The 57671-nt window shown below is 32.8% G+C and carries 48 protein-coding genes, 1 pseudogene and 1 riboswitch (2 of these 50 cut by a window edge); of the genes and pseudogenes, 33 read left to right on the forward strand and 16 right to left on the reverse strand.

The features are described from left to right. The 8 genes from M9Q43_RS07460 to M9Q43_RS07495 all read left to right on the forward strand — a co-directional run. Positions 1 to 193 carry the 3' end of an O-acetylhomoserine aminocarboxypropyltransferase/cysteine synthase family protein gene (locus tag M9Q43_RS07460; protein WP_262318318.1) on the forward strand. The gene continues 1100 nt to the left of window position 1, outside the view, so only the last 193 of its 1293 coding nucleotides appear in the window; its start codon lies off the left edge, out of view; its stop codon occupies positions 191 to 193. A 64-nt stretch (positions 194 to 257) separates the two neighbouring features. Continuing rightward, entirely contained in the window at positions 258 to 1223 is a 966-nt protein-coding gene (locus M9Q43_RS07465) for an alpha/beta fold hydrolase (RefSeq protein ID WP_262318319.1), read from the forward strand. A gap of 7 nt (positions 1224 to 1230) precedes the next feature. After that, positions 1231 to 3645 carry a bifunctional aspartate kinase/homoserine dehydrogenase I gene (gene thrA / locus M9Q43_RS07470; RefSeq protein ID WP_262318320.1) on the forward strand — a complete coding sequence of 805 codons (2415 nt, stop codon included), beginning with the start codon at positions 1231 to 1233 and terminating at the stop codon, positions 3643 to 3645. 89 nt (positions 3646 to 3734) lie between these two features. After that, a complete protein-coding gene (locus M9Q43_RS07475; protein ID WP_262318321.1) occupies positions 3735 to 4907 on the forward strand; it encodes a trans-sulfuration enzyme family protein in 1173 nt (390 codons plus the stop codon). Positions 4908 to 5059: 152 nt separating this feature from the next. After that, a riboswitch (SAM riboswitch) is annotated at positions 5060 to 5165 on the forward strand. A 97-nt stretch (positions 5166 to 5262) separates the two neighbouring features. Beyond that, a complete protein-coding gene (locus M9Q43_RS07480; protein ID WP_262318322.1) occupies positions 5263 to 6240 on the forward strand; it encodes a homocysteine S-methyltransferase family protein in 978 nt (325 codons plus the stop codon). Between the two features lie 187 nt (positions 6241 to 6427). After that, on the forward strand, positions 6428 to 9103 hold the full coding sequence (gene metH, locus M9Q43_RS07485) for a methionine synthase (protein ID WP_262318323.1): 2676 nt from the start codon (positions 6428 to 6430) through the stop codon (positions 9101 to 9103). 76 nt (positions 9104 to 9179) lie between these two features. After that, positions 9180 to 10136, forward strand: coding sequence for a methylenetetrahydrofolate reductase [NAD(P)H] (metF, locus tag M9Q43_RS07490; RefSeq protein WP_262318324.1), 957 nt, complete (start codon positions 9180 to 9182; stop codon positions 10134 to 10136). Between the two features lie 463 nt (positions 10137 to 10599). Beyond that, the gene (locus M9Q43_RS07495; protein WP_262318325.1) at positions 10600 to 10989 is read left to right on the forward strand and encodes a tetratricopeptide repeat protein; all 390 of its coding nucleotides are present in this window, start codon (positions 10600 to 10602) and stop codon (positions 10987 to 10989) included. Positions 10990 to 11042: 53 nt separating this feature from the next. On the opposite strand, the gene gldA is transcribed toward M9Q43_RS07495, so the two are convergent. Further along, on the reverse strand, positions 11043 to 11948 hold the full coding sequence (gldA, locus tag M9Q43_RS07500) for a gliding motility-associated ABC transporter ATP-binding subunit GldA (protein WP_262318326.1): 906 nt from the start codon (positions 11946 to 11948) through the stop codon (positions 11043 to 11045). A gap of 263 nt (positions 11949 to 12211) precedes the next feature. Between gldA and M9Q43_RS07505 the strand changes: the two genes are divergently transcribed. The 12 genes from M9Q43_RS07505 to aroA all read left to right on the forward strand — a co-directional run bounded on the left by M9Q43_RS07505 (position 12212) and on the right by aroA (position 22684). Next, positions 12212 to 13039, forward strand: coding sequence for a prephenate dehydratase (locus tag M9Q43_RS07505; RefSeq protein WP_262318327.1), 828 nt, complete (start codon positions 12212 to 12214; stop codon positions 13037 to 13039). A 42-nt stretch (positions 13040 to 13081) separates the two neighbouring features. After that, a complete protein-coding gene (locus M9Q43_RS07510) occupies positions 13082 to 14164 on the forward strand; it encodes a bifunctional 3-deoxy-7-phosphoheptulonate synthase/chorismate mutase type II (protein ID WP_262318328.1) in 1083 nt (360 codons plus the stop codon). 76 nt (positions 14165 to 14240) lie between these two features. Then, positions 14241 to 14762 carry a hypothetical protein gene (locus M9Q43_RS07515; protein WP_262318329.1) on the forward strand — a complete coding sequence of 174 codons (522 nt, stop codon included), beginning with the start codon at positions 14241 to 14243 and terminating at the stop codon, positions 14760 to 14762. Positions 14763 to 14904: 142 nt separating this feature from the next. Further along, the gene (rsgA, locus tag M9Q43_RS07520; protein ID WP_262318330.1) at positions 14905 to 15882 is read left to right on the forward strand and encodes a ribosome small subunit-dependent GTPase A; all 978 of its coding nucleotides are present in this window, start codon (positions 14905 to 14907) and stop codon (positions 15880 to 15882) included. 61 nt (positions 15883 to 15943) lie between these two features. Continuing rightward, entirely contained in the window at positions 15944 to 16396 is a 453-nt protein-coding gene (gene dtd, locus M9Q43_RS07525; RefSeq protein WP_262318331.1) for a D-aminoacyl-tRNA deacylase, read from the forward strand. A 135-nt stretch (positions 16397 to 16531) separates the two neighbouring features. After that, positions 16532 to 17128, forward strand: a complete 597-nt coding sequence (locus M9Q43_RS07530; RefSeq protein WP_262318332.1) for a Panacea domain-containing protein — start codon at positions 16532 to 16534, stop codon at positions 17126 to 17128. 3 nt (positions 17129 to 17131) lie between these two features. Further along, positions 17132 to 17575, forward strand: a complete 444-nt coding sequence (locus tag M9Q43_RS07535) for a hypothetical protein (RefSeq protein ID WP_262318333.1) — start codon at positions 17132 to 17134, stop codon at positions 17573 to 17575. Positions 17576 to 17680: 105 nt separating this feature from the next. Continuing rightward, positions 17681 to 20152 (forward strand): hypothetical protein, encoded by a 2472-nt coding sequence (locus M9Q43_RS07540; RefSeq protein WP_262318334.1) that lies wholly within the window; start codon positions 17681 to 17683, stop codon positions 20150 to 20152. A 124-nt stretch (positions 20153 to 20276) separates the two neighbouring features. Continuing rightward, the gene (locus M9Q43_RS07545; RefSeq protein ID WP_262318335.1) at positions 20277 to 20603 is read left to right on the forward strand and encodes a nucleotide pyrophosphohydrolase; all 327 of its coding nucleotides are present in this window, start codon (positions 20277 to 20279) and stop codon (positions 20601 to 20603) included. Between the two features lie 51 nt (positions 20604 to 20654). After that, the gene (locus M9Q43_RS07550) at positions 20655 to 21017 is read left to right on the forward strand and encodes a four helix bundle protein (protein ID WP_262318336.1); all 363 of its coding nucleotides are present in this window, start codon (positions 20655 to 20657) and stop codon (positions 21015 to 21017) included. A gap of 57 nt (positions 21018 to 21074) precedes the next feature. After that, positions 21075 to 21401, forward strand: a complete 327-nt coding sequence (locus M9Q43_RS07555) for a DMT family transporter (RefSeq protein ID WP_111567316.1) — start codon at positions 21075 to 21077, stop codon at positions 21399 to 21401. Beyond that, positions 21401 to 22684, forward strand: coding sequence for a 3-phosphoshikimate 1-carboxyvinyltransferase (gene aroA, locus M9Q43_RS07560; RefSeq protein ID WP_262318337.1), 1284 nt, complete (start codon positions 21401 to 21403; stop codon positions 22682 to 22684). Before M9Q43_RS07555 ends, aroA begins: the two co-directional genes overlap by 1 nt. A gap of 1 nt (position 22685) precedes the next feature. Here the strand turns inward: aroA and M9Q43_RS07565 are convergent, their stop codons facing one another. From M9Q43_RS07565 to M9Q43_RS07575, 3 genes are all read right to left on the reverse strand, one after another. After that, a complete protein-coding gene (locus tag M9Q43_RS07565) occupies positions 22686 to 23432 on the reverse strand; it encodes a LytR/AlgR family response regulator transcription factor (protein WP_262318338.1) in 747 nt (248 codons plus the stop codon). A gap of 1 nt (position 23433) precedes the next feature. Next, positions 23434 to 25791 carry a sensor histidine kinase gene (locus M9Q43_RS07570; RefSeq protein WP_262318339.1) on the reverse strand — a complete coding sequence of 786 codons (2358 nt, stop codon included), beginning with the start codon at positions 25789 to 25791 and terminating at the stop codon, positions 23434 to 23436. A 137-nt stretch (positions 25792 to 25928) separates the two neighbouring features. Then, positions 25929 to 26312 (reverse strand): two-component regulator propeller domain-containing protein, encoded by a 384-nt coding sequence (locus tag M9Q43_RS07575; protein WP_262318340.1) that lies wholly within the window; start codon positions 26310 to 26312, stop codon positions 25929 to 25931. Positions 26313 to 26493: 181 nt separating this feature from the next. Here M9Q43_RS07575 and M9Q43_RS07580 point away from each other — a divergent pair, with 181 nt between their 5' ends. From M9Q43_RS07580 to queA, 3 genes are all read left to right on the forward strand, one after another. Then, positions 26494 to 27855 (forward strand): LamG-like jellyroll fold domain-containing protein, encoded by a 1362-nt coding sequence (locus M9Q43_RS07580; protein WP_262318341.1) that lies wholly within the window; start codon positions 26494 to 26496, stop codon positions 27853 to 27855. 12 nt (positions 27856 to 27867) lie between these two features. After that, positions 27868 to 28197 carry a hypothetical protein gene (locus tag M9Q43_RS07585; protein WP_262318342.1) on the forward strand — a complete coding sequence of 110 codons (330 nt, stop codon included), beginning with the start codon at positions 27868 to 27870 and terminating at the stop codon, positions 28195 to 28197. 168 nt (positions 28198 to 28365) lie between these two features. Then, positions 28366 to 29415 (forward strand): tRNA preQ1(34) S-adenosylmethionine ribosyltransferase-isomerase QueA, encoded by a 1050-nt coding sequence (gene queA / locus M9Q43_RS07590; protein ID WP_262318343.1) that lies wholly within the window; start codon positions 28366 to 28368, stop codon positions 29413 to 29415. 91 nt (positions 29416 to 29506) lie between these two features. Here the strand turns inward: queA and accD are convergent, their stop codons facing one another. From accD to tamL, 3 genes are all read right to left on the reverse strand, one after another. Continuing rightward, positions 29507 to 30361, reverse strand: coding sequence for an acetyl-CoA carboxylase, carboxyltransferase subunit beta (gene accD / locus M9Q43_RS07595; RefSeq protein ID WP_262318344.1), 855 nt, complete (start codon positions 30359 to 30361; stop codon positions 29507 to 29509). Between the two features lie 109 nt (positions 30362 to 30470). Next, the gene (fbaA, locus tag M9Q43_RS07600; protein WP_262318345.1) at positions 30471 to 31538 is read right to left on the reverse strand and encodes a class II fructose-bisphosphate aldolase; all 1068 of its coding nucleotides are present in this window, start codon (positions 31536 to 31538) and stop codon (positions 30471 to 30473) included. Between the two features lie 47 nt (positions 31539 to 31585). After that, the gene (gene tamL / locus M9Q43_RS07605) at positions 31586 to 34144 is read right to left on the reverse strand and encodes a translocation and assembly module lipoprotein TamL (protein ID WP_262318346.1); all 2559 of its coding nucleotides are present in this window, start codon (positions 34142 to 34144) and stop codon (positions 31586 to 31588) included. Between the two features lie 37 nt (positions 34145 to 34181). Here tamL and M9Q43_RS07610 point away from each other — a divergent pair, with 37 nt between their 5' ends. Further along, positions 34182 to 34904 carry a TrmH family RNA methyltransferase gene (locus M9Q43_RS07610; protein WP_262318347.1) on the forward strand — a complete coding sequence of 241 codons (723 nt, stop codon included), beginning with the start codon at positions 34182 to 34184 and terminating at the stop codon, positions 34902 to 34904. 2 nt (positions 34905 to 34906) lie between these two features. Here the strand turns inward: M9Q43_RS07610 and porT are convergent, their stop codons facing one another. The 9 genes from porT to M9Q43_RS07655 form a co-directional block, all read right to left on the reverse strand. After that, positions 34907 to 35599: a type IX secretion/gliding motility protein PorT/SprT gene (gene porT, locus M9Q43_RS07615; protein ID WP_262318348.1), complete on the reverse strand. Its 693-nt coding sequence runs from the start codon at positions 35597 to 35599 to the stop codon at positions 34907 to 34909. A 1-nt stretch (position 35600) separates the two neighbouring features. Next, positions 35601 to 36332, reverse strand: coding sequence for a bifunctional demethylmenaquinone methyltransferase/2-methoxy-6-polyprenyl-1,4-benzoquinol methylase UbiE (gene ubiE / locus M9Q43_RS07620; RefSeq protein WP_262318349.1), 732 nt, complete (start codon positions 36330 to 36332; stop codon positions 35601 to 35603). A 53-nt stretch (positions 36333 to 36385) separates the two neighbouring features. Beyond that, positions 36386 to 36871 (reverse strand): dihydrofolate reductase, encoded by a 486-nt coding sequence (locus M9Q43_RS07625; RefSeq protein WP_262318350.1) that lies wholly within the window; start codon positions 36869 to 36871, stop codon positions 36386 to 36388. Positions 36872 to 37091: 220 nt separating this feature from the next. Continuing rightward, the gene (locus tag M9Q43_RS07630) at positions 37092 to 38672 is read right to left on the reverse strand and encodes a T9SS type A sorting domain-containing protein (RefSeq protein WP_262318351.1); all 1581 of its coding nucleotides are present in this window, start codon (positions 38670 to 38672) and stop codon (positions 37092 to 37094) included. A 102-nt stretch (positions 38673 to 38774) separates the two neighbouring features. Beyond that, complete coding sequence (locus M9Q43_RS07635; protein ID WP_262318352.1) at positions 38775 to 39599, reverse strand: thymidylate synthase; 825 nt, start codon at positions 39597 to 39599, stop codon at positions 38775 to 38777. A gap of 72 nt (positions 39600 to 39671) precedes the next feature. Beyond that, the gene (locus M9Q43_RS07640) at positions 39672 to 40931 is read right to left on the reverse strand and encodes a nucleoside permease (RefSeq protein ID WP_262318353.1); all 1260 of its coding nucleotides are present in this window, start codon (positions 40929 to 40931) and stop codon (positions 39672 to 39674) included. Between the two features lie 18 nt (positions 40932 to 40949). Beyond that, positions 40950 to 41573 (reverse strand): bifunctional nuclease family protein, encoded by a 624-nt coding sequence (locus M9Q43_RS07645; protein WP_111567342.1) that lies wholly within the window; start codon positions 41571 to 41573, stop codon positions 40950 to 40952. A 179-nt stretch (positions 41574 to 41752) separates the two neighbouring features. Continuing rightward, positions 41753 to 42721: an electron transfer flavoprotein subunit alpha/FixB family protein gene (locus M9Q43_RS07650; RefSeq protein ID WP_111567341.1), complete on the reverse strand. Its 969-nt coding sequence runs from the start codon at positions 42719 to 42721 to the stop codon at positions 41753 to 41755. Between the two features lie 25 nt (positions 42722 to 42746). Next, positions 42747 to 43493, reverse strand: a complete 747-nt coding sequence (locus tag M9Q43_RS07655; RefSeq protein WP_262318354.1) for an electron transfer flavoprotein subunit beta/FixA family protein — start codon at positions 43491 to 43493, stop codon at positions 42747 to 42749. A gap of 228 nt (positions 43494 to 43721) precedes the next feature. Between M9Q43_RS07655 and M9Q43_RS07660 the strand changes: the two genes are divergently transcribed. The 9 genes and pseudogenes from M9Q43_RS07660 to M9Q43_RS07700 form a co-directional block, all read left to right on the forward strand. Further along, on the forward strand, positions 43722 to 44744 hold the full coding sequence (locus M9Q43_RS07660; RefSeq protein ID WP_262318383.1) for a pyruvate dehydrogenase complex E1 component subunit beta: 1023 nt from the start codon (positions 43722 to 43724) through the stop codon (positions 44742 to 44744). 62 nt (positions 44745 to 44806) lie between these two features. Beyond that, positions 44807 to 47290, forward strand: coding sequence for a DUF5686 and carboxypeptidase-like regulatory domain-containing protein (locus M9Q43_RS07665; RefSeq protein ID WP_262318355.1), 2484 nt, complete (start codon positions 44807 to 44809; stop codon positions 47288 to 47290). Next, the gene (locus M9Q43_RS07670; protein ID WP_262318356.1) at positions 47290 to 47892 is read left to right on the forward strand and encodes a DNA-3-methyladenine glycosylase family protein; all 603 of its coding nucleotides are present in this window, start codon (positions 47290 to 47292) and stop codon (positions 47890 to 47892) included. Before M9Q43_RS07665 ends, M9Q43_RS07670 begins: the two co-directional genes overlap by 1 nt. A 94-nt stretch (positions 47893 to 47986) precedes the next feature. Further along, on the forward strand, positions 47987 to 48517 hold the full coding sequence (locus M9Q43_RS07675) for an inorganic diphosphatase (protein WP_133610364.1): 531 nt from the start codon (positions 47987 to 47989) through the stop codon (positions 48515 to 48517). Between the two features lie 115 nt (positions 48518 to 48632). Then, positions 48633 to 51212, forward strand: a complete 2580-nt coding sequence (locus M9Q43_RS07680; RefSeq protein WP_262318357.1) for a sodium-translocating pyrophosphatase — start codon at positions 48633 to 48635, stop codon at positions 51210 to 51212. Between the two features lie 82 nt (positions 51213 to 51294). Then, entirely contained in the window at positions 51295 to 53556 is a 2262-nt protein-coding gene (locus tag M9Q43_RS07685) for a glycoside hydrolase family 20 protein (protein ID WP_262318358.1), read from the forward strand. Then, positions 53556 to 54553 (forward strand): annotated as a pseudogene (locus tag M9Q43_RS07690) (isoaspartyl peptidase/L-asparaginase). Before M9Q43_RS07685 ends, M9Q43_RS07690 begins: the two are co-directional and overlap by 1 nt. Beyond that, positions 54553 to 55224, forward strand: a complete 672-nt coding sequence (locus M9Q43_RS07695) for a copper homeostasis protein CutC (RefSeq protein WP_262318359.1) — start codon at positions 54553 to 54555, stop codon at positions 55222 to 55224. Before M9Q43_RS07690 ends, M9Q43_RS07695 begins: the two are co-directional and overlap by 1 nt. Before the next feature lie 19 nt (positions 55225 to 55243). Next, a protein-coding gene (locus M9Q43_RS07700; protein ID WP_262318360.1) for a beta-mannosidase crosses the window boundary here: on the forward strand, positions 55244 to 57671 show its 5' portion. It continues 50 nt past the right edge of the window; 2428 of the gene's 2478 nt are visible here — the first part of the coding sequence; it begins with the start codon at positions 55244 to 55246; its stop codon lies beyond the right edge, outside the window.

A 57671-nucleotide genomic window follows, 5' to 3' on the forward strand; every position in this document is an offset into this window, starting at 1 on the left:
CATTGGTGATACAAAATCATTGATTATTCATCCAGCAAGTACTACGCACCAACAATTGTCAGAAGAACAACAAATTACAACTGGAGTAACGAAAGATTTAATTCGTTTATCCGTTGGATTAGAAGATATTGAAGACTTGAAAGCCGATTTACAAGGTGTTTTAGAAAAATTGCCAGTTCAAAATTTAGTTTAGGTTTTTGTTTGTTTGAAGGCTGCCGATAGACCTACCTAAAGGCAGTCTTTTTTTAAAAAGAAAGATGAGTAAAATTCAAAAAAGAGTGTTCCAAAATGTTCCATTGCAAAATGGAGTTGTGCAAGCAAAAGTGATTTTGTCGTATCAATTGTTTGGGCAACCCGTTGGTTCAGCTCCTTTGGTGGTGGTGAATCATGCTTTAACTGGAAATTCGCAAGTTATTGGTGAAAACGGTTGGTGGCAATCGTTAATTGGCGATGATAAAATTATCGATACCAAAAAATACGCAGTTTTGGCTTTCAATATTCCTGGAAACGGTTATCAAGATGAAGAAAATTTGATTGAAAATTATCAATATTTTACAACCTCTGACATTGCGAATTTATTTTGGAAAGGAATCGATTCGTTTAAAGTGAATCAAGTTTTTGCAGTTATTGGCGGAAGTCTAGGCGGAGCAATTGCTTGGGAAATGGCAACGATTAGACCAAAAGCGATTGCAAATTTAATTCCGGTTGCTACGAATTGGAAAGCTTCTGATTGGTTGATTGGAAATGTATTAATTCAAGATTTGATTTTGAATAATTCCAAAAATCCAATTCACGATGCTAGAATTCACGCCATGTTATTATATCGAACACCTGAATCACTTCAAGAAAAATTCCAGACCAAATTGCAAAATTCGGAAGGATTGTTTCAAGTGGAAAGTTGGTTGTTGCATCACGGAGAAAAATTGCAAAACCGATTTCAACTTTCGGCTTACAAACTCATGAATCATTTATTGAGAACTACGGATATTTTTAAAAACAGAAATCAAGCAGAAGTCATAAAAAACATAACATCAAACATTCATCTAATTAGTGTGGATACCGATTATTTTTTTACGGAAAACGAAATTAAAACCGCTTTTCAGGAAGTCAAAAACTACAAAAACAATGCATTTTATCACGAAATCAAATCCATTCACGGACACGATGCTTTTTTGATAGAATTTGAACAACTAAACAACATACTAAAACCTATATTTAATTAGAAATCAAATGAAAATATTAAAATTTGGAGGAAAATCATTAGCAAACGGAGAAGGATTGCAAAAAGTAGTGCAAACGATTGCTCAAAAATATTTCAATAACGAACCCATCGCAGTCGTAGTTTCGGCAAGAGGAAACGCTACTGATGAATTGGTAATTTTACTAAAAAAAGCACAAGCCAATATCAATTTTCAAGCGGATTTTGAGCAATTTAAAAAATACCAATTGGAAGGCTTGAAAGAAAACATATTTGAAGAAGAATTCTCAGTTTTGCAGAAATTGTTGGAAGGCGTTTCGCTTTTAGGAGATTACAGCGAAAAAATCAAAGATCAAGTCATTGCGTATGGCGAAATTTTATCGGCAAAATATGTCGCTTATGTTTTAAACGAAAACAGTATCAAAGCACAATTCACCGATTCTCGTCAATTAATAAAAACCGATACCAATTTCGGAAATGCACAACCAATTGACGCTGTTTCAAAGCGAAATGTCTTGGATTATTTCGAAAAAAACACGGATAAAGTCAATATTGTAACAGGTTTTATCGGTTCAACGTTACACAATGAAACTACGACTTTAGGTAGAAACGGAAGCAATTACACGGCTTCCTTATTAGCCAATTATCTAAATGCCGAAGAATTTCAAAACTACACTCATGTTGACGGAATTTTTACCGCAAACCCTGATTTAGTTGCTGATGCAAAAAAAATTCAGAGATTATCTTTTAATGAAGCGAATGAGTTAGCGAATTTCGGAGCGCAAATTTTACATGCCAAAACCATAATTCCTTTGGTGGAAAAAAACATTCCGTTGCGAATTTTAAACACGTTCAATCCTGAAAATGACGGAACTTTAATCACTTCCGAACAAACTAATGAAGGGATCAAATCGCTTTCGGTTTTAATCAATGTTTCGCTGATTAATTTAGAAGGAAGAGGTTTGTTAGGAAAAACAGGTGTTGATGCGAGAATTTTCCGTGTGATGGCTGAAAATGATATTAGTGTTAGCATTATTTCGCAAGGTTCTTCAGAAAGAGGAATTGGTTTGGTGGTAAGTTCTGATAAGGCTTCCAAAGCTTTAGTTGGGCTAGAAAAAGAATTTGAAACCGATTTTTACACGAAAGATGTCAATAAAATTTCGGTAAACGATAACATTGCTGTGATTTCTATAATCGGACAAGATTTAACCAATTTCCACAAACCGTATACGGCTTTAATCCGAAATAAAATCACACCAATTTTGTTGAATAATACAGTTACAGGAAGAAATATCAGTTTGGTAATTAGTCAAGACGAATTCAAACGTGCTTTAAATGTAATTCACGGTGAAATTTTTGGAGTAGCGAAAAAAATCAACATTGCCATTTTCGGTCACGGAACGGTTGGCGGCACTTTGATTTCTCAAATTTTAGAATCAACAAAAAACATCGAAAAACGAAAAGGAATTAAGCTGAATGTATTTGCAATCGCAAATTCCAAAAAGGTATTGTTGAATAAATTCGGAATTAGCGAAAATTGGAAAGCTACTTTAGAAGATAAAGGTCAGGAATATAAAGTGGAAGACATAATTGAGTATGCAAAAGAACATCATTTAGAAAATTTAATCGCAATTGACAACACTGCAAGTTCGACTTTCATTGAAAATTACATTTTGTTAGCCGAAAATAGTTTCGATTTAATTTCTTCCAATAAAGTTGCCAATACCGTAAGCATAGACTTTTATAAAAAATTACGAAAATTACTAAAAGATAACCAAAAAGAATATTTGTACGAAACCAATGTGGGTGCAGGATTGCCGTTAATTGATACAATAAAATTACTGCATTTGTCAGGTGAAAATATTACCAAGATTAAAGGCGTTTTTTCAGGAACATTGAGTTATTTGTTCAATAATTTTTCGGTGGAAGAAAAGAAATTCAGCGAAGTATTACAAGAAGCCATCGACAAAGGTTTTACAGAACCTGATCCAAGAGAAGATTTAAACGGAAACGATGTGGGTAGAAAATTATTAATCTTAGCACGCGAATTAGATTTACAAAACGAATTCGAAGAAATCCAAATTCAAAACCTAATTCCAGAAGCTTTACGCGAAGGAAGCGCAACTGATTTTTTAAAACGCTTATCCGAATTAGATGGAGTTTACCAAAACATCAAAGACGCTCAAGGTCCAAATGAAGTGTTGCGTTACATCGGTGAATTATCTGGTGATTTACAACAAGACAAAGGTAAATTGGAAGTGAAATTAATTTCCGTTCCAGCTAATTCAGCTTTAGGTTCCTTAAAAGGTTCCGATTCTATTTTCGAAATTTACACGGAATCGTACGGTGAGCAACCTATAGTAATTCAAGGCGCAGGAGCAGGAGCATCTGTTACTGCAAGAGGTGTTTTTGGAGATATTTTACGCTTATCCGAAAAAAAATTATAACCACCCAAACTCAAACCTGCAAGATGTAAAAGTCTTGTGGGTTTTACACTTTATCAGTTCAACGATTAAACAATTCAACAAACAAAACCATGAGCAACCAAAATTTAGGATTAGAAACCCAAGCCATCAGAATGCAATTGGAACGTACGCAATATTTAGAACATTCTGTTCCGTTATATTTAACTTCCAGTTTTATTTTTGAAGATGCGGAAGATATGCGTGCCTCGTTTGCAGAGGAAAAGGAAAGAAATATTTACAGCCGATTTTCCAATCCCAACACATCTGAATTTGTAGAGAAGATTTGTTTAATGGAAGGAGCAGAAGACGGCTACGCTTTCGCAACAGGAATGGCAGCAGTCTATTCTACTTTTGCTGTTTTATTGAATTCGGGCGATCATATCGTTTCAGCAAGTAGTGTTTTTGGTTCGACGCATACGTTGTTTACCAAATATTTTCCAAAATGGAATATTACGACCAGTTATTTTGATGTGAACAAACCAGAAATGATTGAAAATTTCATTCAACCGAATACAAAAATTCTTTACGCAGAATCGCCAACTAATCCGGCAGTTGATATTTTGGATTTGGAATTATTGGGAAAAATAGCCAAAAAACACAACTTAATTTTAATCATTGATAACTGTTTTGCAACACCTTATATTCAAAATCCAATTCAATTTGGAGCCGATTTAGTGATTCATTCTGCCACCAAATTAATCGATGGTCAAGGTCGTGTTTTAGGCGGAGTAACCGTTGGTCGTTATGATTTAATTCGTGAAATTTATTTGTTTTCTCGTAATACCGGACCCGCTTTATCGCCTTTCAATGCTTGGGTGTTGTCGAAAAGTTTAGAAACTTTGCCAGTTCGTATCGAAAGACATTGCGAAAATGCTTTAAAAGTGGCTGAATTTTTAGAAAACCATCCTAGTGTAGCTTCAGTGAAATATCCGTTTTTGAAATCGCATCCACAATATGAAGTCGCTAAAAAGCAAATGAAATTAGGAGGGAATATTGTTGCGTTTGAAATTAAAGGCGGAATTGAATCAGGAAGAAAATTCTTAGATAAAATCAAATTATGTTCGTTGTCTGCGAATTTAGGTGACACGCGTTCGATTGTAACGCATCCAGCTTCCACAACACACAGTAAATTAACTGAACAAGAACGTTTGACGGTTAGCATTACTGATGGTTTAGTCCGCGTTTCTGTTGGTTTGGAAACGGTTCAAGATGTAATTAACGATTTGAAACAGGCGTTAGAATAAGACTTATTAAATTATTTTATAGATTTATATTCTTAATTAGTGTTTAAAATTAGAATATAAATCTATAAAAAATATATTTTAAATGAAATTTTAGAAAATATTTCATAATTTCAATTTTGTTACTACATTTGCAGAGTTCATAAACATACTGTTTGTTATCACGAAAGCTGGAGGGAATAGACCCTACGAAAGCTTAGCAACCCTACTCTTGTAGAAGGTGCTACATTCTATTCCGATTTTATCGGAAGCAGATAACTCAAGGAAATTTTTTCCAATTTCTTGATAACATATTAATAAATTAAAGCTTTGCGAACCTTGCGAAAACCCTTTGCTAGCCTCGCGGTTAAAAAATAATATGTCAAAAATTCAAGAAGAAATCAAAAAACGAATTCTCGTGCTCGATGGAGCTATGGGGACGATGTTGCAGCGTTATAAATTTGAAGAAGAAGATTTTAGAGGCGAACGTTTCAAAGATTTTCCGCATCCTTTAAAAGGAAATAACGATTTACTTTCCATTACCCAACCCGAAGCTGTAAAATCGGTACATCGTGCTTATTTTGAAGCAGGTGCTGATATTGTAGAAACCAATACTTTTTCAGGAACTACTATCGGAATGGCGGATTATTATTTGGAAGATTTAGTCTACGAATTGAATTTTCAATCAGCAAAAATCGCTCGTGAAGTTGCAGATGAATTTATAGATAAGCCAAGATTTGTAGCAGGTTCCATCGGACCAACAAACAGAACAGCATCTATGTCACCTGATGTAAACGACCCAGGATTTCGTGCGGTAAATTTTGATGATTTAAAAATCGCCTATAAACAACAAGTCGAAGCTTTAATAGATGGCGGTTGCGATTTACTTTTGGTAGAAACAATTTTCGATACGCTCAATGCAAAAGCGGCTTTGTTTGCAATCGAAGAAGTAAAAGAAGAACGCAATATCGATATTCCAGTAATGGTTTCAGGTACAATTACCGATGCTTCTGGAAGAACATTATCGGGACAAACGGTGGAAGCTTTTTTGATTTCGATTTCGCATATTCCGTTGTTGAGTGTTGGATTTAATTGCGCTTTAGGAGCTGATCAATTGAAACCGTATTTGAAACGACTGGGAAATAATACATCGTTAAATGTTTCAGCGCATCCCAATGCAGGTTTGCCAAATGCTTTCGGGCAATACGATCAAACGCCTGAGGAAATGCAACAATTAATTCGGGAATATTTGCAAGAAAATTTAGTGAATATCATCGGTGGATGTTGCGGAACAACACCAGAACACATCAAATTAATTGCCGAAGTAGCAAAAGAATTCAAACCACGCCCCGTGTAGAGACAAAGCATGCTTTGTCTCAATAATTGATTTATCAATTATTAAATATCAAAAAAAATGAAAAACAGTACAATAAAAATAAATTTCGAAACATTTTTAAATTCACAACGATGTTGGGTTTGCCAATATGTTATTGATAGTAAAATCTTTTGGAAAGATGTTGCGAAACATTATAAAAGAATAAGTAATGAGTTATAATTCCGATAAATATTTAAAATTATCAGGTTTAGAACCTTTGATTGTAACTCCAGAAACCAATTTTGTAAACGTTGGAGAACGAACAAATGTTACAGGTTCGCGTAAATTTCTTAGGTTAATAAAAGAAGAAAAGTACAACGAAGCGCTTTCGGTTGCACGTGAACAAGTAGAAGGTGGTGCGCAAATCATCGATGTCAATATGGATGAAGGAATGTTAGATGGCGTTTATGCGATGACTAAATTCCTTAATCTAATCGCAGCTGAACCAGATATTGCGCGAGTTCCTGTAATGATTGATTCTTCCAAATGGGAAATCATTGAAGCTGGTTTAAAAGTAATTCAAGGTAAAGGTGTGGTGAATTCAATTTCGTTAAAAGAAGGAGAAGCTACTTTTATTCATCATGCTAAATTAATTAAACGATACGGAGCAGCTGTAATTGTTATGGCTTTTGACGAAAACGGCCAAGCGGATACTTACGAAAGACGCATTGAAATTTGTAAAAGAAGTTACGATATTTTGGTTAATCAAGTTGGTTTTCCTGCCGAAGATATCATTTTTGACCCTAATATTTTTCCAGTTGCAACCGGAATGGAAGAGCATAAATTAAATGCATTAGATTTCTTCCGAGCGACCAAATGGATTCGCGAAAATCTTCCATATGCTAATATTTCTGGAGGTGTGAGTAACGTGTCTTTTTCTTTCCGTGGAAATGATAAAGTACGTGAAGCGATGCATTCTGCGTTCTTGTATCACGCCATTCAAAACGGAATGACGATGGGAATTGTGAATCCTGAAATGTTAGAGATTTACGATGAAATTGATCCCATTTTATTAGAACACGTTGAAGATGTTTTATTAAATAGAAGAGAAGATGCCACAGAGCGTTTACTAGATTTAGCCGAAAGTTTCAAAGGCGATGTGAAATCGAATGAAAAAGCTATTGCTGAATGGCGAAATGATTCGGTTCAAGAGCGATTGACGCATTCATTAGTAAAAGGAATTGACGAATTTATCGAAATTGATATCGAAGAAGCGCGTCAGTTAGCTAAAAAACCAATCGAAGTTATCGAAATCAATTTGATGGCTGGAATGAATGTGGTGGGTGATTTGTTTGGTTCAGGAAAAATGTTTTTACCTCAAGTAGTAAAATCGGCGCGTGTAATGAAAAAAGCGGTGGCTTATTTGCTTCCTTATATTGAAGCTTCAAAAGATGGTTCTACTTCGTCAAGTGCTGGAAAAGTCTTGATGGCAACGGTAAAGGGTGATGTGCATGATATTGGTAAAAACATTGTTTCAGTAGTTTTAGCCTGTAATAATTTCGAGATTATCGATTTAGGAGTGATGGTTCCGCCAGAAAAAATTATTGAAGTTGCTGTTAAAGAAAATGTAGATATTATCGGTTTGAGCGGTTTGATTACACCTTCGTTGGACGAAATGGTGTATTTGGCCAAAGAAATGGATAAGTTGAACATCAAAATTCCAGTTATGATTGGTGGTGCCACAACTTCTCGTGCGCATACGGCTGTGAAAATTGCTCCAGAATATAAAGAAACTGTGGTTCATGTGAACGATGCTTCTCGTGCGGTAACAGTTGCAACCAATCTATTACAACCCGATACTAAAATTACTTATGCAAAATCACTTCGTGAAGAATATGATACGCTTAGAGAAGGGTATTTGAATAGAAGTCGTGAGAAAAATTTCTTATCAATTGAAGAAGCTCGTAAAAATAAATTCAAAATAGATTGGAATACGTTCGAACCTGTCAAACCAAATTTCATAGGAACAAAAAGAATTGAAGTTGAACTTTCAGAATTAGTAGATTTCATAGATTGGACGCCGTTTTTTCAATCGTGGGAATTGTACGGAAAATTTCCAGCGATTTTAACCGATGAAATTGTAGGCGAACAAGCAACGAATTTGTTTGAAGATGCACAAAAAATGCTTGCTCAAATTGTTTCGGAAAAATGGTTCACCGCAAAAGGAATTTTAGGAATTTTTCCAGCGAATACAATAAATGATGATGATATCGAAGTAAGTCTTCCGGCTTCCAGCTTCCAACTTCTAACTTTAAGACAACAATCTCAAAAAACAGTTGGAGCTCCAAATATCGCATTGGCGGATTTTATTGCTCCAAAAGAAATTGGTAAACAAGATTACATTGGATGTTTCTGCGTATCAACTGGTTTTGGAGTAGATGAAAAAGCTTCGGAATTTGAAAAGCAATTAGACGATTATAATTCGATTTTGGTAAAAGCCCTAGGCGATAGATTAGCCGAAGCTTTCGCAGAATATTTGCACCTAAAAGTTCGTAAAGAAATTTGGGGTTACGCTTCTGATGAGGTTTTGTCAAATGATGAGTTAATCAAAGAACAATACAAAGGAATTCGTCCAGCTCCAGGTTACCCTGCTTGTCCCGACCATTTGGAAAAACCAACCATTTGGAAATTATTAAATGTAGAACAAGAAATAGGAGTAAAGCTTACTGAAAGTATGGCAATGTGGCCAGCGTCATCGGTTTCAGGATATTATTTTGCGAATCCAGAAAGTAAATATTTTGGTTTAGGAAAAATTAAAAAAGACCAATTAGAAGATTACGCCAAAAGAAGAAATATTAGTGTTGAACAAGCCGAAAAATGGCTATCACCAAACTTAGCAGATTAAAGAAGTTTATAGTTTGTTGTTTATGGTTTAAACTTGGAAACCACAAACAATAAACAATCAACCACAAACATAAAACATGAAAGTAACGGAACATATACAAAACGCCAACGGAAAACCTTTGTTCTCCTTCGAAATTTTACCGCCTTTAAAAGGACAAAACATTCAATCTATTTTTGATAGTATTGATCCGTTGATGGAATTCAATCCGCCATTTATTGATGTAACCTATCATCGTGAGGAATATGAATTCAAGGAATTAGCAAACGGCTTACTTCAGAAAAAAGTAGTAAAAAAACGTCCGGGAACAGTTGGAATTTGTGCTGGAATTCAGAATAAATATCAAGTAGATGCCATTCCGCATATTTTATGTGGCGGTTTTACCAAAGAAGATACTGAAAATCTGTTGATTGATTTAGATTTCTTAGGAATTGATAATGTCGTAGCGCTTCGAGGAGATGCTGTTAAAAGCGAAATTTACTTCAAACCTGAAAAGGAAGGACATGCTTATGCATCCGAATTAGTAACACAAATCAGCAATTTGAACAAGGGAATTTATTTAGACGAAGATTTGCAGAATTCAACAAAAACTGATTTTTGCATCGGAGTTGCTGGTTATCCAGAAAAACACATGGAAGCACCAAGTTTAGATAGTGATATTCATTTCGTAAAGCAAAAAATTAAAAACGGCGCTGATTATATCATCACCCAAATGTTTTTTGATAATAAAAAATTCTTTGATTTTGTTGCAAAATGCAGAGCTGCTGGAATTACCGTTCCTATTATTCCAGGATTAAAACCTATCGCAACAAAGAAACAGTTGAATTTAATTCCACATCGCTTTAGTGTTGAATTGCCTGATGATTTAATTATGGCGGTTGTAAAAGCTAACGATAATGATGCTGTGAAACAGATTGGAATTGAATGGTGTACGCAACAAAGTAAAGAATTAGTCGCAGCTGGAATTCCAGTTTTGCATTACTATTCTATGGGAAAGGCTGAGAATGTTAAGGCTATTGCAAAAGAAATTTTTTAATAATATTTTTTTTTCATAGTTGAATCTCCTAAGTATTTTATACTTAGGAGATTTTTTTTAAAACCATATCAATGTTTTATTCGTAAATGAAGTTAACGTTGAACAAAATATTGTTTAATAAATTGTAACCAACAGAATTTCAGTTTAATAAATTGTTATTTCGGTTGTGATAATTTTTATAAATCAAATAAAATAATAATTTTGTCGACGAAAAGCACATAAATTCGATTAAAAACAAAGTTTTTTTTAAAAAGTGCATTTTTTCGAATTTTTCTGTATTTAGTCGATTTTGAAGTTTTAAATTTTATTTATTTTGATTTTTAATGATTTAAATTAAATATAATTTAATAAAAATGTTAAAATTATATATTGTATTCTGTTTAAAACAAGGCTGAGTGATAAATATATATTTTTTTATTCAAAAAAGATTTGTAAATTTATAATAACAAAAAAAACAAAACCCATGAAAAAAATTATCTACACTTTCGTAATTTTATTCATTTCTCAGTTAAACTTTGCAAATGAATTGGATTCTATTCTTTTAAAAGCAAGAGATTTTGGGAAGAAGAAGAACTATACTGAAGCTATAAAAGCATATGAATCGTATATTAAAAATGCAGGAGATGAAAATTTAAAAGAAGTTTTTGTTGAGGTTGCAAATTGTTATTTTTTAGACGGAAAAAAAGATGTTGCTGTTAAATACATAAAAAAGGCAATTACAAAATATGGTTTTACTGAAGATGAGTTTATTTACAGTACAACTTTAAATCAAGATTTATCAGAATATGCGTTATCTAAAGTTTATGATGACTATTTTGCATTAAGAAAGCAATATTTAGCTACTCTTAAGTAATATTAGTTTAAAATAAAAAATCTCCTTACAGGTTTATTTGTAAGGAGATTTTTTTATTTCTTTTTTGCTGTCTTTTCTCTAAAAATCTGTTCCAAGTTTTTACTTTTCAAGACAATTTGTAATGTTCTTAAGTGGTTTACTTGTGCAAAATCAAATATAGCTGGTCGCATATCTGTTGCTGTAGTAAAAGTAAGTTCCCAAACTAAATCATGTGTATTTTTTGCCGATTTCAAATTTGGTAAAGCCACAAAATCAGATTCAGAAACTTTTTTGTCAAATTCAACTTCAATAATTTGTTCTGCTTCTTCGGCAACTAAATTATTTAGTTTTTTATCGGTAACGATTTTCCCTTTATCAATAATGATAATTCTATCGCAAATAGCTTCCACTTCTTGCATGATGTGCGTGGAAAGAAAAACGGTTTTGTCTTTTCCAATATTTTTAATCAAATCACGAATCTCAACCAATTGATTTGGGTCTAAACCTGTAGTCGGTTCATCTAAAATCATTACATCTGGATTGTGTAATAAAGCCGTTGCTAATCCTACACGTTGGCGGTAACCTTTTGATAATTCACCTATTTTTTTATGGCTTTCAGGTGTTAATCCAGTTAAAGCAATTACTTCATCAATTCTCGATTTGGCAACTTTGTGTAAATCGGCATTAAAAGCCAAATATTCTCTCACATACAAATCCAAATATAACGGATTGTGTTCTGGTAAATATCCAACCGATTTTTGCACATCTTTTTGTGCCGAAGTTACATCATGTTCGTTCACAACAGCTGTTCCGCTATCGGCTGTTAAATATGTGGTCAAAATTTTCATTAAAGTTGATTTTCCGGCACCATTTGGACCTAAAAAACCTACGATTTCTCCTTTTTTTACAGAAAAACTAATGTTGTCTAACGCTTTTTGGTCTCCGTAATTTTTTGAAATATTTTGAACTTCTATCGACATATGATGTAAATTTTAGCAAAAGTAACTTTTTTTAAAAGAACTCAAATTTATTTAAAAAAGTATTTCGTTTTCATTTTTTTATTACTTTAGCCAAATATAACAACAAAGTCACAATGCTTACCAATAGCACATTTTTTTATAACAATTCTTTTTATTTCTTCTGGAGACAGAAGGGGGATTGTTGTGCTATTATATAAATCAAAGAAATTTATTTTATAAACATACAATCCCGATGTAAATCGGGATTTTTTTTTGCTTATATTATGGAAATTAAAGTCGCAATTCAGGGAATTCAAGGGTCGTTTCATCACCAAGTAGCACATCGTTGTTTTGGTGAAGCAATTGGATTGGATGAGTGTGTTACATTTAGAGATGTGGTTACCAGTTTAAAAACCAACCAATCGGACAAAGCAATAATGGCGTTAGAAAATTCTATCGCGGGTTCAATCTTGCCAAATTATGCATTAATCGATTCAAATGATTTACACATTATTGGAGAATATTTTTTGGATATTCACATGAATTTGATGGTTTTTCCAGGTCAAAAAATTGAAGATATTAAAGAAGTACATTCGCATCCTATTGCCTTGTTGCAATGTGCTAATTTCTTTAGTCAATATCCGCATATTAAATTGGTCGAAAGTTCCGATACAGCAATTACCGCAAAACGAATTCAGGAAAATCAATTAAGAGGAATTGGAGCTTTGGCAGGGCCGGTTGCTTCTGAAATTTACAATTTAGAAATTATCGCCGACGGAATTCACGCCGTAAAAAGTAATAAAACACGTTTTGTGGTTTTAAAAGCAAGTAATAAGGAAATTCCAAAAGAACTCATCAATAAAGCATCCATAAAATTTGAATTGGATGACACGCCAGGTTCGTTGGCAACTGTTTTAAATGTAATGAATAATTGCAAATTGAATCTAACAAAAATTCAATCGCTTCCTATTATCGAAACACCTTTTACCTATGCTTTTTTTGTGGATGTGGTTTTTGAAAAATATAAACATTTTGAAAAAGCGAAAAAAGTAATGGAAATTATGACGACGCATTTCAAGGTGTTGGGCGAATATGAAAGAAGCAAACAATAATAATTTAAGAATAAGTAGTAATTTTACAGTGAAATAATGGTTATGGAAAATAAAAAAGAATTACGCACTTGGTTAGATGATTTTCAATTGAATCATCCTTTAGTTATTGCAGGACCATGTAGCGCAGAAACCGAAGATCAAGTTTTAAAAATAGCTCACGAATTAAAGAATTCAGATGTTTCGATTTTCCGTGCTGGAATTTGGAAACCTCGAACACGTCCAGGTGGCTTTGAAGGTGTAGGCGAAATCGGATTGAAATGGTTGCAAAAAGCCAAAGCTGAAACAGGTTTGTTAATGGCAACCGAAGTCGCAACGGCAGCTCACGTAAAATTAGCATTGGAGCACGATATTGATGTGTTATGGATTGGTGCTAGAACTACCGTAAATCCATTTGCCGTTCAAGAAATTGCAGATGCTTTGCAAGGAACCGATAAAATCGTTTTATTGAAAAATCCTGTAAATCCAGATTTGTCTTTATGGATTGGTGGTTTAGAGCGATTATATAATGCGAATATCAAGAAATTAGGTGTAATTCACAGAGGATTTTCTACTTACGAAAAAACCAAATACCGCAATAATCCAGAATGGCAAATTGCTATTGATTTACAAAATCGTTTTCCAGATTTACCATTGATTTGTGATCCTTCGCACATTACAGGAAAGCGCGATATGATTCAAGAAGTGTCACAACAAGCTTTAGATTTGAATTACGACGGATTAATTATTGAAACGCATATTGATCCAGACAATGCGTGGAGCGATGCTGCCCAACAAGTAACTCCAGATATATTGAAACAAATGTTCATCAATTTACGCGTTAGAAAAATTTCTGATGATGAAAGTGAGTACAACCAAAAAATGGCAAAACTGCGTATGCAAATTGATGAGTTTGATGGTAAACTGTTAGAAATTTTGGGTAACAGAATGAAAGTTGCTGATAAAATTGGGTTATTAAAGAAAGAGAAAAACGTAGCTATATTGCAAAACCAACGCTGGAACGAGATTTTAGGCAAAATGATTTTAGAAGGTGAAGAAAAAGGATTGAGTAACGAATTTGTAATGCATTTGTTTAAGGCGATACATCAAGAAAGTATTACACATCAAGAAAAAGTCATTAATAAGTAATATTTTTCATAAAAAATCAAAAAAATTAAAATCTTTTTATAAATTCGCACCAATTAATTCGTTAAATTAAAACAAAATGAAAAAATTCTTATTATTAGCTGTTGCTTTTTTAGGTTTTGCAGCAAATGCACAAGTTGATAAAATTTACAAACACAACGGAGAAGTTGTAGAAGGTAAAGTAATTAGATTAGATGAATATACTGTTATATTCAAGTATGATGGTGAAGATGCTGAAAACACATTTGGTAAATATGCAATTGAAAAAATTGTTTATGGAAAAACAGGTCGTGTTGAAGAAGTAACAGAAAAAATCGTTGTGAATGGTGAGGATGATTGGGAAAAAGTAGTTATTTTGGAAGATAAGTCATACATCGCTGGGTTGAAAAAAGTAGGTGAAGTTAGAGGTAAAACAGGTTTGATTAATTTTCAAACTGGAAATACTGGAGACAAAAAAGCTCAGAAAAAATTAAAAATGGATGCAGCTAAACAAGGTTGTCCATTCGTATTATTAACAGCAGACAAAACTACTGTTGGTGCAAATTCTAACGCTCTTGGTGGTTCTCAAGCAATCAAAACAGGTGTTTCTTACAAATACTAATATTTTGTAAATTAATAAAAAAAGACCACTTTTAGTGGTCTTTTTTTATTCCTTAATTTTAACAAGAAACACTATCTTTGCTACAATTAACGAAGTAGATTTAGAAAACTTCTAACTTCTAACTTCTAACTTCTAACTTTGAATGACAGGAATCGTATATAAATCTACCGGAAGTTGGTACACCATTAAAACAGAAAATGGTGCTTTTTTAGAGTGCCGTATAAAAGGTAAATTTAGAATGCAAGGTATCAAAAGCACCAATCCTATTGCGGTTGGCGATATTGTAGATTATGATATCGAAAACACTACCGATGAAACCACAGGAGTAATCACAGCAATTCATGATAGAAAAAATTACATTGTTAGAAAATCGGTAAATTTATCGCATCAAATGCATATTATCGCATCAAATATTGATGTGGTTTTTTTGTTGGTAACCATCAATAATCCGCCAACAACAACAAGTTTTATCGACCGATTTTTAGTTACCGCCGAAGCTTACGGAATTGAAGCCGTTATCGTTTTCAATAAAATAGACACGTTTGATGACTCTACATTAGACGAGCAATTATATTTGCAACACGTTTATACCGAAATTGGCTATAAATGTTTACGCGTTTCTGCTAAAGATGGAAAAGGAATTGACGAACTTAAAGCGTTAATGAAAGACAAGGTTTCTATGTTTTCTGGACATTCTGGTGTTGGAAAATCTACTTTGGTAAACACGTTAGAACCTTCGTTGAATTTAAAAACCAAACAAATTTCCGAATCACACGCGCAAGGAAAACATACGACAACGTTTGCCGAAATGTTTGATTTGTCTTTTGGAGCGCAAATTATTGATACGCCAGGAATTCGTGGTTTTGGAATTGTAGATATGGAAAAACAAGAAATTGGTGATTATTTTCCTGAATTTTTTGCTTTGAAAGACCAGTGTAAATTCAATAATTGTTTGCATAAAGATGAGCCACATTGCGCTATCAAAAAAGCATTGGAAAATGACGAAATTTCGTGGTCGCGCTATAAAAGTTACACACAAATTTTAGAAGGTGACGATGAGCAATATCGAGCAGATATTTACGATGCCGAACGAAGAGCTAGCGATGAAACCAGAAAATAATTGTGAATGGTAAATTATAAATTGTAAATTCACAACTCACCATTCACCATTCACAACTATCATGAAAGCAGTAATCCAAAGAGTTTCTCAATCATCAGTTACAATAAATAACGAAATTGTAGCTCAAATTCAACAGGGCTTATTAGTTTTAGTTGGAATTGAAGATGCCGATAATCAAGAAGATATCAATTGGTTAACATCGAAAATAGCCAATTTAAGAATTTTTGCTGACGAAAATGAAGTAATGAATATGTCACTAAAAGACATTGATGGCGAAATGATTGTTGTAAGTCAGTTCACATTACATGCGCTTACCAAAAAAGGGAATCGTCCAAGTTATATTAAAGCCTCAAAACCCGAAATAGCAATTCCACTTTATGAATCTTTCGTTCAACAAATAGAAATTGAATTAGGTAAAAAAGTACAAACCGGACAATTTGGAGCCGATATGAAAGTGAGCTTAGTAAATGATGGTCCAGTTACCATTATAATCGATACAAAAAATAAGGAGTAAGTTTTTGACTTTAAAACACTTGAATTCAAAAAAAAATTGTAATTTTAATGAAGTTTATTACAAATGGTATTATCTTTGCACTCCTTAATTAGTTTATGTTTTTGAAAATCAACATTTTAACTATTCAACAAAATTATGACAACTAACAATAAATATTCACGAAATCAAATTGATAAATTAGGTAATGGCTTAATTTATTTAATTGAAAAAATGGGCTTTCTTCCAAAGACAAGTTTGTTAAAACTTGTGTATATTTTAGATGAATATTCTGTAAAGAAAAGAGGATTTCCAATGTTCAATTTACAATATGAAATTTGGAAATATGGTCCAGTTTGTCAAGATTTGTACATTGAATTTAATGATGGCGCTTCGCTTTTAAAAGAGTATATAAAATCTGAAGTTATAGAAAATGCAACTCATATTTCTCCTGTGGCAGATTTTAATGACGATGAGTTTTCTGATTCTGATATTGCAATATTTGATGAAATTGCAGCAAAATTTTCAGGTAAAAACACTAAATATTTAGTTGATTTTACACATCAAACAAATTCTCTTTGGTATACAACAGCTATGAAAAATGGTGTTTTAGAAGCTTTGTTAAATGAAGAGATTAATTCAACGGATATCAAAATTGATTTTGCAGATTTAGTTTCTCATGACGAAAATAAATTAGCGTTTTACAATGATCATTTAGAGTTTTTAAATTTTACAGCATCTTTAAATCAAAGATAAAAGATGTTTGAGAAAGGAAATTTACTTTATTTTAAAGATTATATTTTCAAAAACGGAAACGAGCCAAAAAATAAATTCTTTCTCGTATTAAAAACAATTGAAAATGGTTTTATAGCAGCAATCTTGCCTACCAAAGTAGAATCGTTACCTGCTAATATTGAAAAAAATCACGGTTGTATTTCTTTTCCAGAGAAATGTATTTGTTGTTATTATATTCCAAAAGACATTATTGTAACAGATAACAACTTTTCTTTTCAATTAGATACCTATTTGTATGCGCAATACGTGTTTGATGAATCAGAGGCAAATCTTTTGTCAACTTATCAAGTAGAAGATATTGAATTTAAAGGAAAATTATTAGATGAAGAGTTTGAAAAAATTATAACTTGTTTTTCTAATTCAACATTACTTCCCCGAAAATTCAGAAAAGACCAATTCAAATTATAAAAACACTTCAACCCGAAGTGTTTTTTTGTATAAAATCACGCACAAAACGCAATTTATAATTCACAATTATAATTATATTTGTTTCACACAAAGAATACAGCCAAAATGAAATACAATAAAATCCGCGAAGAAGAACTTAAAAACAAAGTAGGTGCCGATTGGTTCAAACAATTTGACACTACCGAAATTTTAGGTAACATCGATTTTACCGTTTTTCCGCAACAAGATAATCTTTTTGGTCGTACACCTTTGCTTTGGGCAGAAGCTAAAACAGGTAATTTTGATGTGCCAACGATGTTTGTACAGCTCATTTTAACTATTGGCAAAGCACGAACTTTTGACAAAACTATTCCGCCTGCGTTTTTAGGCGCGTTTGATTTTAAAAAAATTGCCTTTGTGCCGTATATCAATGTGCAAGATATTTTTTATTTAAACGATTTCAATTGGAATGTAACGCCCAGTAATCATGAAACCAAAGAATTTCAATTAATTAAACAACGTGTTGAAGCTACGTTGAAGCAAAACACTTACGTTTATGATTACGAAAAAGACGAAAAAGAACTGCAAGCGTTCATCAAAAACAATGTGGCAAAAGCTACCACAACCAGCAAATTAAAAATCGATAAAAATAACTTTATTCCTATTTATTTACGTTGGTTAGAAGTGGTAAAACCTACTATTAATGTAGATTGGGACGCGCTTAAAAAAGCCAATATTTTAGACAGCGATTTTTATCTTGCCGATTTATTTGTAGACGACAAAGACACGCAAAATATAGAAGACGATTTGTCTATTAGAGATAATTTGTTTGTGGTTTTTCAACACGAAGGGTATAAAATTGCTAAGGAAAACCTGAAGCAAATGTTTGACGCTACCATTACGTTAAAAAACAAAGACATTTATTTGCATTTTTGGAAACGTTACAAACGACCACCACTCAAAGAATTTCAAGATTACATTATAGAACGCCGCGATTTATTAGTGCCGCAAGACATTCGTGAGCGCAAAGGAGCGTTTTTTACACCACGTATTTGGGTAGAATTATCGCAAAAATATTTAACCGATTATTTAGGCGAAAACTGGCAAGACGAATACTACATTTGGGATTGTGCTGCCGGAACGGGCAACCTTTTGGCTGGATTAACCAACAAATACAACATTTTTGCCAGCACGCTTGACCAAGCCGATGTAAACGTAATGCACGAACGCATCGATCATGGTGCCAACTTGCTTAAAAACAACGTTTTCCAATTTGATTTTTTAAATGACGATTTTTCCAAGCTACCACAAAGTTTACAAGACATTATTAATGATGAAGAAAAGCGTAAAAAGTTAGTTATTTATATAAATCCGCCGTATGCGGAGGCTTCAAGTTATGGTATCAAGAGCAAAGAAGGAGTTAGTTCGAATAACAAAGTTTATGATAAATACAAAGAGTTAAATGGTAGCGCAATAAATGAATTGTTTATTCAGTTTTTTACAAGAATTTATATTGAAATTCCAGATTGTAAGCTTGCTTCTTTTAGTAAATTAAAATATTTGAATTCTCAGAATTTTACCAAATTTCGTTCATTTTTTAGAGCAGAATATAAGGCTGGATTTATTTGTCGAGCTGATAGTTTTGATAATGTTAAAGGACTTTTTCCTATAGGTTTTCTGATTTGGGATTTGTCTTGTAAATTAGAAATTGCTAAAATTTCAACAGACGTAATTTTGAGTGATGATTTATCCTCAGACTGGAATGTAGACAAAAAAACTTTTTATGCTGTTAAAAAAGGTAGTCTTATTATTGATTGGCTTCGAAAATATTTTGACAAGAAAACGGAAAAAATAGGATATTTAAGAATTCAAGGTGTCGATGTTCAACAAAATCGTACTATTTTCATAACAAGTCAACCATCTGAAAGTGATTTTAGGGAATCAAAGGTTACAGAAATTACAAATAAGAATATAATAGAAACTTCTATTTACTTTACTTTACGTAATATTATTGAACCGACATGGCTTAACGATAGAGATCAATATTTATATCCAATTGATAGTTGGCAAACCGATTCAGAATTTAAAACAAATTGTTTGACTTATTCATTATTTAGCAATAATATTCAAAGTCAATACGGCACCAACCATTGGATTCCGTTTACAGAATATGAAGTCAATGCACAAGCCAAGTTTGAAAGCAATTTTATGACTAACTTTATAAAAGGTAAAATAAAGCATGAAGCTACAAATGATACACTTTTTGAGCAAACGAAAACAGAAGAACAAAAACCATTAGTTTTTTCAGAAGAAGCCACCGCTGTTTTTGATGCTGGTCGTGAATTATGGAAATACTACCACGCGCAACAATTCCCCTCTTTTGGAGGGGTGGCCGAAGGTCGGGGTGGTTATAACGTAAACGCCAGTTTATACGACATAAGAGAATATTTTCAAGGCAGAAACGACAAAGGCAGAATGAACAGCAAAAGTGATGATGCTACATACACCAAACTAATTGCCGAGTTAAGAAGTAAACTCGCCATTTTAGCTGATAAAATAAAACCAAAAGTGTATGAATACGGGTTTTTAAAAGAATAAAATCAAAAAAGGAATCCACATAGTGAACTCCTCTTTTTTGGCGGAGTTCCGTAGATCTCCAAAACAAAGATATAAAATAAATTCACTTAGCGCCTTAGTGTCTTAGTGTCAAAATAAAAATAAAATGGATTTAAAAAACTCCCAACAAGAAGTTGATAATTGGATTAAGGAACACGGAGTTCGTTATTTCAATGAATTAACAAACATGGCTCAACTTACCGAAGAAGTAGGCGAAGTTGCCCGAATTATTGCGCGTCGTTATGGCGAACAATCAGAAAAAGAAAGTGATAAAAACAAAGACCTTGGTGAAGAATTAGCCGATGTAGTTTTTGTAGTTTTGTGTCTTGCCAATCAAACAGGTGTAGATTTACAAGTAGCGTTTGATAAAAAAATGGATTTAAAAACCAAACGCGATCACGATAGACATCATAATAACGAGAAACTTAAATAATGGTGAGTTGTGAATGGTGAGTTGTGAATGGTGAGTTGTAAATGATGAATTATGGGAGATAATGTTATTAAAAATAAATCATTTAATTTTGCATTACGAGTAGTTAAATTATATCAATTTCTGAATCAGGAAAAGAAGGAATATGTTTTAAGTAAACAACTTCTAAGAAGCGGAACAGCAATTGGTGCTTTGGCTCGTGAAGCAGAGCAAGCAGAAAGTAAATTAGATTTTATTCACAAGCTCGCCATTGCTCAAAAAGAAGCAAATGAAACAGATTATTGGTTGGAACTTTTGTTTCAGTCAGAATATCTTAACGAAACACAATTTCAATCATTAAAAAACGATATTATTGAAATAAATAAAATTTTAGCTTCAATAATTATTACAACAAAACAAAGAATAGGGAAGAAATAATGGTGAATTGTAAATTATGAATTCACCATTCACCATTCACCATTCACAATTAAAAACATGAACTGGATTTTACTCATAATAGCAGGATTATTCGAAGTAGGTTTTGCCACTTGCCTCGGAAAAGCAAAAGAATCAACGGGAAATACTTCTCTGCTTTGGTACGGAGGTTTTTTGGTGTGTCTTTCAATCAGTATGATATTATTAGTAAAAGCCACCAAAGAATTACCTATTGGAACCGCTTATGCTGTTTGGACAGGAATTGGTGCCGTGGGTAGCGTTTTAGTTGGAATCATTGTTTTTAAAGAACCTGCAACTTTTTGGCGAGTTTTTTTCATCACGACATTAATTTTATCAATTGTTGGACTAAAAATGGTTACGAAATAATGGATTTACATTTAGAAAAGGCAAAAGATAAAAGGCAAAAGGCAAAAGTAAAAATTACGGGAAGTAAATCTGAAACTAACAGATTGTTGCTATTGCAAGCGTTATATCCAAATTTAACATTGGAAAACACCTCCAATTCTGATGATTCTGAAGTGATGCAAAAGGCGCTAAATTCACAATTCACAATTCACAATTCAGAATTAATAGACGTTCACCACGCCGGAACTGCTATGCGTTTTCTAACCTCTTTTTTCGCAATCCAAGAAGGAAAAGAAGTGGTGCTGACTGGTTCTTCTCGAATGAAAGAGCGTCCAATTAAAGTTTTGGTGGATGCATTAAATCAATTGGGAGCTGAAATTAGTTATGAAGAAAATGAGGGTTTTCCGCCTATTCGAATCAAAGGAAAAAAATTAACTCAAAACAAAGTTTCATTACCAGCCAATGTAAGTAGCCAATATATTTCGGCATTGTTGCTAATTGCTCCAAAGCTTGAAAATGGTTTAGAATTAACTTTGGAAGGAGAAATTACATCTGTTCCGTACATTAAAATGACATTGGCTTTATTAAATGAAATAGGAGTAAAGACTTCTTTTGTTGGAAATAAAATTTCTGTAAAACCGCAATTCACACTCGAGCCAGAGGCGAACAGAGCGAAGCTAATTCACAATTCACAATTCATAATTGAGTCCGATTGGAGTTCAGCATCCTACTGGTATTCCATTGTTGCTTTGTCTGAAATTGGTATACAAATTTCACTTTCGAGTTATAAAGAAAATAGTTTGCAAGGTGATAGCGCTTTAGTTGAAATTTATCAAGATTTTGGTGTTGAAACTACTTTTAATAGTGATAATTCAATCACGATTTCAAAAGAAAGAATTCATAATTCACAACTCACAACTCACAACTCGCAACTCAACAACTCTCCCGACATTGCACAAACCATTGCCGTAACTTGTTTTGGATTAGGAATGGGTTGTGATTTAACTGGATTACATACGCTAAAAATCAAAGAAACGGACAGATTAGAGGCTTTAAAAATGGAATTAACAAAATTAGGCGCTGAAATTTCTGTAACTAATGATTCTTTGTATTTGAAATCCTCTTCTGCAATTAAGGAAAAAATTTCAATCTCAACTTATCAAGACCACAGAATGGCTATGGCTTTTGCGCCTTTAGCATTAAAAGTTCCAATTATTATTGAAAATGCTGAGGTGGTTTCTAAATCGTATCCAAGTTTTTGGGAGGATTTAAAATCTGTTGGATTTGATGTTAATGAAATTTAATTTATCTCTTCACAATTTGAATTTGCTCCAATATTTGTTGCGCTCTATCAGGTGAAACCGGAATATGAACTCCTGTGTTTAATTCTAAACTTCCACCATCTGATTTATTGTATGCAACTACTTGTTCAAAATTTACGATATATGATTTGTGAACACGCATAAAACGCTTATCTGAACATAAAATATCTTCAAAATTTTTGAGATTTCGGCTTACTAAATTTTTTGTTCCGGTTGTGCAAAACACTTCAGAATAAGCACCTTCTCCTTTAATATGAGCAATTTTTGTAGTATCTAAAAAGATTAATGTATTTCCTGACGGAACTGCAATTTTACTTAAACTTTCTTGCTGAATGTTTTCTTTTAATATTTTGAAATTTTCGAGCTTTTGTTTTTGTTTTTCTAATCGGGTAATAGCATATGCTAATTGTTCCGGATTAATAGGTTTCAATAAGTAATCAATTGCCGAAAACTTAAATGCTTGCAACGCATATTCGTTATACGCAGTGGTAAAAATAATGGAAAAATTCACATCGTTTTCATCAAAAAAATCTAACAATTCTAATCCGCTATGACCAGGCATTTCAATGTCTAATAAAACTAAATCAGGATTATGTTTTCTAATGGCTTTTACTCCTTGTGAGAGATTTTCACATTCGGCTACAATTTCCACATTTGGACAATATTCCTGAATAAGTAAGGCTAATGAAACTCTTGCTCTTTTTTCGTCGTCTATAATTATTGCTTTCATCTTAATAAGTTATTGGTATTTCAAAAACAACTGAGGTTCCAGTAGGTTGATTGTTCAAGTTTGTTTTATCGATATACTGAATTGAAATATTTTTTTGATTGTATTGATTAAGTAAGTTCACTCTGTTTTGCATAGCTTCAGTGGCAAAAGAATTGTGATTTTTGTTTTTTATAGCATTTAATTCAGTGCTTTTTTGACGACCAATTCCATTATCATCAATACTAATTTTTATATGCTCTGTTTCTTTTTGGAAGTGAATAGTAACTGCTTTTTCACCTTGTTTATGCAACAATCCGTGTTTTACAGCATTTTCTACATAAGGTTGCAAAAGCATCGTTGGTATTTTTATGTTTTCAGCATCAATTTCGTCGTCAACTAGAATATGATAATTAAAATCTTCTTCAAATCTAGCTTTTTCAATATCTAAATATAAACCGAGTGTTTTTACTTCTTCGGCAATAGAAATGGTTTCTTTTTCGGTCATTTCTAAAATAGTGCGAGTTAAGTTAGAAAATTTTGACAAATAACTTACAGCTTGTTTTTTTTCGTTTGACAAAATAAAAGACTGAATAGTATTCAAAGCATTATAGAAAAAATGGGGGTTCATTTGTGATTTTATGGCTTTTAACTTCGATTGATTTAAGTTTTTTTCCAAGTTTACTTTTTCTAAAAGGAGTTGATTTCGTTTTTCTAATTTTAAAATTTGCAGTTTATAAAAAGTATAAATTAATCCTAAGAAAACAAATCCGAACCCAAATAAAAATATAGGTTTTAACCAAAATGGTTTTTTGATTTCGAATTGAATTGTTTGTAAATCAATTTTTAAATTGTCATGATTTATTGCCAATTGAATGGTGTAATTTCCAGAAGCTAATGAATAAAGTTTTAGATTTTTATCGTTTAAATCTAAGGTTTTCCATTCAGAATTATTGATTTTATACGAAACGCTATAACTTTCATTAGGAACAAACGCTAAGGTTGAAAAGTTAATTGCTATGTCATTTTCATCTGGGTTTAGTTCTTTTAATTGATTGACTTCTCTTCGTTTTCCGTTAATTTGGATTTCATTTATGATGAGTTTTGGTTTCGGGAAATTGCCAATTTCGTTTCTGTTTTTAATTACAATTCCTTTAGAAGTAGCAAAGAATAACTGATTGTTTTTTAAAATAACATCGGTTGCTTCAATATCATTGCTTAACGAAATTACTTTTTGTATATTTTGTGTTTCAAAATCATATTCATATACGCTATTTGTAGAAAATAAATAACAATACTGATTTCTTATAAAAAAGCGATTAAACTTTTCTTTTGCAATAAACTCTGGAAGTTTAAAACGGGTAACTACATTTTCAGCATTAATCGAGTAGAGTTTTTCTGCTGTGGATAAACCTATAATGTTGTCTTTATATTTTTGAATTTTAACTAAAAACAATGTTTCGTTTTTATGTTTTAGTTCTTGCGTTTTTCCATCATTAGTAATTGCTATTAATCCATTATTTGTTGCATAATAAATCGTGTTGTTTATTGCGTTGTATTCTGTGGATTTTCCGTTTGTATTATTTAAAAGTAGCGCTTGATTAAATCCTGAAAAGTCTTCTTTTTTATTTTTTTCAAAAATAGTATCCCAGCTACTTTTAAGATTTTTATCCACACAAAAAATACCTAAAATTCCACTTGCAGCAAACGAGAAATATTTTTTATCTACTTTTTTGATGTCTTTTATAGCTATTGAAAATTCATTTGTAATTTGATTATTTTTATTTAAAATATTGAATTTAAACGAATTGAAAAACACTTTTTCATTAATTGTATCAGCAAAAATTTGACTTATTGAATGATTGCTTTTACTCTCGTAAATAATTTCAGTTTGAAGATTTTTACAATTGAGTTTGTAAATTAAATCTTTTTCTGCACCAATAAAAACTTCATTTTTGCCTAATGATAATGAGTTTGGTCTAGGTTGTAAATCAATAAAATTATTTGAAAAATCTTGAATAAATAAAACACCTTTATTTAGTGTCGAAATCCAGTAGTTATTGTGTTTGTCTTTAAGGATATACGATATATTTTGATCAGTAAAATATGTTTTATTTTGGTTGGAAAGCAAGTCGATTTTATGCATACCGTTAGGTGTACAAATCCAAATTGCGTCATCTGTAATTGCTGTGTTTTGGGTAAAATCAATAGAATTGTTTAATTTGAATTTAGAAAATTTGCCTTTTTCAAAACTATAATAAATAGCAGTTGATTTAGAATTAATAATTAGTTTTTGGTTCCAAGTATTAATAATTGGCGTAATGATTTCTGCGTAAAAATCTTCAGGTAATTTATGTTTTTTAATTCCATTTTTATTGCCCAATTCATATAAATAATTGCCTAAAACATAGAATTTTTCTTTAGTAGCATAACAAAAACGAACTTCTTTATCATTAATAATGTGTTTTGCTTTTACTTTTAAAGATTTTAAATCATATACTAGAATTGCTTCAGGTTGAATTAAAAAAAGGTCATTTTGATGATTCCAAATCTATAATAACCAAGCGAAGTTTTTTGCGGTAATGCTTTTAAACTTCCTTTTTCTACATAGTATAAAAATCCGTCAAAATTGGCATACCAAATTCTGCCAAAAGCATCTTCTGCAATGCATGAGCCCGATTTAGAAGTTTGAAAATCGGCAGTAAATAATTTAAAGTCATTTCCATCATATCGGCACAATCCTTTTCCAGTTGCAAACCACATAAAACCTTTGCTGTCCTGAAAAATATCATACACACTATTAGATGGCAACCCCGAAGTTTTGTCAATAGTAATATGATACGGATTTTGGCTTAAACCTAAATTCGATACAAAAAGAAAAAGTGTAAGTAATATAATTCGCAAACGATTATGATTTTAAACAAATGTAAGGAATACGTAATTAATATGATGAACGAGTTTACCAAACCAAGGTATTGATTAACGAAAATTTATTTCGTTAACTGAAAATACACTTTGGTAAACTAGTTCAATTTTCAATGAGTAAATCGAAATACTTTTGAATCAAACTTTAAAATTACCTCTTATGAAAACAAGATTACTATTATTTTTATTATTTGCATTTTCGTTTGGAAATGCGCAAGTTAACGTAACTGAAGGATTTGAATCTGGAGTTGCTCCAGTTGGCTGGACTTCTGGAGGGTCTATTACTACAACTCCAACGTCAGGTTTGGCTTGTAACGGTTCGTATAAATTGATGTCAGCTATTATGCCCTTTTCAAATCCATTTTCTGTTATTTACACTTCAGGATATGTTTCAAATGGAAATAGTATCAATGTTTCCTTCAACTATAGAGCCAATAGCGATGCATCAGGAAATGGTAATGTTTATCTTTATTATGAATTAAACAATAGTGGATCATGGGTACTATTATCCTCAAGCCCAGTAGTTACAACTTCATGTTTGGTACTTTCAGGAAATATAGCGGCTGGAGTAGCTCCTAATGGAACTTCAGTAAGATTTAGAATGCAAATGAATGCTTCTGATAATAGAGCATTTTTTGATGATTTTTCTGCTGTTCAAACAGGTCCTGCACCAACAGGTCCCATCGCAGAATATAGTTTTGATAATACTTATAACAATGTATTAGGTTTGGCTCCATTTGCTTCAAATGCAAATACTTCATTTACAACTGATAGACATAGTAATCCTATAGGTGCAATTAATATAGGTTATATTGGTTCTACAGCTACAATTTCTAATTTACCTTATGGTAATGCTGAACGCTCAGTTTCCGTTTGGGTAAAATTATATAATTATGATACAGGTTCTTTTATTAATCCTGTTTTTTATTATGGTACTTTAAGTAATGATAATATGTTTGGAGGTACTGTCGATTATGGAGAAACTTCTATTTTTGGTTTTAACAATAATTATACTGTTACAACTACAAACAATCTTTTAACATGGTATCATTATGTGTATGTTTATGATGGAACAACTGCAAAAATTTATAAAGATGGTGTTCTGTTAGGTTCTCAAGCTAAATCATGGAATACCATAAATGATAATAATTTATTTAGAATTGGAACTAGTTTTGCTGGCGCGGGTTCTTTTAGTGGCGTAATTGATGACTTAAAAATTTACAATTATGCTTTAGAACAAGCCGATATTACAAGTTTATACACTAACAACGCACTATCATCGTCAAACTTCACACAAAACAATCTAGAAGTTGCCTTATACCCAAACCCAGTTCGTGATATTTTAAACATTGAAACTGTTTTAGATATTCAATCAGTTGAAATCTACAACATTCAAGGACAAAAAGTATTGACTTCCAATCAAAAACAAATCAATGTTTCTGGTTTAGCTACAGGAATGTATGTGGTAAGAATTCAAGATGCAGAAAATAACATCTCAACTAAGAAAATTGTAATTAAATAATATTGTAAGCAAATGAAAAATGTAATATTTACTGCAATCTTGTCTTTTGGATTATTATTGATGAATATAGTTTCTCTAAGACAAACAAATGCAATTATAAAAACAGAAATGATTACTGAAAAATTTGATATTAAAATCAAAAATGATACTGATGAAGATGTAAAGGTGATCAATGCTGGAAGTGGCGGAAGTTATTCACTTACAAAAAATGCTACAACAACAATAAAAATGGAAGAAGGAGACAAACTTCATTATTACAATAAAGGAAAAAAAGGAGCATTAATCTTAACCGCTTCAAAAGACATGCACAATAAAGTGCAGTTGTTGAGTAAGTTAAAATAAGTAGTTTTTTTAGTTTTTATTTTGGCGTTGTCAAGTAAACAGAGGGATTTATAAAATAAACCGCTTTTTACTTGACAACGCCTATTTCATAATCGTATATTTGCAAACTGAATTTAAGGGTATTACGAAAGTAAACGCTTAAACTTTTAAACACTTAAACATTTTTAAATGAAATTATCTCATTTTCAATTCAATCTTCCTGAAGAATTATTAGCTGAGTTTCCTACTGAAAATCGTGACGAATCTCGATTAATGGTAGTTAACAGAAAAACAGGTACAATCGAGCACAAATTATTTAAAGATATTATAGACTATTTTGACGATGGTGATGTAATGGTATTAAATAATACAAAAGTTTTTCCAGCACGTTTATACGGTAATAAAGAAAAAACTGGAGCACGTATCGAAGTTTTCTTGTTAAGAGAATTAAATGCAGAGCAGCGTTTGTGGGATGTTTTAGTAGATCCAGCACGTAAAATTCGTATTGGTAATAAATTGTATTTTGGCGATGATGATTCGTTAGTGGCTGAAGTAATTGATAATACAACTTCTCGTGGTAGAACATTACGTTTCTTATATGATGGTTCGTATGAAGAATTCAGAGAAAAATTAGTTGAGCTTGGTGAAACGCCAATTCCAAAATATATCAATCGAGAAGTAACTCCAGAAGATGCTGAGCGTTACCAAACTATTTATGCTAAAGAAGAAGGAGCTGTTGCTGCTCCAACAGCTGGTTTACATTTTTCTAAACATTTATTAAAGCGTTTAGAAATTAAAGGCATTGATTTTGCTGAAGTAACATTACACGTTGGTTTAGGTACTTTCAATCCAGTTGAGGTAGAAGATTTATCAAAACACAAAATGGATTCTGAAGAAATGATTATTTCTCAACAAGCTTGCGACATTATCAACAACGCAAAAGCAAAAAAAAGAAGAGTTTGTTGTATTGGAACAACTGCAATGAGAGCAATGGAAAGTTCAGTTTCATCACAAAGAACTCTAAATCCATATACAGGTTGGACAAATAAGTTTATTTATCCTCCATACGATTTTAGCTTAGCAGATGCAATGGTAACTAATTTTCATACACCAAAATCTACCTTGTTAATGATGATTTCTGCTTTTTGCGGGCATGATTTAATGATGAAAGCTTACAAAGAAGCAATTCAAGAAAAATACCGTTTCTATTCTTATGGAGATGCAATGTTGATTATTTAATCAATTATATTATATAAAAAAATCTCATCAGAAATGATGAGATTTTTTTATATGTAAGCTATAAAGAAAAAATCTTTAACAGCAAAATTTATTACCTAATTGGTTGATTTTGTATCAAATCTAAGTAAAAATTTATCTTGTTTTTTAATTCTTTTCTATGAGCGATGAAATCTAAAAACCCATGCTCTAATAAAAATTCAGAAGTTTGAAAACCTTCAGGTAAGTCTTTACCTGTGGTGTCTCTTACAATACGAGGTCCTGCGAAGCCAATTAAAGCACCAGGTTCTCCAATATTGATGTCTCCTAACATTGCGTATGAAGCGGTAGTTCCTCCTGTTGTAGGATCAGTACATAATGAAATGTATGGAATTTGTTCTTCAGCTAATTGTGCTAGTTTTGCTGAGGTTTTTGCCAATTGCATTAATGAATAAGCAGCTTCCATCATACGTGCTCCTCCTGATTTTGAAATCAATACAAACGGAATTTTGTGTTTGATAGAATAGTCAATGGCTCTTGAAATTTTTTCTCCAACAACCGCTCCCATAGAACCCCCAATAAAAGCAAAATCCATACAAGAAACTACTAAGTCTTTTCCTTTTGATTTTCCAACGCCGGTTCTAATAGCATCTTTTAATTTTGTTTTGTCCATTACATCTTTTAAACGATCACTATATTTTTTAGTGTCTTCAAATTTTAATGGATCTTTTGATGTCAGTTTTGCATCAAGTTCAGTGAATTCGTTATTGTCGAATAAAATTTCGAAATATTCTTTACTACCAATTCGTACATGATAATCGTCTTCAGGGCTTACCCATAAGTTTCTTGCCAATTCATCTTGGTCAATGATTTTTCCCGTTGGTGATTTATACCATAAACCTTTTGGAACATCTTTTTTGTCCTCAGTTGCGGTTGTGATTCCTTTTTCTTTTCTTTTAAACCAAGCCATAATTAAGTTAGAAGTTAGAAGTTAGAAGTTGGAAGGCTAACCTTATCTTCATCTAATTTCAATTAATAATAAATTTTAAACTTCGTACTTTGTACCTCGTACTTCGTACTTATAAAGTATTCACGTTATTTAAATCGGCAAAAGCTTGTTCTAATCTTGTGTTGAACGTAACTTCTCCTTCACGAACCCATTTTCTTGGATCGTAGTGTTTTTTATTTGGGCTATCTGCTCCATCTGGACTTCCGATTTGTGTTCTTAAATAATCAATTTTAGACGTCATATAATCGCGAATTCCTTCTGTGAAAGCAAATTGTAAATCGGTATCAATATTCATTTTAATTACTCCGTAAGAAATAGCTTCTCTAATTTCTTCTAAAGTAGAACCTGAACCTCCGTGGAAAACAAAATCAACTGGATTGTGACCTGTGTTGAATTTATTTTGAACGTATTCTTGTGAATTTTTAAGGATTTTTGGTGTTAATTTTACATTTCCTGGTTTGTAAACACCATGTACATTTCCAAAAGAAGCTGCGATAGTAAATCGTGGACTTACTTTCATTAATTCTTCGTAAGCGTATGCTACTTCATCAGGTTGTGTGTATAATTTTGAACTATCAACATCAGAATTATCTACACCGTCTTCTTCACCACCTGTAATTCCTAATTCGATTTCTAATGTCATGCCCATTTTGCTCATTCTAGCTAAATAACCTTTACATATTTCTATGTTTTCTTCAATTGGTTCTTCTGATAGGTCAATCATGTGTGAACTATAAAGAGGTTTACCTGTTTCTGCAAAATGTTTTTCAGAAGCATCTAACAAACCATCAATCCAAGGTAGTAATTTTTTAGCACAATGGTCAGTATGAAGAATAACAGTCGCTCCATAAGCTTCTGCAAGTGTATGAATATGTTTTGCTCCAGCAATTGCCCCAAGAATAGCCGATTTTTCACCAGTATTAGAAAGTCCTTTTCCAGCATTAAATTGTGCTCCACCATTAGAGAACTGAATGATTACGGGTGCATTTAATTTTGCAGCAGTTTCTAAAACACCATTGATAGTGCTCGATCCTACTACGTTTACTGCTGGTAATGCAAAGCCTTTTTGTTTTGCATAGTTGAAGATTTCTTGTACTTGATCTCCAGTTGCAACACCAGGTTTAATATTATGACTCATAGTTGTATGTTTTTATAATAAGAAAGCAAAAATAAGAATTTATAAAATTAGAATGGATAATTAATTCCAAAATTTAGCACTGTTTTTCCGAAGTTGATTCCTCTAAACCATCTATCACCTATTTCTCTTCCAGGATCATAAGTTTTGTAACCTAAATCGATTCGAAAAACAAAAAAGTCAAAATCATAGCGTAATCCTAATCCAGAGCCAACTGCTAAATCTTCTAAAGATTTTATTCCAGTGAAAGTATAGCGTTCGTCTTCTACATTATCTAAAAAGTTCCAAATATTACCCACATCAACAAACACGGCACTATAAAAATTGCCACCTACTCTAAAACGATATTCTGTACTGAACGTTAATTTTAAATTGGCTTCATTAAAATCATTCACACCTCCACTTCGTCCTGGCCCTAAACTATAGGCTTGCCATCCTCTGTTGTCGTTTGAACCACCAGCAAAATAACTTCGTGAAAAAGGAATTGACTTAGCGTTTCCATAAGGAATTGCAATTCCAGCAAAGGTGCGCATGGCTAAAGAGTTTTTCTTTCCAAAATCCCATTGCTTTACAAAATCTACTTCGGTTTTAATGTATTGTGCATATTCAATTCCGAAAAGTTTTGTATTTCCCGCAGCGCTTTCTTCTTTGGTTAAATTTAACCCGTTGCCTAAAAGTGATAAAAAGTTTCCAGCCGATTCAATTCTTGCTTTAAAATTGTAATAACTTTTATCGCTAATATTACTTTTTGTACTTCTATTAAAAGCAAAACTTGATGAAACTATTAGGTTGTCTTCTACTAAACGAATATATCTTTCTGAAATACTTAAAATAGTTTTATAATCTTGATCATTTGAGGTTAATGAAGTAGCTCCACTAAAAACATCTAACATGAAACCTAATGTTCCTTCATCTGTTAATTGTCCTCCTTGAATATACTCTGGTGTTACATTGTAAATTAAAGCCAATTCATTAAGTCTATTGTATGAAGTTCTATATACATTAAAATAATTTCCTGCATTTAGATTTCTTACATAGTTGATGTTTAATAAATCAAACTTAAAGTTGTTCCTACCATTAGTTGTTGACCAATTGTAGTTGATACCACCAGATAAACTTTGTTTGTCTAATCCAATGTTTTTTTGATTAGTTAAACCAACACTAATTTGGGTAGAAGGAAACATTTCCTTCTTGATGATTTTCTTAGTATTTAAAGGGAAGAAGATCCTTGGAATGTTCAATTTGGCATCAATACCGTATTCAAAAATATTAAAGAAAACATTATTTGGATTGGCAAAATCTTTAGATGAACCTATATTACCACGTGTGGAAATTTCTAAATTTTCTGCTCTTCTAAACACATTTCGCCAAGTAAATGACATTCGTCCGCTAATTCCAAATTGTTGAATATCAGATGTGGTAACATCAATTGAAGGTCGCCAAGCATATTTCTTCTTGTTTACTAAATAGATGTTTGTGATTAAGGAGGTTTTAGTGGAATCATTAGGATCTTCAATGTATTCAATGTTTGGATAATTAAAAACATTCAGATTATTAAGTGATTTTGAAGTTAATGATCTATCAATATCGCTAAATAATTCGCCTTTTTCAATAAAAACCGAATTCAATATTGCCTTTGGTTTGTATTGTAATTTTCCCGTACTAAAAAAATTATAATCTTTGTAAACCACACTATCTTTAACTTGATTGTTTTCTTTTTTGGAAGTATTATTGGTAAAAATATTGACTTGGCTAATTTTATAAATTGTAAAAGGTTTTTTAACTAAAGTGTCGCCCATTTTTACACTCCTGTCTTCTATTTTAAGAATAATTCCTAATTTTTGAGCCGAATCGTTTTGAATAGCTTCATATTTTACATGGTTTTCTTGAAAATGGTATACACCATTATTTCTAAAATGCTTAGTAATACGTTTTCTTTCGTTATCAAAATTAGAATACAAATACTGTTCCCCAGGTTTTATTAATGATTTTTTGGCTTCCGTTTGATACAAGCTGTCAATTTCAGGGGTTTCAATTTCTCGAGATAAAGAGTCGATTTTATATGGATTTCCTGTTGTTACAGTATAAGTAACTTTACCTCTTTTGTTTCCAATTGAATCAATTTTAAACGAAACAGTATTTTTTAAATAACCATTATCGTAATAAAATCCAGATAAACGTTCTTTTGACTTTTCGGCTTTCTTTTTATCAAGAATTACTGGTGGTTCGCCTGTTTTTTTTAAGAAATTACTAAATCCAGCAACTAAAAACGATTTTCCTAAACGCCCTATTTGTTTGTCTGAAATAAGTTTTTTTAAATTTTTTCTGCGGTTCGGTTTTTTGTCTAACCAAGCATTGTAGGATGAATCTGGATTTTTTTTTGCCAAGTTATATAAACTCAAACGCAAAGGATATTTGAAAAACTTATTGTTGGGCTGTTGTGTTAATATATTATTAACTCGTTCCTCTTTTATTAGTTTTTCGTTGGTATAAATTTCATTTTTTACGAGTAGTTGTTTATTTTCAGGCACGCGTTTAACTAACGAACACGAATAAATTATTGTTCCGATTACAAATAATAATGTTATTTTTGGTAAAATATTTTTCAAAGTCCTTTTTAAAAAGTTAGTCAAAAATACAATTTTTATGGTTAGTAAAAACCAAATTAAACTAATAACGAGTTTACAGCAAAAAAAATATAGAAAACAAGAACAACTTTTTTTTGTTGAAGGTGTAAAAGGTGTTCAAGAATTGCTTGATTCTAATTTTGAATTGCACGAATTATTTACCACAAAATCAGATTTTGTATCAATTGATACACGCAAAGTTCATACCATAACTGAAGCCGAATTAAAAAAAATTAGTGCTTTGACTACTCCAAATACTTGTTTAGCGATTTTTAAAATTCCTAAAGCAGTTGCGTATGAACAAAATGGATTAATTCTTGCTTTAGATGATGTGCGCGATCCTGGAAATTTAGGAACAATAATACGTTTATGTGATTGGTTTGGAATTAAAACTTTATTTTGTTCAGAAGAATCGGTTGATGTATATAATCCAAAAGTTGTGCAAGCCACTATGGGTTCAATAAGTAGGGTAAATGTGGTGTATGGAAATTTAGAGCAATTTTTAACTGCTGCGAAGTTGCCTATTTTTGGTACTTTTATGGATGGATCAATTATTTATAAAGAAAAACTTCCAACAGAAGGAATTATTGTTATGGGCAACGAAGCTAATGGAATTTCGAAACCTATTGAAAACTTAGTTTCAAAACGTATTACCATACCAAGATTTGGCGATTTGCAAGCCACCGAAAGTTTAAATGTAGCCACAGCCACAGCCATAATTTTGAGCGAGTTTAAGCGGTGATTTTAATGAAAAGAAAAGTTCACAAAAAATCCTCTTGTTTTCATTGCTTGAATATCTCCTGTCCAAGGACTTCCTGGTGTATTATCGCGAATTAGTTCGTCTTCCATGCTGAAAACACCACGAATTGATGGAGAAAAAATAAAATATTCGGTGTAAATGTCAATTCCAAAACCTACTTCATAAAAGTTTGTCCATTTGGTCATTCTAAAACGATCGTTGTAATTATCATCTGGAGCATCTGAATTACTTCCTAAATTTAATGCAGTTGAAACACCTCCAACAAGAAAAGGTCTAACATTACCAGTTCGCAAAGCAGAATATTTTAACAATAAAGGAAAAAAGATGTACGTTGACTTAACTTCTCTTAATCGATCACCTGAATCAAGAATGTTTGGATAGGTTAAATTTCGTTGTGTAATGTACAATCCAGGTTCAAAACGTAAATCAAAATATTCAGTAAGTCTTAAATTTCCAATTAAACCCACATTAAACCCCGTTGTAGTTCCAACTTGGATGTCATTGGTTACAGATAAATAATCAAATTTGAAATCTAAACTATTAAAACCAAGGAAATAACCCCAATGAACGCGCTGTTTGTTCCAGTTTTCTTGATTGATAATTGGATCTTTGCCAAACATGCCACCTTGAGCAAATACGATTTGGGTAAAAAGTAAGAGAGCAAATATTTTCTTCATGTTATTTTTTAGATGCGTGATAAATAGTTGCCACTCCAAAAGTTTGTGGCAAATGATTTACTTCTATAAACCCAATTTTTCTCAAAATATTGTTCAATACTTCGCCAAAAGGAAATTCGTTAGCAGAATCTGATAAATAAGAATATGCTGCCTTATCTTTTGAAAATAATTTTCCTACCAATGGAAGAATTACTTTTGAATGAAAAGCATACCCTTGTTTAAACGGAAATTTTGTTGGTACAGAAGTTTCTAAAATGATAAATTGTCCACCAGATTTAAGTGTTCTTAAGATTTCTGTTAAGCCTTTTTCAAGATTTTCAAAATTACGAACACCATAAGCAACGGTAATTACATCAAAATGATTATCAGGATACGGAATGTTTTCGCCATCACCTAAAACCATTTGAATTTTTGAATCCAAATGTTGTGCAGCAATTTTTTTCTTTCCAATGTCTAACATTCCTTGTGAGATGTCTAATCCTATAATTTCAGTAGCAGAAGTACTAGCAAATAAAATAGCCAAATCACCTGTGCCAGTTGCAATATCTAAAATTGATTTTGGCTGACTTGCCTTTACCATTTTCAAGATTTTTTGCTTCCATTTTGCGTCGGTGCCAAAAGAAATTACTTTATTAAGACCATCATAGTTGCCAGAAATGTTGTCAAACATTTGAGCAACTTGTTCTTTTTTACCTAATTCTGAATCTTTGTATGGCGTTATATTTTTTGACATTTTATTAATTTTGGACAACAAAAGTACGATTAATAATCAAGAACTTAAAAAAATTACCTTTTAACATAAGTTAAAAAAGTAAAATTGTAATCGTGTTTTTCGTCTTTAGAATGAAATTCCTCGAAAACTAATTCCCATTTATCAGTATCAATTTCCGGAAAAAAAGTATCCGCTTCAATGGTAGTATGCACACGCGTTAAATCGATTTTATCCGCAATTTCAATGGATTGTTTGTAGATTTCTCCACCGCCAATGATAAAAACTTCTTCCTCTTTTGGACACAAAGCAATCGCTTTTTGTAAACTACTCGCAACCAAACAACCTTCTGGAGCTTCGTAGTCTTTTTGTCTAGTAATGATAATATGCGTACGATTTGGTAACGGTTTCGGAAAACTTTCAAAGGTTTTTCTTCCCATCACAATAAAATGACCCGAAGTTAAACTTTTAAAACGCTTAAAGTCATCTGGCAAATGCCAAACCAATTGGTTGTCTTTTCCTAAAGCATTGTTTTCAGATGCGGCTGCGATTATGGTGAGCATAGTAATAATTTGAAACGCTAAGGTAGTATTTTGTAATGAATTATTTTCTTTAAATTTTAAAAATGAGAGTAGATATAAATGACTTTTTAACGCCCTACGGCTTTACGAATGGTGAACTTCGTTACCAATTATTTTCTGTTAAAGATAAAATTTCATGCGAAATGTAAACGTGAACTTACCACAAAAAACCAATCTTGCCAAACGCTTGTTAGCAGAATATTTAATTTTTAATAAATTTTTTTGTTTCTGTTTTTCCGTTTTCCGTTTCTATTTGAATTATGTAATTTCCACTTGTCAAACTTTCAATATTGATTTGGTCATTAAATTTCGAAAAACTACTTTTTATAATTTTTCCAGTTAAATCTATAATTTTAAAATAAAAAGATGTTTCTGGATTTGTAGAATATTGTAAGCTAATGAATTTACTTGATGGATTTGGATAGAGAATTGTATTCGTTATTTCAAATTCTGAATTAGATAGACTATCTGAGGCAAGTTTTACGACCCAAAAATCTGTATTACCATGGTTTCCTGTAACATCTCCATTGTTTGAATTTGTTCGTCCAGCTATTATATACCCGCCTTCAGTTGTTTGTTCTATATAATCAGCTTCATCAAAACTAATTCCTCCTAGAGTTTTTTGCCAGAGTAGTGTACCCATTCCATCTAATTTTACAACCCAATAATCCCAATCTCCCTGATTATTTGAAACATCTCCATTGTTTGATTTAGTATTTCCTACTATTATTATTCCTTCATCGATTGTTTGTTGTATATATTTTGCTTGGTCAGAATTTGTACCTCCTAAAGTTTTTTGCCAAGTGATATTTCCTAAGGAATTTAATTTTATTACCCATACATCATAATTACCATGATTTCCTGTAACATCTCCATTATTTGAAAAGGTATATCCAGAAACTAAATAACCACCATCTATAGCCTGTTTTATACATTGAAAACCATCAAAGCCGCTACCTCCTAAAGATTTTTGCCAGGAGATATTCCCTTCAGAATCTAATTTTACAACCCAAAAATCGTCATTACCATGATTTCCAGTAACATCCCCATTAGTTGAATTAGAATTGCCTCCTACAATATAACCACCATCTAAAGTTTGTTGTACACTACCTCCCAAATCATCTCCAGTTCCTCCTAATGATTTTTGCCAAATTATAGAACCTGTTGCATTTAATTTTACCACCCAAAAATCTGAACCTCCATGATTTCCTGTTATGTCTCCATCATTTGAATTGCTACCACATGTTACTATATACCCATTATCGGATGTTTGTTGAATATCATATCCTTGATCTACACTACTTCCACCTAATGTTTTTTGCCAAATAATATTTCCTGCAGAATCTAGCTTTATTATCCAACAGTCCCAACTACCACCATGAAATCCTGTTACATCACCATTATTTGAATTTGTACGTCCAATTACTATAAATCCACCATCTGTAGTTTTTCTAATCCTCCTAGCCCAATCTTCTCCAGATCCTCCAAATGTTTTTTGCCATTCTATTGTTCCTGTTGAATTTATTTTTACTAACCAATAATCTGCATCACCGTGATTTCCAGAAACATCACCATTATTTGAATATGTATAACCCGAAACTATATATCCATCATCAGTAGTTTGTATAATAGAGCGAGCATATTCATTAGATGTCCCTCCGAATGCTTTCTGCCACTGGATGTTAGGGGCTTGAGAAAAAACATTGATAGTATTTAATCCAATAATGAATAAAAACAAATACAATTTCATGCTAAAACTACTTATAATTTTTTTTCTATTCATTTCTCTAAATTTTCTGCTAACTTGTATATATGCACTATAAAGTATCACATATAAATCCAAATATGGGTAGATTGACACTACTAAGTTTCGTTTATTTATTTTTTACACCGCCACAACACCTTTAATATGCGGATGCGGGTCGTAGCCTTCTAACGTAAAATCCTCAAACTTGAAATCGAAAATATTTTTAATTTCTGGGTTTAATTTCATCGTTGGTAATGGTCGGCACTCACGAGATAGTTGTAATTCTAACTGCTCCATGTGGTTGTTGTAAATGTGCGCATCACCAAAGGTGTGGATGAATTCGCCTACTTGTAAATCGCAAACTTGTGCAATCATCATTGTAAACAAAGCATAAGATGCAATATTAAAAGGAACGCCTAAGAAAATATCAGCACTGCGTTGGTACAACTGGCAACTTAATTTTCCATCGGCAACATAAAACTGAAAAAACGCATGACATGGAGGTAAAGCGGCTTTTCCATTGGCAACATTTTCCGCAAAAGAAACTGAAGTATCTGGCAAAACACTAGGATTCCAAGCGGAAACTAACATTCTTCTGCTGTTTGGATTGGTTTTTAGCGTTTCGATTAATTCGGTAATTTGGTCAATTTCTTCGCTATTCCAATTGCGCCATTGGTGGCCGTAAACCGGACCCAAATCGCCTTTTTCATCGGCCCATTCGTCCCAAATCTTAACTCCGTTTTCTTGTAAATATTTGATGTTGGTATCGCCATTTAAAAACCACAACAATTCGTAAATAATCGATTTTAAGTGTAATTTCTTAGTGGTTACCATTGGAAAACCTTCGCTTAAATCAAAACGCATTTGGTAACCAAAAACACTTAAGGTTCCAGTTCCTGTACGGTCGCCTTTTTGGTTGCCGTTTGCTAATACGTGTTTTACTAAATCGTGATATTGTTGCATTTTTAAGTCAGAAGTTAGAAGTTAGAAGTCAGAAGTTTTTGAAATCTTCAACAACTTATTTCAATAATAAAATTAATGTGTAATATTAGCTACATCCTTTGGGTTATGCTTGTGCTTGAATAGAACAGCAAAAGCAATTGCAATTACTAAAGCATAAGCAGCAAAAGTTAACCAGATGTTGTGCCAGTCTTTTTCTCCTGTTGCAGCATCTGTAAAATACATGCTGATGATTTGTCCGCTGACAACACTTCCTAAAACTGCACCGAAACCGTTAGTCATCATCATGAATAAACCTTGAGCCGAAGAACGAATCTTAGAATCGGTTGAGGTTTCTACGAATAATGAACCTGAAATGTTAAAGAAATCAAATGCCATTCCGTAAACCACACAAGACAAAATAATCATCCATAAACCATCTCCAGGGTCTCCGTAAGCGAATAATCCGAAACGTAAAACCCAAGCAATCATACTGAACAACATTACTTGTTTGATTCCGAAACGTCTTAAGAAAAATGGAATTGCTAAAATAAATAAGGTTTCTGAAATTTGAGAAATCGACATAATTAAAGTCGAATATTTTACTACTAATGAATCAGCGTAAACTGGATCGTGTTTAAAGTCATCTAAAAATACATCACCATAAGCATTCGTTAATTGTAAAGCAGCTCCAAGGAACATACTGAATACAAAGAATAAGGCTAATTTGTAATCGGCAAATAATTTAAACGAACTTAATCCCATAAGTTCCATGAAAGACTTGTTTTCTGTGGTATTTCCTTCTGGTTCACATTTTGGTAATGTAAAGGAGTACAATCCTAAGAAAATAGCAGCAATGGCAGCAATGTAAAATTGATTTTCAGAAGCTTTGTTTCCGGTTAAGTTGGTAATCCACATGGCTACAATAAAACCAATAGTTCCCCAAACACGAATAGGTGGAAAATCTTTCACCACATCTAAACCACCTTTTTTCAAAGCATTGTAAGCAACTGAATTAGAAAGAGCAATGGTTGGCATGTAAAAAATCATCGCCACTAAAATCACCCAAAAGAAATCAGATGGATTGCTTACTTGTGGAACATATAAAAGTGTTAAACCTCCCAAGATATGAAGAGCTCCGTATAATTTTTCAGCGTTTATCCATCGGTCGGCAACAATTCCGCAAAGGGTTGGCATAAAAATCGAAGCAATTCCCATAGTAGAAAAAATAGCTCCAAATTGTGCTCCATCCCAATTTTTAGTTCCGAACCAATAATTTGCTACTGTGATAAGCCAAGCTCCCCAAACGAAGAACTGGAAAAAGTTCATTATCGTTAATCTGAATTTTACATTCATACTGTTATTGTTAAAGTATTAAGATTCTTTTTTTGAGATTTCGTCTCTAATTTTTGCTGCTTTTTCGTAGTCTTCGTTTTGCACAGCTTCGTCTAGTTTTTCGTATAATTCTTTTAGCGAATAGCCTGAATAACTATCGGCAGGAACAACTACGTCTTCTTGTCCAAAAGTTTCTGGAGTAGAAAGAATGTCATCGTTTTCTTGGTTTTCTGCATTTTCTGAAGGATTGATGCTTAGGTAAATTCCGGCTTTATCTAAAATGTTTTTGTAAGTAAAAATAGGAGCATTAAAGCGTAACGCTAAAGCAATCGCATCCGAAGTTCTGGCATCGATAATTTCTTCGATTTTGTCTCTTTCGCAAATAATACTTGAGTAGAAAACACCATCGACTAACTTATGAATAATCACTTGTTTTACCACGATGTCAAATCGGTCAGCAAAACTTTTAAATAAATCGTGTGTAAGTGGGCGAGGTGGCTTGATTTCTTTTTCTAAAGCAATAGCAATAGATTGCGCTTCAAAAGCACCAATAACAATAGGTAGTTTTCGATCACCATCCACTTCATTTAAGATTAAGGCATAAGCTCCGTTTTGCGTTTGGCTATAGGAAATACCTTTTATAGTTAATTTTACTAAACTCATTTCAAATTGTTAATTATCATTTCTTTGATGTCTGATTTGGATTTTTAAACATCATCACAAAGTCAGAAAATGGCTAACAGAAAAACGGTTAGCCATTTGCTCCAAAAATAAAAAAAAGAGCTATCTAAACAAAGATAACTCTAATTTTAATTTAATATATTTTTTAAACAACTATTTTATTACGAGTTGCTTGCTTTAAATGCTTTTAATTTTTCAATTAATTGAGGTACTACAGTGAAAGCATCACCTACAACACCATAATCAGCTACTTTAAAGAAAGGAGCTTCTGGGTCTGTGTTGATAACTACTTTTACTTTTGAAGAGTTGATACCTGCAATGTGTTGGATTGCTCCAGAGATTCCAACTGCAATGTACAAGTTAGAAGCTACTGGTTTTCCAGTTTGTCCAACGTGCTCACTGTGAGGTCTCCATCCGATGTCAGAAACTGGTTTAGAACATGCCGTTGCAGCACCTAAAACAGAAGCTAATTCTTCAATCATTCCCCAGTTTTCTGGACCTTTCATTCCACGACCAGCAGAAACTACGATTTCAGCATCAGCGATAGTTACTTTTCCAGTTACTTTTTCTACGTTTTCAACTTTGATTCCGAAATCAGCATCATTTAATGATGGTGCGAAACTTTCTTCAGTCATAGCAGCAGCATTTTCTACTAATCCGAAAGAGTTTTTAGCAATTCCTAATACTTTTACTGGAGTTGAAATTTCAGTAATATTGAAAGCTTTGTTTGAGAAAGCAGTTCTTTTCACTTGGAAAGGCGAAGTACTTTCTGGTAACGCTACAACATTTGAAGCATAACCTGCTTCTAAAGCTACCGCTACAAGCGGTGCTAAATATAAACTATCTGTTGTTGAAGAAACTAATACAATTTGAGTTCCTTCTTTTTTAGCCGCTTGAGCAATTACATCAGCATATGCTTTTGCGCTAAAGTTGTTTAATTTATCGTTAGAAACGTTTAAAACTTTGTCTACTCCGTAAGCCGCTAAAGCACTGTTGTCAGAGTTGTTGATAGTTACAGCGGTAACTGTTGTTCCCATTGAAGCAGCTACTTTTTTTGCGTAAGAAGCTAATTCGAATGCTACTTTTTTAATTTTTCCTTCTGCTGATTCAGCATATATTAATATCGACATGATTCTTTAATTTTTAGGTTTGAAATTAGATAACTTTCGCTTCGTTATGTAATAAGTTAATTAACTCATCTAAATTGTCAGCATTTACTAATTTAACTGCTGATTTAGCAGCTGGTTTTTCAAATTTAACAGCTTTAGTTGCAGTTGCGTCTCCTGTTGGTTCTACTAAAGTTAAGGCTTTAGTTCTTGCCATCATGATTCCTCTCATGTTTGGAATACGTAAGTCTTTTTCTTCTACTAAACCTTTTTGACCACCAATAATTAATGGTAAACCTGCAGAAATTGTTTCTTTTCCACCGTCAATTTCTCTAGTTACTTTTGCTTCGTTTCCGTTTACATCAATTCCAACACAAGCGTTTACGAAATTGTAACCTAATAATCCAGCAACCATTCCAGGAACCATTCCGCCATTATAGTCTAATGATTCTTTTCCAGCAATTACTAAATCATAACCTCCGTTTTTAACAACTTCAGCTAATTGTTTTGCAACAAACATTCCGTCTGTTGGGTTTGCATTAATACGAATTGCTTCGTCTGCTCCAATTGCTAATGCTTTTCTTAAAGTTGCTTCAGCATCAGCTCCACCAACATTTACTACAGTAACATTTGCTCCTTGTTGCTCTTTAAACCAAATGGCTCTTGTTAAACCAAATTCATCATTAGGATTAATTACAAATTGAACACCGTTAGTGTCAAACTCACTGTCACCATTGACAAAATTAATCTTTGAAGTAGTATCAGGTACGTGACTGATGCAAACTAATATTTTCATTTTTATGTATTTTGTTAGTGAATATTTTCTGTCCCAAAAATACAAAATAATTTCTAAATAAAAACTATGCACGCATAATAAATATGGTTTTCTTATAAAAATTAGCTTTTTTTTAGGAATAGTTTAATTGCATGGTTATGTTTTATGTTTTGATTGAATATTTTTAACGCTAAAACGTTTTAGTAGAAAGTGTTGCCATTTTTTTTAATAACGAATTAGAATAATTATATTTTTCTTACTTTTGCCAATCATAATTCAAAAGAAATTAATTTCATGAGAACGATACAATTTAGAGAAGCTATTTGTGAAGCGATGAGCGAAGAAATGCGTCGCGATGAATCAATATATTTAATGGGTGAAGAAGTAGCAGAATATAATGGAGCATACAAAGCTTCAAAAGGGATGCTAGATGAATTTGGACCAAAACGTGTAATTGATACTCCTATCGCAGAGTTAGGATTTGCAGGAATCGCTGTAGGTTCTGCTATGAATGGGAATCGTCCTATTGTAGAATTCATGACGTTCAACTTCTCATTAGTAGGAATTGACCAAATTATCAACAACGCAGCAAAAATGCGTCAAATGTCTGCTGGACAATTTCCAATGCCAATGGTATTTAGAGGTCCAACAGCTTCTGCAGGTCAGTTAGGCGCAACACACTCACAAGCTTTTGAAAACTGGTTTGCTAACACACCAGGATTAAAAGTAGTAGTTCCTTCTTCTGTTTACGATGCAAAAGGTTTATTAAAATCAGCTATTCGTGATAATGATCCAGTTATTTTCATGGAGTCAGAACAAATGTATGGTGATAAAGGTGAAGTGCCAGAAGGAGAATATACGATTCCATTAGGTGTTGCTGATATCAAGAGAGAAGGTACAGATGTTACAATTGTTTCATTTGGTAAAATCATTAAAGAAGCTTACGCTGCTGCTGATGAATTAGCAAAAGAAAATATTTCTTGTGAAATTATCGATTTAAGAACCGTTCGTCCTATGGATTACGATGCGATTTTAAATTCGGTTAAAAAAACAAACAGATTAGTAGTTTTAGAAGAAGCTTGGCCATTTGCTTCAGTTGCTTCTGAGATAACTTATATGGTACAAGAAAAAGCATTTGATTACTTAGATGCTCCAGTTCAAAGAATTACAACAGCTGATACTCCAGCGCCTTATTCACCAACTCTTTTAAAAGAATGGTTGCCTAATGCGCAGGATGTAATTAAGGCAGTTAAAAAAGTTTTATACAAATAAGAAATAACTTATTATATTTGAAGCTTCATCAGTACTATTCTGATGAAGTTTTTTTTTCTACTATGAAGGCAAAAATTATTCTACTCTTTTTATTTTTTTCTGCTGCACTTTTAGGACAAACTAAAGTGGGCGGAAAGGTTGTTGATGACTTTGGCGACCCAGTTGCATTTGCAAACGTGATTTTTAAAAACTCAAAAGAAGGCGTTATTACTGACGAAAATGGAAATTTCTATTTTGAGTCTAAAGATAATTATTCAACACTTGTGGTTTCATTTGTGGGGTATCAAACCAAAGAAATAAAGTTAAAACCAGGTTTGAATACAGGTCTAAAAATAGAGTTGGTTTATGGTACCGAACTTAAAGAAGTGGTTGTATACACAGGTAAAACTTCCAAAAAAAATAACCCAGCTTTAGATATTTTGAGAAAAATTTGGGAACGTCGTAGAAAGAACGGTCTTAAAATGTTTAAGCAATATGAATATGAAAAATATGAAAAGGTAGAATTTGACTTAAATACAATCGATTCCGCTTTCATGAATAGTAAAGTGTTTAAAGGAATGGAATTTGTTTTTGACCAAATTGACACTTCAAGTATTTCCGGAAAAACCTATTTGCCTATTTTCATCAATGAAACACTAAGTGAAGTTTATGGTGACAATGAAGCTAAAAAAACTAAAGAAATTACAAAAGCCAATAAAAATTCAGGATTTGGTTCAGGTGATGGAGTTAATACATTCATCAAAGATTTATATGCTGATTTTGATATCTATGACAATTATTTAAAGTTTTTTGATAAAGATTTCGTAAGCCCATTGTCAAGAACAGGTATTAATGTATACAATTATGTGTTAAACGATAGTATGTTTATTGATAATAAGTGGTGCTACAATATTGTGTATTATCCAAGACGTAAAAACGAATTAACTTTTAAAGGTGATTTTTGGGTAAACGATACCACTTTTGCAATCAAGAAAATCAATTTGGAAGCAAGTAAAAGTGCAAATATCAACTGGGTTAAAGAAATTTATATTGAGCAAGAATACGAAGTAATGAACGATTCTGTTTTCTTGTTGAAAAGAGATTACATGATGTCCGATTTTAGCTTTTCTAAAAAAGAAGAATCAAAAGGAGTTTATGGGAAACGTACTACTCTAGCTAAAAATCATAAGTTTGATATTAAAAAAGACGATAAATTCTATAAACAAGAAGTCAATTTCTATGATAATGCTGTTTTCAACAAACCCGACGAATATTGGGAAGCCAATCGATTTGAAGCTTTAAATAAAAACGAAGCTGGAATTTACAAAATGCTTGATACTTTAAAAGAAGTGCCTCGTTTTAAAAGAATTTACAGTCTTGCCTCAATTTTAGGAAGTGGTTATATCGAAATTCCAAAACTCAAATTAGATTATGGACCAATTTTCTCAACTTTTGGTTACAACGATGTAGAAGGACAACGAATAAGAGTTGGAGGTAGAACCTATTTTGGACCTAATGACAAATGGAGAATTCAAGGTTACACAGCCTATGGATTTAGAGATAATCAATTCAAATACGGAATTTCTGGTAGATGGATGGTAAATCCAAACAATCGACTTATTTTATCGCTAGGAAATCGTCGCGATGTTGAGCAAATGGGTGTAAGTTTAACTACTTCAAACGATGTTTTAGGAAGAAGCTTTGCTTCGTCAGCACTTTTTGCAAGTGGTGTAAATAATCAATTAACTTCTGTAAATCTTACAACTTTAGGATTTGAAATAGAGCCGGCAAAGAATTTTACTTTTCAAACGAATTTAACGTACAGAACATTAAAATCAGCATCAAGCGAATTTAGTTTGGATTATTACACAGATTTATCTCAAACCGAAATTAAGAGCCAAGTAAAACAATCGGAAATAAATTTTGTAGCTGAATACACTCCAAAACGAAAAACTGTTGGTTATGGTGTGGATCGTATGGATGTAGATTTCAATTATGCTCGTTTTTTTGTAAGTTATAGTAACGGCTTAAAAGGGGTTTTAAATAGTGATTTTAATTATCAAAAACTACAACTGTATTATCGTCAACCTACTTTAATTGGTGGTTTCGGAAGATTGTTTACTACTTTTGAAACTGGAAAAATTTTTGGCGAAGTACCATTAGGTTTAATGGGGGTAATCCCTGGAAATCAATCTTGGTTTGTAATCGAAAATACATACAATTTGTTAGATTACTACGATTTTGTGGCAGATGAATATGCTTCGTTACATTTAGAACATCATTTTAACGGAAGATTGTTTTCGAGAGTGCCGCTTTTAAGAAAACTAAACCTTCGCGAAATTATAGGTATCAAAGGTGTTTACGGTAGAGTTTCTGATGAAAATGTAATGTTAAATGCTTCAGGGTTAACTTATGTTGCTCCAGAAGATATTTACTGGGAATACCACGCAGGAGTTGGAAACATCTTCAAAGTATTGCGTGTCGATTTTGCTTGGAGAGGAAGTTACTTAGAAATGCCAGATGCTAGAAAATTTGCTATAAGAGCTTCATTTGGATTCTATTTCTAATGGAAGAGGCAATTGAATATTTATATAAAAAAGACGATATTTTTAAACAAATAAGTCAGCAATTTGGAATTCCTATTCAGCCAAAAAGACCACAAGGTTTTGAAACATTAGTGCTTCTAATTTTAGAGCAACAAGTTTCTATAGATTCCGCAAAGGCTACTTTTATCAAATTAAATACAGCAATTCCTGATTTTTCCGTTGAAAATGTATTTGCTTTTTCTGAGGAAAATTTCCGAACTTGTGGTGTAAGTCGACAAAAAACAAAATACATAAAAGCACTTGCTGAAGCCATTTTGTCAAAAGAATTGGATTTAGAGAGTTTGGCTTTTAAAGATGTTGAAGTTGTGCGACAAGAATTAATTAAAATCAAAGGCATCGGTAATTGGACTATTGATATTTATTTGATGTTTTGTTTAGAATCGCTTGATATTATTCCACTCGGAGATATTGCAGTTGTAAATACCATGAAAGAACTTTTAGATATTCATACTAAAGAAGAAATGGAAATCTATACTCAAAAATGGAAACCCTATCGCTCAGTAGCAACTTATTTTCTTTGGCACTATTACCTTGAAAAAAGAGGAAGAAAAATCACATATTAAATCTTTGTAAAATCTATACTTTTTTTGCAAAACTCTTTTGTTTCTCATGTTTTATAGTGGTAACTTTGCACCCGTTTTAAAAACATAAGATAAAATGACAGCAGATAAAATTACTACATTTGATGTATTGATTGAGATTCCAAGAGGAAGTAGAAACAAATACGAATACGATTTTGAATTAAAAAGAATGCGTTTTGACAGAATGTTATTTTCGTCAATGATGTATCCAGCAGATTACGGATTTATTCCAGAAACGTTAGCATTAGATGGTGATCCATTAGATGTTTTGGTTTTAGTTAACGAACCAACATTTCCAGGTTGTGTGATGGAAGTAAAACCAATCGGTGTTTTCCACATGGCAGATGATAAAGGGCCAGATGAAAAAGTAATTTGTGTACCAGTTTCTGATCCAATTTGGAATAAATTAAACGATTTAAGTGATGTAAATCCACACTTAATCAAAGAAATTGAGCACTTTTTCCAAGTGTATAAAGATTTAGAAAACAAAAAAGTAGATGTTGAAGGTTGGGGTGACGTTAATGAAGCAAAAGAAATTTTGACAAAATGTACTAACCGTTTCAATGAAATCGAAAATAAACCAGAAGGATTGTTTAGTATTAAATAATTTGTAGGTTCCTAATAAATAAAAAGGCAGTATTTTTCTAAAAATATTGCCTTTTTTGTTTTATTTTCTTAATATTACCATAAAATTAACAAACACCAAAACTAATTTATATTTTATGGAATCAATGATGATTTATGTACCAATAGTCATGGCACTATTAGGGTTAGCATTTATGGCTTTCAAACGCGCTTGGGTTCTTAAACAAGACGCTGGAGATGGAAAAATGAAAGAAATTTCAGATTACATCTACGAAGGAGCCTTAGCCTTTTTAAAAGCAGAATACAAATTATTAACGTTTTTCGTTCTTGGAGCGAGTGTGGTTCTTGCGGGAATTTCATTTATTGTTCCAACAACTCATTGGTTAATCGTAATTGCATTTATTTTCGGAGCAATATTTTCTGCTTATGCAGGTAATATTGGAATGAAAATCGCAACTAAAACTAATGTTAGAACTACGCAAGCCGCTCGTACAAGTTTACCACAAGCATTAAAAGTTTCTTTTGGTGGTGGAACGGTAATGGGATTAGGAGTTGCTGGCTTAGCTGTTTTAGGATTAACTGGATTCTTTATAATATTCTTTAGATTTTTCATGAACGGAGTATGGACTTCAACTGATGACATGACCATCGTTTTAGAAACTTTAGCTGGATTCTCTCTTGGGGCAGAATCTATCGCATTGTTTGCTCGTGTTGGTGGAGGTATTTATACTAAAGCTGCCGATGTAGGTGCTGACTTAGTAGGAAAAGTAGAAGCTGGTATTCCAGAAGATGATCCACGTAATCCTGCTACAATTGCAGACAACGTAGGTGATAATGTTGGAGACGTTGCCGGAATGGGTGCCGATTTATTCGGTTCGTATGTAGCAACTGTTTTAGCAGCAATGGTTTTAGGAAATTATGTAATTAAAGATATGGGTGGTAAAATCGATGACGCTTTTGGCGGAATTGGACCAATTTTATTACCAATGGCAATCGCAGGTTTCGGAATTTTATTTTCTATCATTGGAACAATGTTAGTAAAAATTTCAAGCGATGATGCTAAAGAAGCACAAGTACAAAAAGCATTAAACATCGGAAACTGGGTTTCTATTGTTTTAACTGCTGTTGCATGTTTCTTCTTAATCGATATGATGTTGCCAGAAACGATGCAAATGTCATTCTTTGGTGAAGGAATTCAAGAGATTTCTTCAATGAGAGTTTTCTATGCATCTTTAATTGGATTATTTGTTGGTGGAGCAATTTCATCTGTAACTGAATATTACACAGGATTAGGGACAAAACCAGTTTTAGCAATCGTACAAAAATCATCAACTGGAGCTGGAACTAACGTAATCGCTGGTTTAGCAACAGGTATGATTTCTACTTTCCCAACAGTAATTTTATTTGCTGCTGCAATCTGGTCAACTTATGCTTTAGCAGGATTTTATGGTGTAGCTTTAGCAGCTTCTGCAATGATGGCTACAACTGCTATGCAATTAGCAATTGATGCTTTCGGACCAATTTCAGATAACGCTGGTGGAATCGCTGAAATGAGTGAATTACCAAAAGAAGTGCGTACTCGTACAGATATTTTAGACTCAGTGGGTAACACAACAGCTGCAACTGGAAAAGGTTTCGCAATCGCTTCTGCAGCATTAACTTCGTTAGCTTTATTTGCTGCTTATGTAACATTTACTGGAATTGACGGAATTAACATCTTCAAAGCACCAGTATTAGCTATGTTATTTGTTGGAGGTATGATTCCAGTAGTTTTCTCTGCATTAGCAATGAACTCTGTAGGAAAAGCTGCAATGGATATGGTGTACGAAGTACGTCGTCAGTTCAAAGAAATTCCAGGTATTATGGAAGGAACTGGAAAACCAGAATACGGAAAATGTGTTGAAATTTCTACAAAAGCAGCTTTACGCGAAATGATGTTGCCAGGAATTTTAACAATCGGTTTCCCAATTGCAATTGTATTATTAGGTAAATTAGTTTACGCAGATAACAACCAATTAATCGCAGAAATGTTAGGTGGTTATATGGCTGGAGTTACCGTTTCAGGTGTGCTTTGGGCTGTGTTCCAAAACAATGCTGGTGGTGCTTGGGATAACGCTAAAAAATCTTTCGAAGCTGGAGTTATGATTAACGGTGAAATGACATACAAAGGTTCTGATGCGCACAAAGCAGCGGTAACTGGAGATACTGTTGGAGATCCATTTAAAGATACTTCAGGACCATCAATGAACATCTTGATTAAATTAACATGTTTGATTGGTTTAGTAATCGCTCCAATTTTAGGAGGACACGGTGCTACAACTGAAAAAGGGGCTTGTTGTTCTGGAGACAAAAAAGAAATGGTTTGTACGGAAGGAAAATGCGATTTATCTAAATGTGCTACAATGACAAAAGATGAATGTGCAAAAATGTGTGAAGCTAACGGATGTTCAGATGAATGTAAAGAAAAATGCATGTCTCAATATGATGAAAATGGAAAATACATCGGAGATGCAGTTCACGTTCACGGACCAAATTGCAATCATGACAAAGCAGAAATCAAAGACATTAAAGTTACTAAAGTAAAAGATGCGAACGGAAAAGTAAAAGCAACGGTTATTTTAACTACAATGGTTGATGGTAAAGAAACTACCGAAGAAAAAGTTTTTGAAGGAGACGATTTAGAAGTGGATGCAAAAATTGCTGAACTAGGAAAATAATCTTTTTTCAACACAAATAATGAAAACCGTACAGCAATGTGCGGTTTTTTTATTTAATTTTAGCCAAACAAACACAACTCCAATGAAATATAAAATACTGATTTTGTTGTTGCTTATTCCTGTAATTAGCATGGCGCAAAAGAATCTTAATTTAATTCCGAAGCCGCAAAACATTGAATATCATTCTGGTTTTTTTGTTCTGAACTCGAAAACCGTTATTCAAGCAGATGAAAATTCTTTCGAAGCTAAATATTTGCAACAAATCATAGAGCAACAATTAGGATTAAATTTAGAAATTACAACTTCGTCTAAAGCAAAGTCTAAAATTATTTTTGTAACTAAAATTATCGAAGAAAAAAAGTCTTTTAAAGAATGGTATAATTTATCAATTTCAAAGAATGAAGTGGTTATAAAAGCAACTGAAGATCATGGAATTTTCTACGCTATTCAAACATTAATTCAATTACTTCCATTAGAGAAATCACTTGAAATTAAAATACCTTGTTTAAGTATAACCGACCAACCCAAATTTCAATGGCGCGGTATGCATTTAGACGTTTCTCGTCATTTCTTTCCAAAAGATTTCATCAAAAAATACATTGATTATTTAGCTATTTATAAAATGAATACTTTTCATTGGCATTTAACTGATGACCAAGGTTGGCGCATCGAAATCAAAAAATATCCTAAACTAACCGAAGTGGGAGCTTGGAGAAACGGTTCCATGGTTGGACATTACACCGACCAAACTTTCGACGACATTCGCTATGGCGGATTTTATACGCAAGAAGAAATCAAAGAGATTGTAGCTTACGCCAAAGAACGCCACATCACCATTGTTCCTGAAATCGAAATGCCTGGTCATGCTTTAGCAGCCTTAGCTTCTTATCCTGAATTTTCTTGCACTGGCGGACCTTTTGAAGTGGGAAAAACTTGGGGTGTTTTAGAAGATGTTTTTTGCCCTAAAGATGAAACTTTTACGTTTTTAGAAAATGTTTTAACAGAAGTAATTGATTTATTCCCTTCCGAATATATTCACATTGGTGGTGATGAATCTCCAAAAGTCCGTTGGAAAAGTTGTCCGCATTGTCAAAAAAGAATCAAAGAGGAACATCTAAAAGACGAACACGAATTGCAAAGTTATTTCATCCAAAGAATCGAAAAATTTGTCAACAGTAAAGGTCGAAAAATAATCGGTTGGGATGAAATTTTAGAAGGCGGATTAGCACCTAACGCAGCCGTAATGAGTTGGCGCGGTACCGAAGGCGGAATTGCAGCAGCCAAACAAAAACATTTCGTAGTTATGTCGCCAGGTTCACATTGTTATTTTGATCATTATCAAGGCGAACCTAAAAATGAACCGATTGCTTTTGGAGGTTATACCAATGTAGAAAAAGTATATTCTTTTAATCCAATTCCGAAGGAACTTTCAGCAGATGAATCGAAATATATTTTAGGTGCTCAAGCCAATCTTTGGACGGAATACATCAACACTACAAAATATGTTGAATATATGCTTTTCCCAAGAATAGCAGCACTTTCTGAAGTCGTTTGGGGAACATCAAATTCAAAAGAATACAAAGAATTCGAAAAAAGATTGATTTCACATTTTGAAATCTATGATAAAAAAGGAATCAACTACAGCAAAGCCATTTTCGAAGTAACTTCAAAAGTGCAACCTGCCGAAAACGGAGTAGCATTCGAATTAAAATCTGTCAATCCAAGCGGAATTAAATATACAACTGACGGTTCGGAACCAAATGCGAATTCGATTTTTTACGAAACACCAATTCTAGTTACGAAAAACCAAACCATAAAAGCAGCTTATTTCGAAAATGGAAAAGTAAAAAGTGCTACTATCGAACAACCGTTTTTCATTACTAAGTCAACGGGTAAAAAAATAGAATTGGTTCATCAGCCGCATGAAAATTACGGAATTGGTGGAAGTTTTACTTTGGTTGATGGTATGAAAGGAAATCCTTCAAAATTCGGTAGAGATTGGTTAGGCTTTTGGGGAAAAGATATGAACGCTACAATCGATTTAGGGAAACCAGATACGATTTCAAAAATCAGTATTAACGCCCTTTCATCAGAAGGAAGTTGGATTTATTATCCAAAGAGTATCGGAATTTTAGTTTCAAAAGAGGGTGAAAATTACATTCCAATTACAATAGTTACTTCTAAAGAAGTTTATGAAAATAAAGGAAAAATCGTAGTTGAATTTGATAAACAAAATGTTCAATTTATAAAAGTCATTGCAGAAAACAACGGAATCATAGCAGATGGAAAACCGGGAGCTGGTTCTAATAGTTGGTTATTTGTAGACGAAATAAGTGTAGAATAATGACAAACAGAAGAAATTTTTTAAAAACAACCGCATTAGCAACAGCTGGCGTAGCATTTCAGGCTTTCAATGGAAAATCTGATGAAACTGAAATGGATATTAATTCAGGAAAAGTGAATAAACCAATTGTGCTTTCTACATGGAATTTTGGTTTGCAAGCCAATGAAGCCGCTTGGGAAGTGCTAAAAAATAAAGGTCGCGCTTTGGATGCTGTAGAAGCTGGAGTAAAATTCCAGAAGGAGATGTAAATGAAAGAAGTGTGGGTTACGGCGGTCGTCCAGATAGAGATGGTCGCGTAACATTAGACGCTTGTATTATGGATGAATTTTCGAATATTGGTTCGGTAGCTTGTTTGGAACACATCAAACATCCCATTTCTGTAGCAAGAATGGTCATGGAAAAAACGCCTCATGTGATGTTGGTAGGTGAAGGAGCATTGCAGTTTGCCATTGCACAAGGGTTCAAAAAAGAGAATTTGTTAGTTGAAGCTTCCGAAAAAGAATGGAAAGAATGGCTAAAAACCAGTGAATATTTACCAAAAGCCAACATCGAAAACCACGACACTATCGGAATGATTGCGTTAGATGCGCATGGCAATTTATCGGGTGCGTGTACTACAAGTGGTATGGCGTTTAAAATGCACGGAAGAGTAGGCGATTCCCCAATTATCGGTGCAGGTTTGTATGTGGATAACGAAATTGGTGCCGCAACCGCAACAGGTCACGGCGAAGAAGTAATCCGAATTACGGGTTGTCATTTGGTAGTAGAATTAATGCGACAAGGGAAATCGCCACAAAAAGCTTGTGAAGAAGCGGTGATGCGAATTGTAAAACTGACAAAAAATCGAGGAAAAAATCTAAAAGATATTCAAGTTGGATTCATCGCTCTGAATAAAAAAGGAGAATATGGTTCGTATTGTGTGCAAGGTGGTTTCAATTATGCCGTTCATGATGCAACAGGAAATAAATTAATTGATGCGAATTACTTTTTGAAATAATGAAAAAAATCGAAATCGCTTGTTTTAATCTTGAATCCGCTCTCATCGCACAAAAAGTAGGAGCCGATAGAGTAGAATTGTGCGCTGATATGTCGGTTGGTGGTACAACTCCAACAATCGAAATAATCCAACAAGCTCGCGAACATTTGACCATCGATTTATATGTAATGATTCGCCCAAGAGGAGGTGACTTTGTTTATTCAATGCATGAAATAATGTATATGTATTTAGATATACTTGAATTCAAAGATATTGGTGTTGACGGCTTTGTTTTTGGAATTTTGACAAACGATGGTAAAATCGATATAGAAGTGAATAAAGCTTTAGTTGATTTAGCAAAACCTTTTCCTTGTACGTTTCATCGTGCTTTTGATGAAGTTTTAGATTACGAAAATGCATTAGAAGATGTTATTTCATGCGGATTTTCAACAATTTTAACTTCTGGAACTTTTTCAAATGTGATGGAAGGAAAAGAAGTTTTGAAGCAATTAGTCATTCAAGCCAATAATCGCATCGAAATAATGCCTGGTGGCGGATTGCGTTCAATTAATATTTCAGCATTAAACGAAATGGTTGATGCTAATTGGTACCATTCATCCGCCATTACCGATGGAAGTGAAATTGCTAGTCCAGAGGAAATTGTTCAATTGAAGAAAAAGTTGCAATCTTAAATGAACTTACATGCCTTATATGTTTAAAAAAATCTTCGTTTTTATATTATGTCTAAATTGTTTTTTCAATTTTGGACAAACTTCTTATCGAAATTTATCATCAGAAAACTGGACATTCAACAAGCAAAACGAAGCAAAAAAATATAAAGCAACTATTCCGGGAACCGTTCACACGGACTTGTTTCAAAACAAAATAATTCCTGATCCATTTTATGGAGACAATGAAAAGAAATTACAGTGGATTGAAAATGAGAATTGGGAGTACGAAACATATTTTACTTTATCAGAATCCGAACTTAAAAATCAAAATATCGATTTGGAATTCGAAGGTTTAGATACGTATGCAACTGTTTTTTTGAACGGAAAAGCAGTTTTAGAAGCCAATAATATGTTCCGAAAATGGACAATTTCTGCCAAATCACATTTGAAAATTGGAACCAATCATTTAAAAGTAGTTTTTCATTCGGCAGTTCAAAAAGGAAAAGAAGAAGCGAAAAAATTATCCTATACTTTACCTGAAAAAGAGCGTGTCTTTGTTCGAAAAGCGCAATATCAATTCGGTTGGGATTGGGGACCACGATTCGTAACGGCAGGAATTTGGAAAAAAGTGCAATTAAAATTTTGGAATTCGGCTAAAATCGAAAACATAAAATACAGTCAAGTCGAATTGAATGACAAAAAAGCGATTTTAGAATTCACAACCGAAATTTACGTTTCCAAAGTAAAAGCGATTCAGCTAAAAATCAATGAAAAATCGGAAACATTCAATCTTAAAAAAGGAAAGAACAAAATCATAATGTCCTATGAAATTGCGAATCCAAAATTGTGGTGGTGTAATGGTTTAGGTGAAGCAAATTTATATCCTTTTACTATCGAAGTCCAACAGAAAAAGCAGTTTTTGGATTCAAAAAAGTTAAATATTGGCTTGAAAACTATCGAATTAATTCAGGAAAAAGACCAAGCAGGAAAAAGTTTTTATTTTAAATTAAATGGGAAATCTGTTTTCATGAAAGGTGCTAATGTGGTTCCGCCAGATAGTTTTTTACCACGAGTTTCTGATTCCACTTATTTTTCTTTAGTCGAAAATGCTAAAAAAGCGAATATGAACATGCTTCGCGTTTGGGGCGGTGGCGTTTATTTTGATGATGCGTTTTATGAAGCTTGTGATGCTAACGGAATTTTAGTTTGGCAAGATTTTATGTTTGCTTGTTCGATGTATCCTGGAGATGAAAAATTTGTGCAAAATGTAAAACAAGAAGTAATTGATAACGTAAATCGTTTGCAAAATCATTCAAGTATTGCTATTTGGTGTGGCAATAATGAAAACGACGAAGGTTGGCACAATTGGGGTTGGCAAAAACAATTTAACTATTCAAAAGTGGATTCAACACAAATTTGGAACGATTACAAAAAAGTATTTCACGAAATGATTCCGCAGACATTAGATAGTTTGCTTCCAAAAGAAAAAAACATTTATTGGTCTTCGTCACCTTCGATTGGTTGGGGAAGAAAAGAAAGTTTGTTGCAAGGTGATTCGCATTATTGGGGCGTTTGGTGGGGAAAAGAACTGTTTGAAATTTATGAGAAAAAAGTGGGGCGTTTTATGAGTGAATATGGTTTTCAAGGCTTGCCAAATTTGGAAACCTTGCAAAAAGTGATGGATAAAGAAGATTTGAATTTCTCTTCCGATGCTTTTAAAAATCATCAAAAACACCCAACAGGTTACGAAACCATCAACGAATACATGGAACGCGATTATGTGGTACCAAAAGATTTCGAGGATTATGCATATGTTTCCCAATTGTTGCAAGCTCGTGGAATGAAAACCGCAATTGAAGCCCACCGAAGAGCCAAATCATATTGTATGGGAACGTTATATTGGCAATTCAATGATTGTTGGCCTGTTACGTCTTGGAGTTCGTTGGATTATTATGGAAATTGGAAAGCGTTTCATTATCAAGCGAAGAGAAGTTTTGAGAACGTACTTTTGTCTGCTGAGGTAACGGATAGTGGAATTTATAAGTTTTTTGTTATCAATGATGGGATTCAAAATTATGCAGGAGAATTAAAAGCTGAAATTAGAAATTTTAATGGTCAACTTTTATGGCAGAGAAAATCGTATTGTAAATCAGACGCTAGTTCAAATGTGTCAGCTATTTTATTGCCTTTTCCTTCATTAAAGGAAATTGATACACAAAATTCATATATAAAATTAGAATTTATTTCAGACGATAATCATTGGGAATCTAATTTCTTTTTCGAAAAACCTAAAGATTTAAAATTATTAAAACCAAACATTCAAATCAAAACTATTGATGAAGTAACTATTGAAATTTCTACCGATGTTTTAGCTAAGGATGTTTTTCTGTATTCGGAAAATGACACTTTTTTTGAAGATAATTATTTTGATTTATTGCCAAATGAAAAGCGAATTATCAAATTGTCGA

The sequence above is a fragment of the Flavobacterium odoriferum genome, assembly GCF_025499515.1.
Taxonomy (GTDB): domain Bacteria; phylum Bacteroidota; class Bacteroidia; order Flavobacteriales; family Flavobacteriaceae; genus Flavobacterium; species Flavobacterium odoriferum.

Coding starts and splice junctions, on each gene's coding strand:
- M9Q43_RS07480 (WP_262318322.1), top strand. CDS start 5,263: ATGTCAAAAATTCAAGAAGAAATCAAAAAACGAATTCTCGTGCTCGAT.
- M9Q43_RS07475 (WP_262318321.1), top strand. CDS start 3,735: ATGAGCAACCAAAATTTAGGATTAGAAACCCAAGCCATCAGAATGCAA.
- M9Q43_RS07510 (WP_262318328.1), top strand. CDS start 13,082: ATGGAAAATAAAAAAGAATTACGCACTTGGTTAGATGATTTTCAATTG.
- M9Q43_RS07640 (WP_262318353.1), bottom strand. CDS start 40,931: ATGAATGTAAAATTCAGATTAACGATAATGAACTTTTTCCAGTTCTTC.
- M9Q43_RS07580 (WP_262318341.1), top strand. CDS start 26,494: ATGAAAACAAGATTACTATTATTTTTATTATTTGCATTTTCGTTTGGA.
- M9Q43_RS07610 (WP_262318347.1), top strand. CDS start 34,182: ATGGTTAGTAAAAACCAAATTAAACTAATAACGAGTTTACAGCAAAAA.
- M9Q43_RS07495 (WP_262318325.1), top strand. CDS start 10,600: ATGAAAAAAATTATCTACACTTTCGTAATTTTATTCATTTCTCAGTTA.
- M9Q43_RS07655 (WP_262318354.1), bottom strand. CDS start 43,493: ATGAAAATATTAGTTTGCATCAGTCACGTACCTGATACTACTTCAAAG.
- metF (WP_262318324.1), top strand. CDS start 9,180: ATGAAAGTAACGGAACATATACAAAACGCCAACGGAAAACCTTTGTTC.
- metH (WP_262318323.1), top strand. CDS start 6,428: ATGAGTTATAATTCCGATAAATATTTAAAATTATCAGGTTTAGAACCT.
- gldA (WP_262318326.1), bottom strand. CDS start 11,948: ATGTCGATAGAAGTTCAAAATATTTCAAAAAATTACGGAGACCAAAAA.
- dtd (WP_262318331.1), top strand. CDS start 15,944: ATGAAAGCAGTAATCCAAAGAGTTTCTCAATCATCAGTTACAATAAAT.
- ubiE (WP_262318349.1), bottom strand. CDS start 36,332: ATGTCAAAAAATATAACGCCATACAAAGATTCAGAATTAGGTAAAAAA.
- M9Q43_RS07465 (WP_262318319.1), top strand. CDS start 258: ATGAGTAAAATTCAAAAAAGAGTGTTCCAAAATGTTCCATTGCAAAAT.
- M9Q43_RS07545 (WP_262318335.1), top strand. CDS start 20,277: ATGGATTTAAAAAACTCCCAACAAGAAGTTGATAATTGGATTAAGGAA.
- M9Q43_RS07555 (WP_111567316.1), top strand. CDS start 21,075: ATGAACTGGATTTTACTCATAATAGCAGGATTATTCGAAGTAGGTTTT.
- M9Q43_RS07630 (WP_262318351.1), bottom strand. CDS start 38,672: ATGAATAGAAAAAAAATTATAAGTAGTTTTAGCATGAAATTGTATTTG.
- M9Q43_RS07585 (WP_262318342.1), top strand. CDS start 27,868: ATGAAAAATGTAATATTTACTGCAATCTTGTCTTTTGGATTATTATTG.
- accD (WP_262318344.1), bottom strand. CDS start 30,361: ATGGCTTGGTTTAAAAGAAAAGAAAAAGGAATCACAACCGCAACTGAG.
- M9Q43_RS07685 (WP_262318358.1), top strand. CDS start 51,295: ATGAAATATAAAATACTGATTTTGTTGTTGCTTATTCCTGTAATTAGC.
- M9Q43_RS07530 (WP_262318332.1), top strand. CDS start 16,532: ATGACAACTAACAATAAATATTCACGAAATCAAATTGATAAATTAGGT.
- M9Q43_RS07665 (WP_262318355.1), top strand. CDS start 44,807: ATGAAGGCAAAAATTATTCTACTCTTTTTATTTTTTTCTGCTGCACTT.
- M9Q43_RS07680 (WP_262318357.1), top strand. CDS start 48,633: ATGGAATCAATGATGATTTATGTACCAATAGTCATGGCACTATTAGGG.
- M9Q43_RS07535 (WP_262318333.1), top strand. CDS start 17,132: ATGTTTGAGAAAGGAAATTTACTTTATTTTAAAGATTATATTTTCAAA.
- M9Q43_RS07540 (WP_262318334.1), top strand. CDS start 17,681: ATGAAATACAATAAAATCCGCGAAGAAGAACTTAAAAACAAAGTAGGT.
- M9Q43_RS07565 (WP_262318338.1), bottom strand. CDS start 23,432: ATGAAAGCAATAATTATAGACGACGAAAAAAGAGCAAGAGTTTCATTA.
- aroA (WP_262318337.1), top strand. CDS start 21,401: ATGGATTTACATTTAGAAAAGGCAAAAGATAAAAGGCAAAAGGCAAAA.
- rsgA (WP_262318330.1), top strand. CDS start 14,905: ATGACAGGAATCGTATATAAATCTACCGGAAGTTGGTACACCATTAAA.
- M9Q43_RS07515 (WP_262318329.1), top strand. CDS start 14,241: ATGAAAAAATTCTTATTATTAGCTGTTGCTTTTTTAGGTTTTGCAGCA.
- M9Q43_RS07670 (WP_262318356.1), top strand. CDS start 47,290: ATGGAAGAGGCAATTGAATATTTATATAAAAAAGACGATATTTTTAAA.
- M9Q43_RS07625 (WP_262318350.1), bottom strand. CDS start 36,871: ATGCTCACCATAATCGCAGCCGCATCTGAAAACAATGCTTTAGGAAAA.
- M9Q43_RS07675 (WP_133610364.1), top strand. CDS start 47,987: ATGACAGCAGATAAAATTACTACATTTGATGTATTGATTGAGATTCCA.
- M9Q43_RS07550 (WP_262318336.1), top strand. CDS start 20,655: ATGGGAGATAATGTTATTAAAAATAAATCATTTAATTTTGCATTACGA.
- M9Q43_RS07695 (WP_262318359.1), top strand. CDS start 54,553: ATGAAAAAAATCGAAATCGCTTGTTTTAATCTTGAATCCGCTCTCATC.
- M9Q43_RS07650 (WP_111567341.1), bottom strand. CDS start 42,721: ATGTCGATATTAATATATGCTGAATCAGCAGAAGGAAAAATTAAAAAA.
- queA (WP_262318343.1), top strand. CDS start 28,366: ATGAAATTATCTCATTTTCAATTCAATCTTCCTGAAGAATTATTAGCT.
- M9Q43_RS07645 (WP_111567342.1), bottom strand. CDS start 41,573: ATGAGTTTAGTAAAATTAACTATAAAAGGTATTTCCTATAGCCAAACG.
- M9Q43_RS07635 (WP_262318352.1), bottom strand. CDS start 39,599: ATGCAACAATATCACGATTTAGTAAAACACGTATTAGCAAACGGCAAC.
- M9Q43_RS07505 (WP_262318327.1), top strand. CDS start 12,212: ATGGAAATTAAAGTCGCAATTCAGGGAATTCAAGGGTCGTTTCATCAC.
- porT (WP_262318348.1), bottom strand. CDS start 35,599: ATGAAGAAAATATTTGCTCTCTTACTTTTTACCCAAATCGTATTTGCT.
- thrA (WP_262318320.1), top strand. CDS start 1,231: ATGAAAATATTAAAATTTGGAGGAAAATCATTAGCAAACGGAGAAGGA.
- fbaA (WP_262318345.1), bottom strand. CDS start 31,538: ATGAGTCATAATATTAAACCTGGTGTTGCAACTGGAGATCAAGTACAA.